This is a genomic window from Microbacterium sp. UBA7513, assembly GCF_002478345.1.
Taxonomy (GTDB): domain Bacteria; phylum Actinomycetota; class Actinomycetes; order Actinomycetales; family Microbacteriaceae; genus Microbacterium.
On sequence record NZ_DLNJ01000002.1, the window covers coordinates 107,539 to 162,086 of the forward strand.

The 54,548-nt window shown below is 70.9% G+C and carries 57 protein-coding genes, 1 tRNA gene and 2 pseudogenes (2 of these 60 only partly in view); 33 read left to right on the forward strand and 27 right to left on the reverse strand.

Annotation, left to right across the window (positions count from 1 at the left end):
* The 4 genes in view from B2W79_RS00635 to B2W79_RS00650 are tightly spaced (at most 45 nt apart) and all read right to left on the reverse strand, a layout consistent with a single transcriptional unit that may run on beyond the window.
* On the reverse strand, window positions 1-37 hold the beginning of the coding sequence (locus B2W79_RS00635; protein ID WP_292785969.1) for a hypothetical protein. 149 nt of this gene lie to the left of the window's left edge; 37 of the gene's 186 nt are visible here — the first part of the coding sequence; its start codon is at window positions 35-37; the stop codon falls past the left edge of the window.
* A gap of 45 nt (window positions 38-82) precedes the next feature.
* Window positions 83-799, reverse strand: a complete 717-nt coding sequence (locus B2W79_RS00640; protein WP_292785971.1) for a glutamine amidotransferase-related protein — start codon at window positions 797-799, stop codon at window positions 83-85.
* 40 nt (window positions 800-839) lie between these two features.
* Window positions 840-1,589: a LysR substrate-binding domain-containing protein gene (locus B2W79_RS00645; RefSeq protein ID WP_071329010.1), complete on the reverse strand. Its 750-nt coding sequence runs from the start codon at window positions 1,587-1,589 to the stop codon at window positions 840-842.
* Between the two features lie 10 nt (window positions 1,590-1,599).
* The gene (locus B2W79_RS00650) at window positions 1,600-1,875 is read right to left on the reverse strand and encodes a hypothetical protein (protein WP_071329009.1); all 276 of its coding nucleotides are present in this window, start codon (window positions 1,873-1,875) and stop codon (window positions 1,600-1,602) included.
* A 56-nt stretch (window positions 1,876-1,931) separates the two neighbouring features.
* On the opposite strand from B2W79_RS00650, the pseudogene B2W79_RS00655 reads away from it, so the two are divergent.
* Window positions 1,932-2,210, forward strand: a pseudogene (locus B2W79_RS00655) (response regulator transcription factor); the annotation flags it as partial.
* Between the two features lie 6 nt (window positions 2,211-2,216).
* On the opposite strand, the gene B2W79_RS00660 reads toward B2W79_RS00655, so the two are convergent.
* From B2W79_RS00660 to B2W79_RS00690, 7 genes are all read right to left on the reverse strand, one after another.
* Window positions 2,217-2,624 carry a DapH/DapD/GlmU-related protein gene (locus B2W79_RS00660; protein ID WP_071329005.1) on the reverse strand — a complete coding sequence of 136 codons (408 nt, stop codon included), beginning with the start codon at window positions 2,622-2,624 and terminating at the stop codon, window positions 2,217-2,219.
* A gap of 81 nt (window positions 2,625-2,705) precedes the next feature.
* Entirely contained in the window at window positions 2,706-3,479 is a 774-nt protein-coding gene (locus B2W79_RS00665) for a DNA-formamidopyrimidine glycosylase family protein (protein ID WP_292785976.1), read from the reverse strand.
* Window positions 3,479-4,273: an EI24 domain-containing protein gene (locus B2W79_RS00670; protein ID WP_292785978.1), complete on the reverse strand. Its 795-nt coding sequence runs from the start codon at window positions 4,271-4,273 to the stop codon at window positions 3,479-3,481. Before B2W79_RS00670 ends, B2W79_RS00665 begins: the two co-directional genes overlap by 1 nt.
* Before the next feature lie 20 nt (window positions 4,274-4,293).
* Entirely contained in the window at window positions 4,294-4,560 is a 267-nt protein-coding gene (locus B2W79_RS00675) for a Txe/YoeB family addiction module toxin (protein ID WP_292785980.1), read from the reverse strand.
* Entirely contained in the window at window positions 4,557-4,805 is a 249-nt protein-coding gene (locus tag B2W79_RS00680) for a type II toxin-antitoxin system Phd/YefM family antitoxin (protein WP_292785982.1), read from the reverse strand. The genes B2W79_RS00675 and B2W79_RS00680 overlap by 4 nt, the downstream gene beginning before the upstream one ends.
* 56 nt (window positions 4,806-4,861) lie before the next feature.
* Window positions 4,862-9,445 (reverse strand): ATP-dependent helicase, encoded by a 4,584-nt coding sequence (locus B2W79_RS00685; protein ID WP_292785984.1) that lies wholly within the window; start codon window positions 9,443-9,445, stop codon window positions 4,862-4,864.
* Window positions 9,446-9,595: 150 nt separating this feature from the next.
* The gene (locus B2W79_RS00690) at window positions 9,596-11,224 is read right to left on the reverse strand and encodes an ABC-F family ATP-binding cassette domain-containing protein (RefSeq protein ID WP_292785986.1); all 1,629 of its coding nucleotides are present in this window, start codon (window positions 11,222-11,224) and stop codon (window positions 9,596-9,598) included.
* 281 nt (window positions 11,225-11,505) lie between these two features.
* Between B2W79_RS00690 and B2W79_RS00695 the strand changes: the two genes are divergently transcribed.
* A complete protein-coding gene (locus B2W79_RS00695; RefSeq protein ID WP_292785988.1) occupies window positions 11,506-11,775 on the forward strand; it encodes a hypothetical protein in 270 nt (89 codons plus the stop codon).
* Here the strand turns inward: B2W79_RS00695 and B2W79_RS00700 are convergent.
* Window positions 11,748-12,428: an alpha/beta hydrolase gene (locus B2W79_RS00700; protein ID WP_071328997.1), complete on the reverse strand. Its 681-nt coding sequence runs from the start codon at window positions 12,426-12,428 to the stop codon at window positions 11,748-11,750. The genes B2W79_RS00695 and B2W79_RS00700 overlap by 28 nt on opposite strands.
* Window positions 12,429-12,493: 65 nt before the next feature.
* On the opposite strand from B2W79_RS00700, the gene B2W79_RS00705 reads away from it, so the two are divergent.
* Together B2W79_RS00705 and B2W79_RS00710 are read left to right on the forward strand one after the other, a co-directional pair.
* On the forward strand, window positions 12,494-13,099 hold the full coding sequence (locus B2W79_RS00705; protein ID WP_071328996.1) for a DUF4916 domain-containing protein: 606 nt from the start codon (window positions 12,494-12,496) through the stop codon (window positions 13,097-13,099).
* Between the two features lie 209 nt (window positions 13,100-13,308).
* On the forward strand, window positions 13,309-15,090 hold the full coding sequence (locus tag B2W79_RS00710) for a hypothetical protein (RefSeq protein WP_292785991.1): 1,782 nt from the start codon (window positions 13,309-13,311) through the stop codon (window positions 15,088-15,090).
* Between the two features lie 108 nt (window positions 15,091-15,198).
* Here B2W79_RS00710 and B2W79_RS00715 read toward each other — a convergent pair whose 3' ends face one another.
* Window positions 15,199-16,266, reverse strand: a complete 1,068-nt coding sequence (locus B2W79_RS00715; RefSeq protein WP_292785993.1) for a threonine aldolase family protein — start codon at window positions 16,264-16,266, stop codon at window positions 15,199-15,201.
* 60 nt (window positions 16,267-16,326) lie between these two features.
* Between B2W79_RS00715 and B2W79_RS00720 the strand changes: the two genes are divergently transcribed.
* Window positions 16,327-17,760: an MFS transporter gene (locus B2W79_RS00720; RefSeq protein ID WP_292785995.1), complete on the forward strand. Its 1,434-nt coding sequence runs from the start codon at window positions 16,327-16,329 to the stop codon at window positions 17,758-17,760.
* A gap of 18 nt (window positions 17,761-17,778) precedes the next feature.
* On the opposite strand, the gene B2W79_RS00725 is transcribed toward B2W79_RS00720, so the two are convergent.
* On the reverse strand, window positions 17,779-18,438 hold the full coding sequence (locus B2W79_RS00725) for an SDR family NAD(P)-dependent oxidoreductase (RefSeq protein WP_292785997.1): 660 nt from the start codon (window positions 18,436-18,438) through the stop codon (window positions 17,779-17,781).
* 102 nt (window positions 18,439-18,540) lie between these two features.
* Window positions 18,541-19,992, reverse strand: a complete 1,452-nt coding sequence (locus B2W79_RS00730) for a DUF6421 family protein (protein WP_292785999.1) — start codon at window positions 19,990-19,992, stop codon at window positions 18,541-18,543.
* 72 nt (window positions 19,993-20,064) lie between these two features.
* Here B2W79_RS00730 and B2W79_RS00735 point away from each other — a divergent pair, with 72 nt between their 5' ends.
* Window positions 20,065-20,523, forward strand: coding sequence for an Lrp/AsnC family transcriptional regulator (locus B2W79_RS00735; protein WP_060922394.1), 459 nt, complete (start codon window positions 20,065-20,067; stop codon window positions 20,521-20,523).
* A gap of 7 nt (window positions 20,524-20,530) precedes the next feature.
* On the opposite strand, the gene B2W79_RS00740 is transcribed toward B2W79_RS00735, so the two are convergent.
* Window positions 20,531-21,556: an ArsR/SmtB family transcription factor gene (locus B2W79_RS00740; protein ID WP_292786001.1), complete on the reverse strand. Its 1,026-nt coding sequence runs from the start codon at window positions 21,554-21,556 to the stop codon at window positions 20,531-20,533.
* Between the two features lie 45 nt (window positions 21,557-21,601).
* Between B2W79_RS00740 and B2W79_RS00745 the strand changes: the two genes are divergently transcribed.
* The 3 genes from B2W79_RS00745 to B2W79_RS00755 are packed head-to-tail and all read left to right on the forward strand — an operon-like array spanning window position 21,602 to window position 23,271.
* Complete coding sequence (locus B2W79_RS00745; protein ID WP_071328989.1) at window positions 21,602-21,961, forward strand: cupin domain-containing protein; 360 nt, start codon at window positions 21,602-21,604, stop codon at window positions 21,959-21,961.
* 14 nt (window positions 21,962-21,975) lie between these two features.
* Window positions 21,976-22,266 carry a DUF4287 domain-containing protein gene (locus B2W79_RS00750; RefSeq protein ID WP_292786005.1) on the forward strand — a complete coding sequence of 97 codons (291 nt, stop codon included), beginning with the start codon at window positions 21,976-21,978 and terminating at the stop codon, window positions 22,264-22,266.
* Between the two features lie 36 nt (window positions 22,267-22,302).
* Window positions 22,303-23,271 (forward strand): 1,4-dihydroxy-2-naphthoate polyprenyltransferase, encoded by a 969-nt coding sequence (locus tag B2W79_RS00755; protein WP_071328987.1) that lies wholly within the window; start codon window positions 22,303-22,305, stop codon window positions 23,269-23,271.
* Between the two features lie 235 nt (window positions 23,272-23,506).
* Here the strand turns inward: B2W79_RS00755 and B2W79_RS00760 are convergent, their stop codons facing one another.
* On the reverse strand, window positions 23,507-23,797 hold the full coding sequence (locus B2W79_RS00760; protein ID WP_071328986.1) for a DUF4229 domain-containing protein: 291 nt from the start codon (window positions 23,795-23,797) through the stop codon (window positions 23,507-23,509).
* 9 nt (window positions 23,798-23,806) lie between these two features.
* Window positions 23,807-24,733 carry a hypothetical protein gene (locus tag B2W79_RS00765; RefSeq protein ID WP_292786009.1) on the reverse strand — a complete coding sequence of 309 codons (927 nt, stop codon included), beginning with the start codon at window positions 24,731-24,733 and terminating at the stop codon, window positions 23,807-23,809.
* A gap of 337 nt (window positions 24,734-25,070) precedes the next feature.
* Between B2W79_RS00765 and B2W79_RS00770 the strand changes: the two genes are divergently transcribed.
* The 5 genes from B2W79_RS00770 (at window position 25,071) to B2W79_RS00790 (ending at window position 30,986) form a co-directional block, all read left to right on the forward strand.
* The gene (locus B2W79_RS00770; protein WP_292786010.1) at window positions 25,071-26,084 is read left to right on the forward strand and encodes a glycosyltransferase family 2 protein; all 1,014 of its coding nucleotides are present in this window, start codon (window positions 25,071-25,073) and stop codon (window positions 26,082-26,084) included.
* On the forward strand, window positions 26,081-27,445 hold the full coding sequence (locus tag B2W79_RS00775; protein WP_292786011.1) for a polysialyltransferase family glycosyltransferase: 1,365 nt from the start codon (window positions 26,081-26,083) through the stop codon (window positions 27,443-27,445). The genes B2W79_RS00770 and B2W79_RS00775 overlap by 4 nt, the downstream gene beginning before the upstream one ends.
* 11 nt (window positions 27,446-27,456) lie before the next feature.
* A complete protein-coding gene (locus tag B2W79_RS00780) occupies window positions 27,457-28,617 on the forward strand; it encodes an acylneuraminate cytidylyltransferase (RefSeq protein WP_292786013.1) in 1,161 nt (386 codons plus the stop codon).
* A 93-nt stretch (window positions 28,618-28,710) separates the two neighbouring features.
* Window positions 28,711-29,583 carry an N-acetylneuraminate synthase family protein gene (locus B2W79_RS00785; protein ID WP_025102446.1) on the forward strand — a complete coding sequence of 291 codons (873 nt, stop codon included), beginning with the start codon at window positions 28,711-28,713 and terminating at the stop codon, window positions 29,581-29,583.
* A complete protein-coding gene (locus B2W79_RS00790; RefSeq protein ID WP_292786017.1) occupies window positions 29,580-30,986 on the forward strand; it encodes a DUF6716 putative glycosyltransferase in 1,407 nt (468 codons plus the stop codon). The genes B2W79_RS00785 and B2W79_RS00790 overlap by 4 nt, the downstream gene beginning before the upstream one ends.
* Window positions 30,987-31,004: 18 nt before the next feature.
* Here B2W79_RS00790 and B2W79_RS00795 read toward each other — a convergent pair whose 3' ends face one another.
* Window positions 31,005-31,832, reverse strand: coding sequence for an SDR family oxidoreductase (locus B2W79_RS00795; protein WP_071329133.1), 828 nt, complete (start codon window positions 31,830-31,832; stop codon window positions 31,005-31,007).
* Between the two features lie 220 nt (window positions 31,833-32,052).
* Here B2W79_RS00795 and B2W79_RS00800 point away from each other — a divergent pair.
* Window positions 32,053-32,128 (forward strand) — tRNA-Met (locus B2W79_RS00800).
* 28 nt (window positions 32,129-32,156) lie between these two features.
* On the opposite strand, the gene B2W79_RS00805 is transcribed toward B2W79_RS00800, so the two are convergent.
* Both B2W79_RS00805 and B2W79_RS00810 read right to left on the reverse strand, forming a co-directional pair.
* Complete coding sequence (locus B2W79_RS00805) at window positions 32,157-33,359, reverse strand: tyrosine-type recombinase/integrase (protein ID WP_292786019.1); 1,203 nt, start codon at window positions 33,357-33,359, stop codon at window positions 32,157-32,159.
* Complete coding sequence (locus tag B2W79_RS00810; protein ID WP_292786020.1) at window positions 33,352-33,912, reverse strand: helix-turn-helix domain-containing protein; 561 nt, start codon at window positions 33,910-33,912, stop codon at window positions 33,352-33,354. The genes B2W79_RS00805 and B2W79_RS00810 overlap by 8 nt, the downstream gene beginning before the upstream one ends.
* An 84-nt stretch (window positions 33,913-33,996) precedes the next feature.
* Here B2W79_RS00810 and B2W79_RS00815 point away from each other — a divergent pair, with 84 nt between their 5' ends.
* The 10 genes from B2W79_RS00815 (at window position 33,997) to B2W79_RS00855 (ending at window position 41,375) form a co-directional block, all read left to right on the forward strand.
* On the forward strand, window positions 33,997-34,197 hold the full coding sequence (locus tag B2W79_RS00815) for a helix-turn-helix transcriptional regulator (RefSeq protein WP_292786021.1): 201 nt from the start codon (window positions 33,997-33,999) through the stop codon (window positions 34,195-34,197).
* Between the two features lie 2 nt (window positions 34,198-34,199).
* Window positions 34,200-34,685: a hypothetical protein gene (locus B2W79_RS00820; protein WP_292786023.1), complete on the forward strand. Its 486-nt coding sequence runs from the start codon at window positions 34,200-34,202 to the stop codon at window positions 34,683-34,685.
* A gap of 185 nt (window positions 34,686-34,870) precedes the next feature.
* On the forward strand, window positions 34,871-35,167 hold the full coding sequence (locus tag B2W79_RS17620; RefSeq protein ID WP_313391127.1) for a helix-turn-helix domain-containing protein: 297 nt from the start codon (window positions 34,871-34,873) through the stop codon (window positions 35,165-35,167).
* A 468-nt stretch (window positions 35,168-35,635) separates the two neighbouring features.
* Window positions 35,636-35,947: a hypothetical protein gene (locus tag B2W79_RS00825; RefSeq protein WP_292786025.1), complete on the forward strand. Its 312-nt coding sequence runs from the start codon at window positions 35,636-35,638 to the stop codon at window positions 35,945-35,947.
* A gap of 157 nt (window positions 35,948-36,104) precedes the next feature.
* Window positions 36,105-36,464: a hypothetical protein gene (locus tag B2W79_RS00830; protein WP_292786027.1), complete on the forward strand. Its 360-nt coding sequence runs from the start codon at window positions 36,105-36,107 to the stop codon at window positions 36,462-36,464.
* 1 nt (window position 36,465) lies between these two features.
* On the forward strand, window positions 36,466-36,651 hold the full coding sequence (locus B2W79_RS00835; RefSeq protein WP_292786029.1) for a hypothetical protein: 186 nt from the start codon (window positions 36,466-36,468) through the stop codon (window positions 36,649-36,651).
* Complete coding sequence (locus B2W79_RS00840; RefSeq protein WP_292786031.1) at window positions 36,651-37,445, forward strand: hypothetical protein; 795 nt, start codon at window positions 36,651-36,653, stop codon at window positions 37,443-37,445. The genes B2W79_RS00835 and B2W79_RS00840 overlap by 1 nt, the downstream gene beginning before the upstream one ends.
* Before the next feature lie 414 nt (window positions 37,446-37,859).
* On the forward strand, window positions 37,860-40,676 hold the full coding sequence (locus tag B2W79_RS00845) for a phage tail tape measure protein (RefSeq protein WP_292786033.1): 2,817 nt from the start codon (window positions 37,860-37,862) through the stop codon (window positions 40,674-40,676).
* A gap of 11 nt (window positions 40,677-40,687) precedes the next feature.
* Window positions 40,688-41,071: a hypothetical protein gene (locus tag B2W79_RS00850; protein WP_292786035.1), complete on the forward strand. Its 384-nt coding sequence runs from the start codon at window positions 40,688-40,690 to the stop codon at window positions 41,069-41,071.
* 91 nt (window positions 41,072-41,162) lie between these two features.
* Entirely contained in the window at window positions 41,163-41,375 is a 213-nt protein-coding gene (locus B2W79_RS00855) for a hypothetical protein (protein ID WP_292786037.1), read from the forward strand.
* Between the two features lie 224 nt (window positions 41,376-41,599).
* Here B2W79_RS00855 and B2W79_RS00860 read toward each other — a convergent pair whose 3' ends face one another.
* Complete coding sequence (locus tag B2W79_RS00860) at window positions 41,600-42,232, reverse strand: hypothetical protein (protein WP_292786039.1); 633 nt, start codon at window positions 42,230-42,232, stop codon at window positions 41,600-41,602.
* A gap of 226 nt (window positions 42,233-42,458) precedes the next feature.
* Here B2W79_RS00860 and arfB point away from each other — a divergent pair, with 226 nt between their 5' ends.
* The gene (gene arfB / locus B2W79_RS00865) at window positions 42,459-42,899 is read left to right on the forward strand and encodes an alternative ribosome rescue aminoacyl-tRNA hydrolase ArfB (protein WP_071328977.1); all 441 of its coding nucleotides are present in this window, start codon (window positions 42,459-42,461) and stop codon (window positions 42,897-42,899) included.
* Here arfB and B2W79_RS00870 read toward each other — a convergent pair.
* Complete coding sequence (locus B2W79_RS00870) at window positions 42,865-43,530, reverse strand: TetR/AcrR family transcriptional regulator (RefSeq protein ID WP_292786040.1); 666 nt, start codon at window positions 43,528-43,530, stop codon at window positions 42,865-42,867. The two genes, arfB and B2W79_RS00870, sit on opposite strands and share 35 nt — an antisense overlap.
* A 70-nt stretch (window positions 43,531-43,600) precedes the next feature.
* On the opposite strand from B2W79_RS00870, the gene B2W79_RS00875 reads away from it, so the two are divergent.
* Window positions 43,601-44,878, forward strand: a complete 1,278-nt coding sequence (locus B2W79_RS00875) for an MFS transporter (protein WP_292786042.1) — start codon at window positions 43,601-43,603, stop codon at window positions 44,876-44,878.
* Between the two features lie 216 nt (window positions 44,879-45,094).
* On the opposite strand, the pseudogene B2W79_RS17595 reads toward B2W79_RS00875, so the two are convergent.
* The 3 genes and pseudogenes from B2W79_RS17595 to B2W79_RS00890 all read right to left on the reverse strand — a co-directional run.
* A pseudogene (locus B2W79_RS17595) lies at window positions 45,095-46,987 on the reverse strand (bifunctional lysylphosphatidylglycerol flippase/synthetase MprF); the annotation flags it as partial.
* Between the two features lie 49 nt (window positions 46,988-47,036).
* The gene (locus tag B2W79_RS00885; protein ID WP_292786044.1) at window positions 47,037-47,690 is read right to left on the reverse strand and encodes a DsbA family protein; all 654 of its coding nucleotides are present in this window, start codon (window positions 47,688-47,690) and stop codon (window positions 47,037-47,039) included.
* A gap of 64 nt (window positions 47,691-47,754) precedes the next feature.
* Complete coding sequence (locus B2W79_RS00890) at window positions 47,755-48,174, reverse strand: hypothetical protein (RefSeq protein ID WP_071328972.1); 420 nt, start codon at window positions 48,172-48,174, stop codon at window positions 47,755-47,757.
* 76 nt (window positions 48,175-48,250) lie between these two features.
* Between B2W79_RS00890 and B2W79_RS00895 the strand changes: the two genes are divergently transcribed.
* The 3 genes from B2W79_RS00895 to B2W79_RS00905 are packed head-to-tail and all read left to right on the forward strand — an operon-like array spanning window position 48,251 to window position 51,124.
* Window positions 48,251-48,601 (forward strand): PLD nuclease N-terminal domain-containing protein, encoded by a 351-nt coding sequence (locus B2W79_RS00895; protein ID WP_025102432.1) that lies wholly within the window; start codon window positions 48,251-48,253, stop codon window positions 48,599-48,601.
* 14 nt (window positions 48,602-48,615) lie between these two features.
* Complete coding sequence (gene menD, locus B2W79_RS00900; RefSeq protein ID WP_292786172.1) at window positions 48,616-50,265, forward strand: 2-succinyl-5-enolpyruvyl-6-hydroxy-3-cyclohexene-1-carboxylic-acid synthase; 1,650 nt, start codon at window positions 48,616-48,618, stop codon at window positions 50,263-50,265.
* A 16-nt stretch (window positions 50,266-50,281) separates the two neighbouring features.
* Entirely contained in the window at window positions 50,282-51,124 is an 843-nt protein-coding gene (locus tag B2W79_RS00905) for a polyphosphate kinase 2 family protein (RefSeq protein WP_071328970.1), read from the forward strand.
* Window positions 51,125-51,136: 12 nt separating this feature from the next.
* Here the strand turns inward: B2W79_RS00905 and B2W79_RS00910 are convergent, their stop codons facing one another.
* The gene (locus tag B2W79_RS00910; protein ID WP_071328969.1) at window positions 51,137-52,390 is read right to left on the reverse strand and encodes an isochorismate synthase; all 1,254 of its coding nucleotides are present in this window, start codon (window positions 52,388-52,390) and stop codon (window positions 51,137-51,139) included.
* Window positions 52,391-52,425: 35 nt separating this feature from the next.
* Between B2W79_RS00910 and B2W79_RS00915 the strand changes: the two genes are divergently transcribed.
* The 3 genes in view from B2W79_RS00915 to B2W79_RS00925 are tightly spaced (at most 56 nt apart) and all read left to right on the forward strand, a layout consistent with a single transcriptional unit that may run on beyond the window.
* On the forward strand, window positions 52,426-52,989 hold the full coding sequence (locus tag B2W79_RS00915; protein ID WP_292786048.1) for a DUF402 domain-containing protein: 564 nt from the start codon (window positions 52,426-52,428) through the stop codon (window positions 52,987-52,989).
* A gap of 56 nt (window positions 52,990-53,045) precedes the next feature.
* Window positions 53,046-53,705 (forward strand): class I SAM-dependent methyltransferase, encoded by a 660-nt coding sequence (locus tag B2W79_RS00920; RefSeq protein WP_396654707.1) that lies wholly within the window; start codon window positions 53,046-53,048, stop codon window positions 53,703-53,705.
* 43 nt (window positions 53,706-53,748) lie between these two features.
* Window positions 53,749-54,548: the 5' portion of a polyprenyl synthetase family protein gene (locus B2W79_RS00925; protein ID WP_062632900.1), read on the forward strand. Its footprint extends 262 nt past the window's final position; only the first 800 of its 1,062 coding nucleotides appear in the window; the start codon lies at window positions 53,749-53,751; its stop codon lies off the right edge, out of view.

Here is a 54,548-nt window from a genome sequence, read left to right on the forward strand (position 1 = left end):
CATCCTCGTCGTCGAACACGATCCATACAGACTTCATCTCTGCATTCTGCCGTCGACGCCACCTCCACGCGCCGGGTGTCGCTCAGCCGAACAGCTCGGCGAAGCGGCGGAGCAGGGCGGCACCCTCGGTGACCGAGGCCGCGAGGACCTCCTGCTGCACCGCGTCGAACTGCGCCGGATCGAAGTACCCCGTCGTGCGATAGAACGTCATCCGATCGGCGAAGTCGCGCGGCGTCGGCTCGGGATGGAACTGCGCGGCGTACAGGTGGGTGCCCACCCGGTAGGCCTGCACGGGGCAGGTCGCGTTGGTGGCGAGCAGCACGGCCCCGGGCGGGTTCGCCGCGGCACTCTCCTTGTGCGCAGTGAACACGGTGAGTGCCGGACCGGATGGGCCGAACACGGGATCGACGGCGCCCTCCGTTGTCGTGTCGATGACCGTCGCGCTCGCCGGCTCCGGCATGGTCGTCACGACCTCGCCGCCGAGGAGCCGGGTGAGCACCCCGATGCTGAAGCAGGTGAAGAACGCGGCGATCCGCTGTTCCCGTGCGGCGCGGGCGAGCGTCTCCAGATCGGCCTCCACCCGCCGCTGCACCGGGGTCTTCTCGACATCGGTGACGTTGAAGGGAGAACCGCCGACGACGACGCCACGGTAGCGGTCGAGGTGGGCTTCGGTCAGCGGCTCGTGCAGCAGGTCGAGACGATCGACCACGTCGACTCCGAGCGCCCGCCGGAACGAGGCGTGCTCGGCGTCCGCCGCCCCGGTCTCGGGTCGCACGCAGACGTAGAGAAGCGAGGCCATCAGGCGATTCTAACGAGGGGGAGCGTCCCGGCCCGACGGCTCAGCGGGAGGAGTTCGCGGTGCGTCCTCGGACGATCCCGATGAACGTCTCGACGTCGGGCGTGGTCCGGTCGCGCGGCCAGGCGAGGGCCACGGTCGAGACCGGGCCGTCGGCGAGGACCCGGTAGTCGGCGTCCTTCCGGTGGTGCAGACGGGCGAGCGACATGGGCACGATGACCACGCCCACCCCGGTCGCCGCGGTGGCGATCGCATCCGCCGTGGACAGCTGTCCGACGCGGGCGGGGGCGGTGCCGGGCAGAGCCAGCGGTCCGAGCACATCGTCGGACAGCGGGAGCACCACTTCGCCGTCGAGGTCGGCCGCCGTCAGCTCATCGGCGGCGAGCAGGTGGGAGTCAGTCGACGTGATCACTACCGGGACCTCGTCGTACAGCGGGATGACGTGCAGGGCGTCGTCGGTGAGCGGCAGCCGCACGAGGGCGGCGTCGAGATCGTCGAGCGCCTCTCGCTGCCCGGCGACCTCGATCGGCACGAGTTCGAGGGCCACCTGGGGCAGGCGCCGCTTCCACGTGTCGATCCACTTGCCCGGGGTCGCTCCGGGCACGGCGCCGAGGCGGAACGTCCGCGGCTCCTCGGGTGCGGCAGTCGGAGCGTCGAACACGACCTTCTCGGCGCGGGGTGTGCGACGCGGAGCCGGCTTCCCCTGGCGTGAGCCGCCGCCCGCGGCACGGCCCCGGTGGGCGGGTGAGCCCTTGCCGGAGCCCTTCGCGGGCCGTCGTCCCTGGTGCGCCATGGGATCCAGGCTACTCGGCGTCTTCCGAGTCCTCGGTGGGGGAGCTCCGCTGGGTCCGCCGGACCAGTCCGGCGACACCGCCCACGAGGAACAGGGCCCCCGCGGCGAGGAGCACGATCGTGAGCAGGGTGGCGGGAGTCATCGTCCCCACGCCGTCGGCCAGCGCGGCGCGGCGATCCGCGTCGGCGAGGAACCACAGCGCCCCTGCGGCGACCGCGGCGAAGGTCGTGCCCCAGATGACGGCTGCCCAGCGCACCCGGGGTGCGGTGATGCTCTCGGTGCTCATTCCTGGCCCTCCTCGGGCTCCTGCAGGGTCACGACGATGAGGCCGCTCGCCTGGTCGCGGTGTTCTCGCCGCGGCTCGCGGGATTCGTGCTCGACGCGTTCGGCGCCGTCGCCGGCGAGACCGCCACCGCGACGGACGAACTCGACCGCCTCTCCTCGCGCGAGCAGGAGGTGATGCGGCTGATCGCCCGCGGCTACGCGTACAAAGAGGTCGCCGCAGCCCTCTTCATCTCGATCAAGACCGTCGAGACGCACGTGTCGTCAGTGCTGCGCAAGCTACAGCTCTCCTCCCGCCACGAGCTCACCGCCTGGGCGTCGGAGCGGCGCCTGCTCTGAGGGCGGTCAGGCCGCCAGCCAGAGGCCCTTCTGATCGGTGGCGACGGTGAGTCCCGCCGCGACCGTCTCGTCGTCGCCGATGCGGGCGCCCCGCACGATGCGGGCCCCGGCGCCGATGTCGGTGCGGACGCCGACGTGCGCGTGATCGCCGATCGCTGCGCCCTGCCCGACGTGCGCGTGGGCGTCGATGTACGCGCCCTCGCCGATCACGGCATCCTCGTCCACCCACGCACCGCGGGCGATGACGGCCCCCGCCCCGACGCGTGCTCCCGGTTCGATGTAGGCTCCCGCCTCGATGTGCGCCTTCGGATGCACCTTGGCGCCATGCGCGACGAGACCGCGACCGTTGGCGTGCTTGCGGTACCGCAGCGTCGCTCCGTGGTCGTTCTCGATGTCGACGTAGTTCTTGCCCACGATTCCTCCCGTGCTCCGGAGTTCTCCGGATATATCAACAACCACGGGAGGGGGAGATTCATTCCCGCGGATGGATACGGCTCAACGCTGGCATCGAGGGCACCAGAACGTGATCCGCTCGCGGGTCGGATCGGCCCCCAGCTCCCCGCGGCGGATGAGCGTTCCGCAGCGTCGGCAGGGGCGTCCAGCGCGTCCGTAGACCCACGTCGCCTGGCCCGGACGATCGATGCCGGTGAAGGTGCGGTTGCGGCGGTCGCGGTTCGCGCGGATGGTCCGCACGCCCAGGTCGAGCAGGGCGGCGACGTCGACCTCCGGAGTCGGCGTGGTCGGCAGGATTCCGCGGAGGAACAGGAGCTCTGCCGCGTACTCGTTGCCGAAGCCCGCGACGTTGCGCTGATCGAGGAGGGCGACGTGGATGGCCCGGGTGTCGGCGCCGAGTCGTCGCGCGGCCTCGATCGGGTCCCAGTCGGCGGCGAGGGGATCGGGACCGAGGTAGCCGACGAGGTCGTCTTCATCGCGGGTGGCGACGACTTCGATGTCGGCGATGTCCACGCCCACGGCCTCGCGTTCGGCCGTGCCGACGATCGCCCGCACCTTGAAGGCCGGATGCCTCCACTTCTCACCCGGCCGGTACACGAACCAGGCGCCGTCCATGCGCAGATGCGAATGCAGCGTGCTCTCGCCGATCCGCAGCAGAAGGTGCTTCCCGCGGGGGACCACGCCCTGCACACGCTGCCCGGTGAGATCGAGGGTCGCGTAGCGCGGAACACGGAGGTCGAAGCGGGTCACCTCCCCGCCCGCGAGGGCCTCGTCCAGACGGCGGGCCGTGCGGAAGACGGTATCGCCCTCGGGCATCAGGCGACCCCGGGTGTGCGGTCGCGCGGTCCCGGGGTCGGTGCGGGGGCAGCGACGGCGAGCGGGGTGCGGACCTGCATGTCGCGTGCCAGCATCGTGCTTCCCGCGACCGCGGCCGGCATCACGGCGACCGCGCCGCCCGGGATGAGGAAGCAGAGCTGGGTGGCGACGCCGAAGCCCAGCACACGGGCGCGACTGCCCGAGAACAGCGCGGCGCGGGCGGCGGGGCTGAGATCCCGGGCGTCGAAGGCGCGCCCGGTCAGCTCCCGCGCGAGCAGGCGGCCCGTGAGGACCACGCCGGACACCGCGCCGAGGACGCCGCCCACCCCGGGAACGAGGCCGATGAGCAGCACGAGCACGGCGATGAGGATGCCGAGCACGACGAGCCGGAGCCCCTCGCCCACGGTGGTCCAGAAGCTGCCGCCGTCGGCGGGGGGCGGGTCGCCGAGATCCTTCTCCACGGCGTGCCAGATCCGCTGGTAGAACGGGTCGCCGATCGTGAGGGTGAGGGCGCTGAACACCGAACTGGCCAGCGCGAGCGCGGCGGCGACCACCACGAGGCTGACCGCGGTCCGCAGGAACCCGCGCCAGGGCTCCACCCATCCGTCGGCGAAGGGGGTGAGCCAGGCGGACAGCGAGGGCAGCGACAGGATCAGCGGCACGAGGACGGCGGCGAGGAGCACGAGCGCGATGATCGCGGGGACGAGCCCGAGCGCCATCAGCCCTGGGCGGGTGCGCCATACGCCGAACCCGCGGAACAGGGTGCGGACGCCGGCGGCGAACTCTCGGATCATGGCTCCAGGGTAGGGGTGGGTCAGTAGTGGTAGCGGGCTTGCAGGATGGTCACGTGGCGATCGGTCGCCGTGTAGACGAGGCGATGAGCTTCATCGATGCGCCGTGACCACGCGCCGGCGAGAGCGTGCTTGAGGGGCTCGGGCTTTCCGATCCCCTGGAAGGGATCGTCGCGGAGGGTGTCGGCGATCAGGAGGTTGATCCGTTTGAGAGTGCGCCGGTCCTCGGTCTGCCAGTGGACGTAGTCCTCCCACCCCTGGGGGGTCCAGACGAGAAGTCGAACAGTCATGCCTCGTCGAGGTCGTGCTCCGAGACGTCGCCGTCGTGGACCGCGGCCAGGGCGCTGAGGAGTCGCCGGGCGTTCGCGGGCGAGCGCAGCAGATAACTCGTCTCCACCAGGGAGTCGTACTCCGCCTTGGACATGAGGATGGCGCTGCCGCGGCGGGACGTGATCTCGACCTCGTTGTGATCCTGGTTCACCCGCTCGATCAGGCCGAAGAGATCGCGTCGCGCTTCGCTCGTCGTGATGGCCATGTTGTTCCCCTTCTGGTACGGAATATGGTACCACTCGTGGTCGTGGTGAGTCCGGGTCAGACGGCTTTGCGGAGCGTGAAGCCGCGCGGCGTCTGCACGAAGCCCGCCTCCTGCAGAGCCCGCCCGAGGATCGTGCCGTAGACCCCCTCGCCGTTCACCTTCTCGACGGTGAGGGTGTCGAGGCGGCGGTCCCTGGCTGTCGTCGCGAGGTCGGCGGCGGCGGCCTGCAGGACCTCCTCGTCGTCCGTGAAGCACAGCACGGTTCGTCCGCCGCGCTCGAGTGACAAGACGAGGGCACCGTCGACGAGCACCACGAGGCCCCCGGCCTTGCGGCCGGGTCGATGCGACACGCCCTCGAGCTTCGGCCACCCGAGCGCCGCGCCGTACGGGTTCGCCGGGTCGGTGGCCGCCAGGGTGACGGCTTTCCGCGGTGGTGGGTCGGCGAGGCCGGCGTACGTGCGGAGACGGTCGACCGTGGCGGAGGCGGCGAACTGCGCGGCGCCGAGCTTCTCGATCACGTAGCCGCGGCGGCAGTGCCCCGCCTCCTCGAACCCGGCCAGCACGCGGTACGCCTGCGCGAAACCGCCCGGGACGCCCTCCGACTGCACGGCCCCGCGGGTGACCACGCCGTAGCGGTCGAGGAGCAGTCCGGCGGTGACGGTCGCGCGCCGCGCCGGATCGGTCTCGACCTCGGGGAGCAGCGACCAGCGACCGCCGATGGAGGTCGGGCGCGGAGCGGTCCGCGTGAGCGACATGCCGCGATAGGTGCGCGCACGCGGAGCCCGGCGCTTGACCTTATGGGCCTGGGAGCCCCCGGTCAGCAGCGAGCGGATCGGCGCGAACGTGTCGTTGGTGACGTGCCCGGACCAGGTCAGCGACCACAGGGCCTCCAGCACCGACTGCTCGTTCTCGGCGCCGGTCATCTCCTTGAGCTGCGCGGCGAAGTACGCGCCGCCCGCCGCGAGGGCCGCGAGGAGACGTGCCTCCAGCGACTCCGCGGCGATCTCCGCGTCCGGATCGGGCAGGGTGAACGGGGCGAGATCGGCCGGGTGCAGCGAAACCCACCCGTCGCGCCCGGGGAGCGTGCCGTGTCCGGACCAGATCACCTCGCCCGCGGCCGTGAGCTCGTCGAGCATCGCCGGGCTGTAGTCGCGCACCCGCGACGGCAGGACGAGCGACTCCCAGGCGCTGGCGGGGATGGGGACGCCGGCGAACTGCTCGATCACGGTGAGCACGCCGTCGATGCCCTCCAGGGGTCGACCGAGGTGCTGCCAGTCCGGAAGGAACCGCGCGTAGGCCTCCGGGGAGACCGGCTCGACGGACCCGCGGATCGCCGCGAGTGACCGCATGCGCAGCCGCCGCAGCACCTCGGTGTCGCACCACTCGATGTCGTCCCCGCTGCCGGCCGCGGTGGGGAGGAAGTACCCGCTCGTGAGGCGGCCGTTCGTCTCCAGGCGCTGCAGGGTGTGCCGGGCGACCGCGGTACCGAGACCGAAGCGCTCGGCGACGGCTGCGGTGGTGAACGGCCCGTGGGTGCGGGCATGACGGGCCACGAGGTCGCCCAGAGGATCCGCCAAGGGCTCGAGGAAGGCCACGGGGATGCCGGTCGGCAGGGCCGCTCCGAGAGCGTCACGCAAGCGCCCGGCGTCTTCGATCGCGGCGACCCTGGACACCCCGGCGATCGTGACGGGGATGGCCCTCCGCGCGGTGACGAGGTCGTCGAGCAGCGTCGCCGCGGTCGCTCCGTTGGTGGACTCCGGATCGAGGCGTGCCGCCACCTCGTCGGCGTCGAGGGGGCCGAGCAGCCGGAGCAGGTCGGCGACGCCCTCAAGGCCGCGCGCCCGACGCTCCGGGTCGAGGCGCTGGGCCTCGCGCTCGAACTGCGCGATGACGTCGGGGTCGAGGAGCTCGCGCAGCTCGACCGTGCCCAGGAGCTCGCCGAGCAGCGCGGGATCGACGGACAGGGCGGCCGCTCGGCGCTCGGCCAGCGGCGAGTCGCCCTCGTACATGAAAGCGCCGACGTAGCCGAAGAGCAGGTCGCGCGCGAACGGCGACGGCTGCCCCGGCTGGGTCTCGACGAGGCGGATGCGGCGGTCGGCGATGCTCGTCGCGAGCTTCCGCAGCGAGGGCAGGTCGTAGACGTCCTGCAGCACCTCGCGCAGGGTCTCCAGGATCACGGGGAACGTCGGGTGCCGGCGTGCGACCTCGAGGAGCTGGGCCGAGCGCTGGCGCTGCTGCCACAGCGGCGTGCGGCGGTTGGGATTCGTGCGAGGCATGAGCAGCGCCCGCGCGGCGCACTCGCGGAACCGCGAGGCGAACAGTGCCGAGCCGCCGACCTCCTGCGTGACGAGCTGCTCCAGCTCGTCCGGGTCGAACACGAAGAGCTCCGCCCCGGGCGGCTCCGACTCGGCGTCGGGGATGCGCACGATGATGCCGTCGTCGCTCGCCACCGCGGAGCCCTCGACGCCGAGACGCTCCCGCACCCGCGCATTGATGGCGAGCGCCCACGGCGCATGCACCTTCATGCCGTACGGGGAATGCAGGATGACGCGCCAGTCGCCGACTTCGTCGTGTCCTCGCTCCACGGTGAGCGTACGGTCCGTCGGCAGGGTGCCCGTGGCCTCCCGCTGCTCGGAGAGATGCGCGAGGAGGTTGGCGCGCGCCTGCTCGTCGAGACCGGCCGCGATGAGCCGCTGCTCCGCCTTCTCCGGCTTCGCGGCGGACACCTCGCGGGAGAACGCCCCGAGCGCCTCGCCCAGCTCGAACGGGCGGCCGATGCCGTCGCCGTGCCAGAACGGCACCTTGCCGGGCTGGCCGTAGGCGGGGATGACGTTGACCCGGTCGTGGGTGATCTCGGCGATGCGCCAGCTCGTGGTGCCCAGGGTGAACACGTCGCCGACCCGGGACTCGTAGACCATCTCCTCGTCGAGCTCGCCCACCCGGGCACCCGTGGACTCGCCGGCCACGAAGACGCCGAAGAGTCCCCGGTCGGGGATGGTGCCGCCGCTGGTGACCGCGATCCGCTGTGCCCCCGGGCGGCCCGTGAGCGTGCCGGCGTCGCGATCCCAGACGAGGCGCGGGCGCAGCTCGGCGAACTCGTCGGAGGGGAAGCGGCCGGCCAGCAGGTCGAGCGTGGCCTCGTACGCGGAGCGGGGGAGCGACTGGAACGGGGCGGAACGGCGGACGGTCTCGAACCACTCCTCGACGCTGATCGCTCCGAGGGCGCTGGCCGCGACGGTCTGCTGGGCGAGGATGTCGAGCGGGTTCCGCGGCACCTGGATGGCCTCGATCTTCCCCGCGAGCATCCGCTCCGTCACGATCGCCGTGTGCAGCACGTCGCCCCGGTGCTTCGGGAACAGGGCCGCGCGGCTGATCTCGCCGACCTGGTGCCCGGCCCGTCCCACGCGCTGGAGCCCGGAGGCCGCGGACGGCGGTGCCTCGACCTGGATCACGAGGTCGACGGCACCCATGTCGATGCCGAGCTCCAGGCTGCTCGTGGCGACCACACAGCGGAGCACCCCCGACTTCAGCTCCTCCTCGACCTGCGCGCGCTGCTCCTTCGACACCGAGCCGTGGTGAGCCTTGGCGAGCACGGGATCGGCGCCGGCGGTCGACCCCGCCTGTGCCATCATCGCGGCGGGCACGGTCGGCTCCGGAAGAGCGACCCCGATCCGCTCCGCATAGATCTCGTTCAGCCGTCCGGTCAGCCGTTCGGCGAGGCGGCGGGAGTTCGCGAAGACGATGGTCGAGTTGTTCTGGAGGATGCGGTCGACGATCGCCTCCTCGACATGCGGCCACACCGAGCCGGTGACCTCGGTGTACTCCGCATCGATCGCCGGGGCTTCCGGCGGCGCCCCGGGCGGCGGTGGCGGGTTGGTCATGTCGTCCATCGGCACGACGACGCCGAGCTCGAAGGTCTTCGATGCCGGGGGAGCGACGATCTCGACCGGGTCGGCGCCGCCGAGGAAGCGCGCGACCTCGTCGATCGGGCGGACGGTGGCCGAGAGGCCGATGCGCTGCGCTGCGGTCTCCGCGCCGTGGGACCGGCGGAGGGCATCGAGGCGCTCCAGGCTCACCGCGAGGTGCGCGCCGCGCTTGGTGGCGGCGACTGCGTGCACCTCGTCGATGATGACCGTGTGCACGTCGCGCAGGGTGTCGCCGGCCCGGCTCGTGAGCATGAGGTACAGCGACTCGGGCGTCGTGATGAGGATGTCGGGCGGATCGGACACGAGCTTGCGGCGATCGCTCGACGTGGTGTCACCGGAACGGACGCCCACCGTGATGCCGGGGGCGGTGAGACCGAGTCGCCGCGCGGACTGCCCGATGCCGATGAGGGGGGAGCGCAGGTTGCGCTCCACGTCCACGCCGAGAGCCTTGAGCGGCGAGATATAGAGGATCCGCGTGCGCGACCCGTCCTTCTTCGGCTCCTCCGGGAGGTCGGCGCGCTCGCGGAACACGCTGTCGATCGCCCAGAGGAACGCCGACAGCGTCTTGCCGGACCCGGTCGGGGCGACGACGAGGGCGTGCTTGCCGGCGGAGATCGCCTCCCACGCGCCCGCCTGTGCCGGCGTGGGGGCGGTGAAGGCACCCCGGAACCAGTCCTGTGTGGCCGGGGCGAAGCGGTCGAGCACGTCGCTCATGCCTCCATCATTCCCGACCCCACCGACATCCGGCCCGGACCTTGACAGCCCCCTGTTTCGCCCGCACGACCTCGTTCCGCCCGCACGACCGGAACCGTGGTTCGGTCGTGCGGGCGGACCCAGGTCGTGCAGACGGAACGAGGGATGGGGTCACCCGACCTCCCGCAACCCGTCGTCGGCATCGATCTCGAGGGTGAGGTCGAGGTCGAGTCGGGCGAGGAAGGCGTCGTCGTGGCTCACGACGAGCACCGCCCCGCGGTACGCCCGCAGCGCCTCGACGAGCTGGTCGACCGTGTCGAGGTCGAGGTTGTTCGTCGGCTCGTCGAGGACGACGAGGTGCGGAGCCGGATCCGTGAGGAGCAGTCGGGCCAGGGCGACCCGGAACCTCTCCCCGCCGGAGAGCGCCGACACCGGGCGGTCGGTCGTCCCGCCTCGGATGAGGAACCGGGCGAGCCGGTTGCGGAGCTCCTTCTCCGGGACCTGGGGTGCCGCGGCGGCCACGTTCTCGAACACGGACAGGCCCTCGTCGAGACCGTCCACCCGCTGTGGCAGGTAGCCGATCCGGTCGGTGAGCGCCTCCACCCGCAGTTCCGGACGTTCCGGCGCGCGTCCTCCGGAGTCGGGCGTGACGCCGGAGACCAGCCGTTCCAGCAGCGTCGTCTTTCCGGCGCCGTTGCGGCCGATCAGGGCCACACGCTCCGGACCCTGGATCACCCAGGACCGATCCGGCCCGCCGAGCTCGGCGATCCGCCGGCTCCGCGACACGTCGGGGTCCGGCAGCTCGATCTTCATCGAGGCGTCGGAGCGGACCCGTCGCCCCGCTGCGTCGTGTGCCGCGCGGGCCGCGTCCTCCTTCGCGCCGACCTCGGTGCGCAGCCTCCCCGCGGATACCTCGGCGGCCATCTTGCGACCGTGTGCGACGATCTTCGGGACGCGCTTCTCGACCTCGGCCTTCTTGGCGGTCCGGGCCCGGTGGGCGAGCTTGACCTCGGCCTCGATCCGCTGGCGCTTCTCCTTGCGGAGCACCTGGGCGGCGGCGACCTCGGCCTGCTTCGCCGCGTCCTGCTCCGCGTCCAGCCACGCGCGCCACTCGGAGTAGGGGCCGCCGAACACGGAGAGGTTCCGTCCGTACAGCTCGGCGGTGTCGTCCATGAGCTCGAGCAGAGCGAGGTCGTGGCTCACGACGATGAGCGTGCCCTTCCAGGACTGCACCATCGCGGCGAGGGCCGCTCTGGCGTCGCGGTCGAGGTTGTTCGTCGGCTCGTCGAGGAGGGTGACCGGGGCTCGCCTAAGCCGGATGCCGGCGATCGCGACGAGCACGGCCTCCCCTCCGGACAGCTCGCCGACCGTGCGGTCGAGGAATGCGGGGGCGAGCCCGGCCTCCGCGAGGGAGGCCTCCGCTCGCGCCTCGATGTCCCAGTCGTCGCCGACCGCGTCGAAGTGCGCGGGGTCGACGTCACCGGCGGTGATGGCCCGCACGGCATCGAGGGCTGCCGACACCCCGAGGAGGTCGGACACCCGGCGGTCCACGTCGAGTGTGAGCTGCTGGGGGAGGAAGGCGACCTCGCCCGAGGTGCTGAGGATTCCGGAGGTGGGGGAGAGCTCCCCGGCGATCAGCCGGAGCAGCGTGGACTTGCCGGCGCCGTTGCGGCCGACCAGTCCCGTGCGTCCGGCACCGAAGGCTCCGGACACGCCGTCGAGGGCGACCGTGCCGTCGGGCCAGGTGAGGGAGAGGCGGTCGAGGACGACGGCGGCGTGCGAGGAAGAGGGCTGTGACATGGGGTGTCTCCTGTCGAGTGCGAGGGTGCACTGACACCGAGCCCTTCGGACCGTGGAGTCACGGAAGCGGAGGAGGGCGTCTGCCGGGGAGTCGGCGATCGTCGGGTCAGCGCGCGAGAAGAGGGGCGCGGAGGCGACGATTCAGATCAAAGGACTTCCAGACACGGCGGACAGGACGCCACGACGATACCCGGGCGTGTCACGCCGCGCAACTCCCGGGCGTGTCGCCGCTCCGTCGCGCGGGGGATGCGGGGCCGCGGGACGGCTCGTACCGTGGAGGCATGGCAGACGATCGGAACCCCAGTCCCGACGAGATGCGCGCACGGACGGGCCTCGGCATCGGTCTCGCGCTCGGCGTGGCCATCGGCGTCTCGATGGGGATGGCGCTGGGCAACTGGATCCTGGGCATCGGGATCGGTCTCGCGATCGGCGTCGCCCTGTCCGTGGCGTTCCGCGGTTCCGGGGGCGGCAGGGGAGACTCGGCGGAAGGCGATGCCGATGACCCGGACTCCGCAGACGGCGCTCAGGACGGCCGGGACCCCTCCGCCTGATCCGCGTCGATCCCCTCGACCCAGGTCGTGAGGAACCGGTGCACGTCGCCGAGCTCCTCCTCGGAGATGCTGTGGGTCAGTCCGCTGTAGACGCGACCGGAGAGGGACGTGTGCGCGGGGAGCCATTGCGCCGTGTGGGCGATCAGCGGCGCGGGGATGACGTCGTCGTGCGAACCGCGGCCCCAGAACACCGGGGGGCTGACCTCCGCGAGGTGCGCATCTCCGGGGAGGGCGTCCGGGGCGGCGTACCCGCTCAGCGCGACGACCGCGCCGAACCGTTCGGGGGCCAGCCGCAGCGCCTGGAGCGACACCGCGGCGCCCTGGGAGAACCCGAGCAGCGCCACTGACGGCGCGTCCGCCGCGGCGTCGTCGAGCCAGCGCAGGAACGCCTCCGCCGCGAGGGTGACGGCGGTGGAGCTGCGTCCGTCGAGCCCCTCGATCGGGTACCAGGAGCGACCGGGCGTCGGCCACGGTGGGGCGAGCGGTGCGGCGACGGAGGCCACGGCGATGCCGGCGGGGAGATACGGGACGAGGCCGAAGAGGTCGTGCTCGTCGGCGCCGTACCCGTGCAGCAGCACGAGCAGCGGGAGCCCGGCGCGGTCGGTGGGCGACCAGCGCGTCGCGGCAGCGTCGATCGTCAGGTTCTCGGTCACATCGTCATCCTGCCAGGGCTCGCGCCGGTGCTGCCATCGGCGAGGACGGCTGGTAGAAAGGAGGCATGGCGGTGCGCACACCCGATCCGGAGCCGGAGCCCGAAGACGAGGGCCTCGGTTCGTTCCGCGATGCGAACCCGCCGGCGCCGGATGCGAACCCGGGCTGGCTGAGCGACATCGAGCTGGAAGAGGCGCGGCGCCACCTCCCGATGCTCTACGTCGAGGCGATCCCCGTGCGCACCGACGGCTCCGGTCAGGTCACCGAGATCGGCGTGCTGCTGCGGTCCACCCCGCTCGGCGAGATCACACGCACGATCGTGTCGGGCCGCGTGCGCTTCGGCGAGACGATCCGCGACGCGCTGTTCCGCCACGTCGAGAACGACCTCGGCCCCATGGCCTTCCCGCTCCTTCCGCCGCAGCCGCTGCCGTTCACGGTGGCCGAGTACTTCCCGATCCCGGGGGTGAGCGCGTATCACGACGACCGTCAGCACGCCGTCTCCCTCGCCTTCGTGGTGCCCGTGACCGGGACGTGCGAGCCGCGCCAGGACGCCCTCGAGGTGACATGGTTCTCGCCCGAGGCCGCCGCCTCCGACGCCGTCGCCGCCGAGATGGAGGGCGGCCGCGGCACCCTCATCCGCCACGCGCTCGCCAGCCTCGGCCTTCTCCGCTGACGCTCGTCCTTCTCCCCGAGACCCCGGGTTCGCGTCGAGACCCCGGCTACGGCGCGCGCATAGGGCAGGGTCTGGGCGAGAACCCGGGGTCTCGGCGCAAGGTCCGGCTTGTCTTCCGAGCCAGGGACCCTGTATTCATGACGAAGGTGATCTGCTCAGAACGCCCTGATCCGCGCGGTCGTCGACCGCGTCCGTCCCGAAGGATGCCCATGGCGTTCGCCGCTTCACTCCGCACCCTCCGCGCGCTGGCCGTCACGGTCGCCGCTGCAGTCCTCGCCTCCGGGCTCGTCTTCGTCGCGGCACCCGCCACGGCGACGGTTGCGCCCGACCCCGCCTTCCCCGGGGTCGCCGAAGCGCTTCCCGCGGCGGTGGAAGCGGCCGCGAAGGTCGCTGCCGCCGATCCCGGTGAGGCGGATCCGGCGGGCACCGCCACCGTCACCGGACGGGTCACGTTCCCGGACGGCACCGATCTGCGCACGGGACGGACGTTCGTCGCGGCCTATGCGCCGGGGGCGGACGCCGGTTCCCCGCTCGCGGCCGCCGCCGTGATCGATGGGTCTTACACCCTGCGCGTCCCGCAGGGTGACGTCGTCCTCGGTGTGGTGTCGGAGGGACGCGCCGTCTTCGATCAGGGTGGTCCGCAGAGCGGCGAGCTCGTGTCCGTGGGGCCCGACGGGGTCGTGCGGGACGTGCTGCTGGAGCGCTCCGCCCTCGTCTCCGGGCGCGTCACCGCGCCGGCGGGCGTGGACATCACCGGACAGCGGGTCGTCGTCGCCGTCTACCCGGTGGCCGGAGCGGGGGCCGCAGTCGCCGCTGCCAACGTCGTGACGGACGCCGGTACCTTCGCCGTCGGCGGGCTGCCGGCGGGCGAGTATCGCGTCGCTTTCGTGTCCTCGGTCGCGGGCGCGGTCTCGGAGTGGTGGCAGGACGCACCTCGATTCGAGAAGGCGCGGCCGCTCGTGCTGGCTGCAGGGGAGGCGCGGCCGGGGATCGATGCCGCACTCGAGGCGCTGCACCGCATGGAGACCTCGGTGCCCACGATCAGCGGTACGCCTGTCGTCGGGCAGACCCTTCGAGCGCTCCCGGGGGCTTGGACCGCGGGGGCCGCGCTCAGCTACCAGTGGTACGCGAACGGAAAGGCGATCAGCAAGGCGACAGCCTCCTCCCTCGCGCTGACGACGGCGCACGCGGGGACGCGCATCACCGTTCAGGTGACCGGGAAGAAGGCCGCCTTCTCCTCAGTGACGGTCGCCTCCGCCGCGACGGCTGCCGTGCTCCGCCCGCTCGTCGCGCCGACGCCGTCGATCACCGGTACGCCGACCGTCGGGCAGACCCTCAAGGTCCGGACAGGAACCTGGACGACGGGAACACGGCTGACGTATCAGTGGTACATCAACGGCGCCGCTGTCGCCCGAGCCACCGCAGCCTCGTTCACGCTCCCGTCGGCGGCGGCCGTGAAGACGGTGACGGTCGTCGTCTCCGGGACCAAAGCCGGGTACGCCGCCGCATCACGGCGCTCGAAGCCGACGGCCGCGGTGAAGGGGATCCTGTCCGCACCGACGCCTCGGATCACCGGATCGGCGATCGTGGGCTCTCGCCTCACCGCCGTGCCGTATACCTGGACCAGCGGCACCCGGCTGAGCTACCAGTGGTATCTCAATGGCCGGGCCATCTCACGGGCGACCGGCTCGACGCTCGTCGTCACCCCGGCCATGGTGAAGGCGAGGATCACAGTCCGCGTCACCGGAACGAAGAGCGGCTACATCTCCGCCGCGCGCACATCGGCTCGGACGGCCGCCGTCGTCTATCCGGGGCGCACCAAGCCGATCTCGACCTGGAACTGCCCTGCCTGGGCTCCCATCAAGGGCAACGCGCAGTCGATGATCTACCACGTGCGGAGCGGGGCGTACTACGCGAAGACCAAGCCCGAGGTGTGCTTCTCCACGGAGAGCGCCGCCGTCAAGGCCGGCTACCGCAAGTCGAAGCGGTAGACGACCCTCCGCCCAGACCCCGGGTCTCGCCCACACCCCGGCGTAGACCCGCGAGCACCCCGGGGTCTCGGCGCGAACCCGGGGTCTCGGGGCGTCAGGCGTGGGCGATCAGGGGCGGGTGAGGCGGGCGAGGGCGTCGACGAAGGCGTCGACGTCGGACTCCTCGGTGTCGAAACCGCACATCCAGCGCACCTCGCGGCGGGCGGCGTCCCAGTCGTAGAAGCGGAACACGTCGCGGAGCTGATCGGCGATGCCCTCGGGCAGGGTCGCGAACACGCCGTTCGCCTGCGTCGGCTGCGTGAACTCCACCCCGACGATCGATCCGTCGGCGAGACCGTCCTCGATCCGCCCGCGGAGCCGGGCCGCCATGGCGTTGGCATGCCGGGCGTTGCGCAGCCAGAGGTCGCCGTCGAGCAGCGCGATGAGCTGCGCCGAGACGAAGCGCATCTTCGACGAGAGCTGCATGTTGAACTTGCGCGCGTAGTTGAGGCCCACGGCGGCGTCCGGGTTCAGCACGACGATGGCCTCGCCGAGCATGGCGCCGTTCTTCGTGCCGCCGAAGGTCAGCACGTCCACCCCGGCGTCGGTCGTGAACGCCCGCAGCGGCAGATCCAGGGCGGCGGCCGCGTTCGACAGGCGCGCGCCATCGACGTGCAGCTTCATGCCGCGCGCGTGGACGTGATCTGCGATCGTGCGGATCTCTTCCGCGGTGTACAGCGTGCCGAGCTCGGTGGACTGCGTGATCGAGACCACGAGCGGCTGTGCGCGGTGCTCGTCGCCCCAGCCCCAGGCCTCGCGGTCGATGAGCTCGGGGGTGAGCTTGCCGTCGTCGGTGGGGACGGTGAGGAGCTTGAAGCCGCCGATCTTCTCCGGCGCTCCGCCCTCGTCGACGTTGATGTGCGCGGTCGAGGCCGCGATCACGGCCCCCCAGCGCGGCAGCATCGACTGCAGGCCGGTGACGTTCGCGCCGGTGCCGTTGAACACGGGGAACGCGGCGGCGGTGTCGCCGAAGTGCGCCTGGAACACCTCCTGCAGGCGGGCGGTGTAGGCGTCCTCGCCGTAGGCCACCTGATGGCCCCCGTTCGCGGCCGCGAGGGCCGCCAGGACCTCGGGGTGGATGCCGGAGTAGTTGTCACTGGCGAAGCCCCGGATGGCGGGGTCGTGCGGGATGCTCACCGGACAAGCCTAATCGCCTTCCCCTACCGGATGTCCGAGGCCCGCTCTACCCTCGAACCCATGGAACGCAGTGCGGCGAAGACCGCTTTCGCGAACGTCCTCGTCAACACGTTGATCGCCAACGTCACGACGAGCTTCCTGTGGTTCGCCCTCACCTTCTGGGTCTACATCGAGACCCGGTCGGTGCTGGCCACGGGCATCATCGGCGGTGCCTACATGCTGTTCGTCGCGTTCTTCGCGATGGTGTTCGGCACCATCGTCGACCGTCATCGCAAGCACCGCGTCATGCTCCTGTCGAGCGTCATCTCGGCGGCGGCGTTCCTCGTCGCGGGCGTTCTCTACCTGTGGCAGCCCGAGGCCTCCCTGCTCGACCTCGGCGGGCCGTGGTTCTGGCTGTTCTCCGGCGTCATCCTGTTCGGCGGGGTGATCGAGCAGCTCCGCAACATCGCGCTGTCCACCACGGTGACGCTGCTGGTGCCGGAGGAGAAGCGCGCCAACGCCAACGGTCTCGTCGGCACGGTGCAGGGGCTCGCCTTCCTCGTCACGAGCGTCTTCTCCGGCCTCTCCATCGGCTTCCTCGGCATGGGGTGGACCCTGGGGATCGCGATCGTGGCGATGGCCCTCACCTTCGCGCACCTGCTGTTCATCCGGATCCCGGAGTCCGAGCCCGAGGTCGATCCGGAGGCGAAGAGCGCCGTCGACGTCCGCGGCAGCGTCCAGGCCATCCGCCAGGCGCCCGGACTGTTCGCGCTCATCGTCTTCTCGACCTTCAACAACCTCATCGGCGGCGTCTACATGGCGCTCATGGATCCGTACGGGCTCACGCTGTTCGACGCGCAGATGTGGGGGTTCGCCCTGGCCTTCGCGTCGACCGGATTCCTGATCGGCGGGGGACTGGTGGCCAAGTTCGGCCTCGGCAGGAAGCCCGTGCGCACGATGCTGCTCATCGTGATCGCGATGGGACTCCTCGGGGCGATCTTCATGCTGCGCGAATGGTGGCCGCTGTACGTCCTCGGCATGTGGGTGTACATGGCGCTCGTGCCGCCCGTCGAGGCCGCGGAGCAGACCGTGATCCAGAAGGTCGTCCCGTTCGCGCGCCAGGGACGGGTGTTCGGCACCGCGGCCGCGATGGAGGCGGCGGCGGCCCCGATCACCGCGTTCCTCATCGCCCCGATCGCCGAGTTCCTCGTGATCCCGTACATGGACAGCGCGCAGGGGCAGCGGCAGTGGGGGTGGCTCCTCGGCGAAGGTGAGGCGCGCGGCATCGCGCTGATCTGCCTCTTCGCGGGGCTGATCATGGTGGTGGCCGCGACCCTTGCCTTCTTCACCCGGTCGTACCGCACCCTCACCGAGCTGTACGCGACCGCCCCCGATCCGGCTCCGGAGGAGGCTCCCGAACCCGCAGCCGACGCCGTGGACGAAGCGGGCGACGGCCCGCACACGTTCCGTGACGCCCCGCCGATCGTCCCCGGCATACCGCCCGAGCCCCGGTGATCGTCCGACGAGCGGGACTCAGCTCAGGTCGAGCACCCGGTCGTTGAGGTCCGCGGCGTCGGTGTCCCAGAGCCCCACGAGACGCGCCGCGAGGACATCGGGGTCGAGGGCCTTGGCGCGGAACACGACGGCAGCGGCCCGCAGCGGTTCGTCGGCCTCGCGCGCCGCCTTGGCGTACCCCTGGGCGACGGCACGGGTCCAGGCCTCGCTCGCTGCCTTGACCGCTGCATAGTTCGCTCCGCCGGCGAGGGGGCGTGCGACGGCGGTCGACGACACGATCGCGAATCGTCCGGCGGCGGAGGCACGCAGGGGGGCGTCGAAGGCGCGGCTCGTCGCCCGCACCGCCTCCAGCGCCGGCAGCAACGTCGCGAAGTCGTCGTCGGTCTGCCCGGCAAGCCCGCCGCCGCCCCGCCAGCCGCCCACGAGGGGCACGACCGCATCGACCGTCTCGAGGCGATCGGCGAGCGCCGTCATCTCGGCGAGGGAGGTCGCATCGGCGAGCTCGGTCTCGGCGCCTGCATCGGCCAGCGGACGCAGCCGCTCGTCCGTGCGGCCGGTGGCGATCACGCGGGCCCCGGCATCGCGCAGTGCCCTCGTCGCCGCGAGGCCCGCCGCGCTCGTGGCCCCCGCCAGCACGACCACACGGCCCTGCGGTCCCTCGATCTTCGGCGTCGTCATGCGGTGTCCTCTCGGTCGGAGATGCCTCTGCGGCCGGACCCGGGATCCGGGTCTCCGGCCGCAGAGGTGGTGCGCCCCAGCGTCACAACGATGCGATGCGGATCAGTCGTCCGTACCGCGGATGCCGACCGTCGACTCGATGACCGGCTTCATCTTCTTGTCGAGCGTCTCGAAGAACATCGACAGCGGGAACTCGTCGTCGAGGACCGCGTCGGTGTAGCCCTTCGGAGCCCCGGCGAGGATCTCGTCCGACAGGCCGCGCGCCCACTGCGAGGCAGGATGCGGGGTCAGCGTGCCGCGGACCAGCTCGTACGCGGCGAGCCAGTGCGCGACCTTGGGGCGGTCGATCGAGTGCCAGTACAGGTCGTCGATCGCGTCGCCGAGGGCCACGACCGCATCCGGCACGTTCTCCCAGTCGAAGGCCAGCGCCGTGTCGGTCCAGTGCAGCACGCCCCGCTGGTGCAGCCACGCGAACAGGAGCTGACCGCCGACCGCGTCGTAGTTGCGCACGCGCGTGCCGGTGATGGCGAAGCGGAAGATGCGGTCGAAGATCACGGCGTACTGCACGAGGTGCGCGTACTCGTGCATCTCCCGCTCGGTCTCCGTGAGCTCCTCGCCCGCGGCGACCCGGGCATCCAGGGCCCGCTCGATCTTCACCGACTCGCGGAACGCCGTCATGTCGCAGCGCATCTCCTCCAGCGAGTAGAGGAAGAACGGCATCCGCTGCTTGATCATGAACGGGTCGAAGGGCAGGTCTCCGCGCATGTGGGTGCGGTCGTGGATGATGTCCCACATCACGAAGGTCTTCTCGGCGACCTCCTGATCCTCCAGCATCGCCGCCGCACGCTCGGGGAGGTCGAGGTTGGTGATCTCTGAGGCCGCGCGGACCACGCGGCGGAAACGGGCGGCCTCACGGTCCTGGAAGATCGCGCCCCAGGTGAAGGTCGGGATCTCGCGCATGGCGACGGTCTCCGGGAAGAGCACCGCGGAGTTCGTGTCGTAGCCGGGCGTGAAGTCCACGAGGCGCAGCGAGACGAAGAGCTTGTTGCCGTAGTCGCCGGCCTCGAGCGCGGCGATGAACTCCGGCCAGATGGTCTCGACGATGAGCGCCTCGACCAGGCGGTCGCTGGAGCCGTTCTGCGTGTACATCGGGAAGACCACGAGGTGGCGGATCCCGTCGATGCGGTGCTGCTGCGGCTGGAACGCCACGAGCGAGTCGAGGAAGTCCGGCACGCCGAAGTCCTCGGCCGCCCAGCGCTCGAAGTCGGCGACGGAGGCGGCGAGGTAGTCCGCGTCGTGGGGGAAGGCGGGGGCCAGTGCCCGGATCGCGGCGGTGATCTGCCCGACGAGCGCGGTCGCCTGGTCCCGGGTCGCTGAGCTCGTCGAAGCGCCAGGGATCGAGCCGTCCTTGATCTGCAGCTCACGGAGGGCGATCGCGGCCTGCTTGAGCTGTGCCCAGGCGGCGGAGTTCTCCGCGATCGACGCATCCTCGACGACCTCGGGTTCGCCGACGACGGCCTGAACAGCGGAACTGTTGGCGGAAACGAGGGACATCGGAACCTCCGATCGCAGTGAAAAACGGAAAGATTCCGGTGATAACGGAATCCTGACGATAATCTTACAGCCATGGATGATTCTGTCGACCGTGCGATCCTGGCGACCATCTCTCGTGACGGGCGGGCGACGCTGTCGCAGCTCTCCGACGCCGTCGGGCTGTCGGTGTCGGCGGTGCAGTCCCGGCTGCGGCGGCTCGAGACCCGCGGCGTCATCACCGGCTACCGCGCGATCCTCGACCCCGAGCAGGCGGGCACTCCGTTGTCCGCCTTCATCGAGATCACGCCGCTCGATCCCGCCCAGCCCGACAACGCCCCCGAGCTCCTGGAGCACCTCGACGCGATCGAGGCCTGCCACTCCATCGCCGGCGACGCGAGCTACATGCTCTTCGTCCGCGTGCCGACGCCGCGCGACCTGGAGCAACTCGTCCGCGACGTCCGGCTCGCGGCGAACGTGAGTACGCGCACGACCGTGGTCCTGCAGACCTACTACGAGCACCGGCCGATCATCCCGGTCTCGACCGCCGAGTAGGGCGGCGTCAGAGCAGCGCGCCGACGAGCGCCTCGCCCAAGGGCGTGCGCACGTGCTGCCTGCGGGAGCCGTCCCGCTCGCTCGCCACGAGCCCGGCGTCCCGCAGCACGGTGAGATGGTGTGACGCCGTCGACAGCGCGAGCCCCGCATCGGCGGCCACCTCCGAGGTCGTGCGCGGCGATCCCGCGGTGAGAAGGATGCCGGCGCGCGCCGGGCCGAGCAGGGCGCCCAGGACGGCCACGGTCTCGGTGGTGTCCCGTGCCCACCCCGCGGTCACGCCACGGGCGGGATAGAACAGCGTCGGCTGTGCCGGCGGCTCGGTGAGCACCAGGCAGCCCCAGGACGAGAGGACGGAGGGCACCAGCACGAGACCGCTGCCGCGGCAGTCCACGTCCTCGCTTTGCCGACGGAGCGAGACCCGCACCGCACCCGCGCCCCACGAGACCTGGGGATGGAGGGCGCCGGCCATCCCGGCGATGCCGGTCGTCGCGATCACCCGGGCACGAACGGCGATGTCGGCCCGGAGGAGGCGCTCCAGCTGAGGCCAGGCCGGAGCCAACGCGGCCTCCCAGACCTCCTCCCAGGCATCGGCGATCATCGCACGGGCGCGCTGGGGCCGGTCGGACAGGTCGCGCAGGGCCTGACGCTGTGCGCCCGTCGAACGCTGGATCCTCTTGCCGAGGTCGACGCGCAGCGGGTCGAGCGCCGCCTCCCGCAGGGCGGCGAGTTCGTCCTCGGGGGTCAGATCGTCGCGTGGAGTGCTGGTGAGGAAGTCCGGGAGGTAGCCGTCGTCGCCGATCACCGTCGCGAGGAGCGCGAAGGCGTCGCGCGGCAGCCCCTCCCGCGCGGTGCGGAGCCACCCCCACTGCAGGGGGTGCGCCGCCGGGCGGAGGAGCACGCGTACCGCATGCGCCAGTTCGTGCCCGGGGGAGATGCCGAACCGCACGGCCTGGATGTCGCCGGGACTCAGGTGGAACTCGACCCGGTGATCCGGGTGGTCGACGCCCTCGACCGGCGCGGAGTTTCGATCCACATCGAAACTCTAGGAGGTGCGACGCGTGCTGTCGACACTGGGTTCATGACCGAGATCCCCGTTCCCGCCCTTGTCTCGAGTGGCGCGATCCGCATCGGCGCCGGGCGCAGCCGCCGATTCGTCGGCGCCGACCACGGAGCCGCCGTCTCCTACTTCTTCGTCGAGAACCAGCCAGGGGAGGGGCCGGGGCTGCACTGGCACCCCTACTCTGAGACCTGGATCGTGCTCGAGGGCACGGTGCGGATCCGGATCGGCGACGACGCCCTCATCGCGCGAGCCGGAGATACCGCCACCGCGCCCGCTTTCACGCCACACTGCTTCACCAACGCGGGGACCGGGCTCCTCCGGATCCTCTGCATCCACGCGTCCGACACGATCATCCAGACGTTCCTCGACGAGGACTGAGAGCGGAGACCACCATGTCCTTCCAGGCATACCTCGACAAGGTCGAGACCCAGACCGGCCTCACGCCGCGGCAGTTCATCGACCTCGCCCACGAGCAGGGGTTCGACGAGAGCACGAAGTCCACCGTCGTCCTGAACTGGCTCAAGCAGGAGTACGGCCTCGGCCACGGCCACGCGCAGGCGATGGTCCACGTCATCCTCAAGGGGCCGAAGATCAGCGACAAGCACGTCGGCACGACCGGGTCGCATGCCGACAAGACCGACGAGCTCTGGCTCGACGGCAAGGACAGCAACCCGCACCGCTGAGTTTGCCGCCTCGCCGCGACGACTAGGATTCCGTGGATGGCAGCATCCTCCCAGCGTAAGAAGAAGTCCGGTCGTCGCACCCCGCCGCGCACCAGCGGCAACCCGGCCAAGCGGCCGGTCGTCGAGGCGGGTCCCGTGACGATCGGCGACTGGATCGGTGCGGCACGTCTGCGCACGCTGCCCCTCGCGATCGCCCCCGTCGTCATCGGTACGGGAGCCGCGCGGAGCACGGGTCCCGAGTTCCACTGGGTGATCGCGCTCGCGTGCCTCGCCGTGGCCGTCCTGCTGCAGATCGGCGTGAACTTCACCAACGACTACAGCGATGGCATCCGCGGCACCGATGCCCATCGGGTCGGCCCGGCGCGGCTCACGGCCTCCGGCCGCGTGAAGCCGCGCACGGTGCTCGTCATCGGCCTCGTCTTCTTCGCGCTCGCCGCGGTGGTCGGCGTCGCGATCGTCGTGCGCACCGAACAGTGGTGGATGCTCGCGGTCGGCGCGGCCTGCATCGTCGCCGCGTGGTTCTACACCGGGGGCAAGAGGCCCTACGGGTACTACGGCCTCGGCGAGGTCTTCGTCTTCGTGTTCTTCGGGCTCGTCGCCACTCTCGGCACCACCTGGGTGCAGGTCTTCCTGCTCCCGCAGCAGGCCTGGCTGGGGGCGATCGCCGCCGGACTGTTCGCCTGCGCCGTGCTCCTGGCCAACAACCTCCGCGACATCGATCAGGACCGCGAGGTCGGCAAGCGCACGCTGACGGTCCTCATCGGACGCCGGGCCACGCAGGTCCTCTTCACGCTCTTCGTGCTCGTGCCGTTCGGCATCGCCGTGTTCCTCGCGTTGCTGTTCCCGATCGCCTGGCTCGCGCTGCTTGCGCTCCTGGCCGGTCTCCCCGCGATCGTGATCGTCTGGACCTACCGGCAGCCGCGGGAACTGGTGATCGCCCTCGCGCTCACCTCTCTGACCTCACTGCTCTACGCCGGCGCCCTGTTCTGGGCCTTCGCTGGTTGAGCCGCCCCCGGTCACCCGCGCCTCGCCGGGCACAGCTTCGGAGCGCGCGACGGACACGCCGTCGTCTCGGACCTATCCTTGGGCGCGCCGTGCGGTCGCTCCGAAGTCGTGCCCGGCGACCCGGGCGCAGGGACCGAGATGCCGGTCGAACTTATGGGTCAGCCGAGAGTTTTGAGACTCGGTCCAACAATCGGATCTGCCTCGGGTCTCCGAAGCTGTGTACGGCGGTCCCGCGTCAGGGGCGGTCGTCGGGGGCGCGGTCGACGAGTTCGTCCTCCGCGTCGGCGTCGGCCTGCTGCCCGGAGATCTTGCCCTGCCGGCGCTCGTGCAGGCGCGCGGAGGCGTCGGAGAGCGGGGTGCGGAGGAACAGCATCGAGATGCTCGCGCCGATGAGGGCCGCGAAGATCGCCGCCAGCCACCAGAACTCGCGGAAGATCGGGAAGAAGAACCACAGGATGGCCAGCGGGACGAGGAACGCCAGTAGGCGCAGCACGGTGTAGACGAGGAGGGGGGCGGGCTTCTTCACCCCCTCAGTCTACGTTCGCTGCTCCGTGCTCCCGCTGTGACGCCGGAGCCCGAGGGGCGCGAACGGGATCCCCCGCACGACGCGTCGCCACGGATGCTCGCCCAGGGTCCACAGCAGCTCATCATCCGGGTCGAGGGCCAGATCCTCGCAGCCGACGGGCAGCGCCACGGGGTGTCTGGTGAGGGCCTGGCGAGGTCCCGACCACAGCACCCCGGGGCGCAGGTGGTCCGACTGCGACACGAGATAGCGGTCGCCCCACCGCACGGCTCCCTGCATATGCCGGATGCCGGGGGTGAAGCGCTCGAGCTCGACGAATCCGGCGGTGGAGTCTTCGGGGATCGCGAACTCGCCGACCATCCCGGTCTCCTGACCCCGGTACTCGCCGATGAGCACGCGGGGGAGCGGTGTCCCGTCCGCGTCGAACACCCGACCGACGAAGGAGCACCGGAGGGCGACGGGATGACGGCGGGTCCGCACCGCGACCACGGTCGTCCGTCGGTCCCGACGGCGTGCCCCGCCGCGCACCCGCTGGGCGTCGGCGCCGTGCACACGTCGAAGTGCGCCGAGGTCGAACTCCCAGATGCCCTGCCCCGTCGCGGCGACGAACAGCCGGTCTCCGAACCAGGCGAGACCGCCCGCGTGGATCGGGGCCGGCTGAAGGGCATCGTTCTCGTCGGTGACGGCCAGCACGATGTCGATACGGCGGGCGCGTTCGCGATCCACGAGGGTCACCCGGGAGGCGAGGTGGCGCCCTGAGGCATCCTGGCGGAACCAGCTCACCGCGAGCGCTCGCCGTCCACGGCGCTTCCCGACGTCGATGCCCTGGGGGTACCACCGCTGCGTCCAGGAACGCGCGGTCAGCCAGCGCACCTCGACGCCGCCGCTCCGACGACGCCGCAGCACCGGTCGCGAGATCGTGTTCCAGGGCCACCGCATGCCTCCATCGTCCCCGATCCGACGGTGGTGTGCGAATATTCACGGATTGACCTAGGTCGATTCGCGCGATCGAACAGACAGTTGTATCGTGTTACGTGTTGAGTGCTGATCTTCATGGAGTCGCTCTCGACGACGCCTCGCGGTCCGCTGGTGGGGGCCAGTACTGCCGCGGGGCGGCCGACGCCTCACGGCGGCGGTTCACCGGGTGTTCGCATCCGGCAGTGCAACGCACTGGGGGTGTGGCTCGTTCGGGTGCGGGCCACACCTCAGCGTTCGCCTCGCGCCGTCACCGGACGTTCACCCCGCGGTCGCTCTCCGGCCACCGTCGCCTGTCACGATGACGAGCCGTATCGTCCATCCCGGGAGCCCCGTGCGCACGCCCCTCGTCACCGTCATCCTGCCTGCCAAGGACGCCGGTCCATACATCGGCACCACGCTGGAGACGCTCACCCGGCAGTTCGATGATCCGGCCGCCCTCAAGCTCGTGGCGATAGACGACGGCTCGCGAGACGACACCGGCGCGCTCCTGGGGCACTACGCGGGCCGGTTCCCGCACGCCGAAGTGCTGCGGAACCCCGAGCCGCGCGGGCTCGCCTCGGCACGCAACCAGGGGCTCGCGCATGTGGAGGGCGAGGCGTTCTGCTTCGTCGACGGCGACGACTGGATGCAGCCGCAGCGCCTCGCGGTGCTCGCCGCGCGTCTGCGAGAGCTCCGCTGCGACTTCCTCCGGACGGATCATGTGACCGTCTCCGGGATGCGGCGCGCGCTCGTGCGTGCTCCGTATCCGTGGCGGGAACGGGTCGTGCCGCCCCGGGAGGCGATCCTCCCGGTCGATGAGCCGAGCATGGTGGACTACCCGTTCGCCTGGGCGGGACTGCTGCACCGCCGCATGCTCGACCGCGGGCTGGCCGCATTCCCCTCCGGCCTCTTCACGGCCGAGGACCGCCCATGGGTCTGGCGCCTGCATCTGGAGGCCGCCTCGTTCGCCGTGGTGGACGCCCCGGCGCTGCTCTACCGACGTGGCGTCGAGAGCTCCCTCACCCAGGTGCACGACCGCCGCCAGCTCGACTTCGCCCCGGCGCTGACCCAGGTGCTCGACCTCGTCCGGGCGGACCGCGAGACCGACCGCTTCCTTCCGAAGGCCGTCTGGACCGCGCTCGCCCTCAGCGCGCATCACCTGGTGCGCTCACGGCGCATGCCGCCGCCCGTGCGGAGGGAGATGCGCCGGCGGATCCGGCTGCTGGTGCAAGACCTCCCCGCCGCGGAGGTCGCCGGGGTGCTCGCCCGGCTCGACGGTCCACGGCGGCGGGTGCTGGCGCGCAGCCTGCGCCGCGGAGGTCACGCCGGATGAGTCGCCTCTTCGCCCTGCACAGCGCCTACGGACTCGCGACGGCGGCCGCCGCGATCGACGCCGGCCTGCTCGACGAGGGCGCCGACGGCGACGGTCGGATGGCGGAGCGGGTGCTCGTGCCGTTCACCTCGTCGCGCGTCCCGGAGACGGTCGTGGGCATCGCCGAGGATCCTGCGCTGGGCTCTCTCCGCGGCCGCTTCGATCGGGTGGAGGCGCTGGCCGACGTGCTCGGTCCCCTGCATCCGAGTGCCTGGGAGCCGACGGACGCCGACCTCCCCGTCGTGGGCCGACTTCTCGCGCGCGCCTGGCGGTTCGACCCCCGCGAGGTCGAGCTGTTCGTGCAGAGCCCTCAGGTCGCGCCGGCCCGCACACTCCTCTCGATGTTCCCGGAGGCCAGGGTGACCATCGTCGGCGACGGCCTCATGACCTACGCGCCGATGCGGGTCCGGCTGCCGCATGCGGTTTCCGCACGCATCGAGCGCGTCGTGTACGCCGACGTGGTGCCCGGCGTCCGTCCGCTGGCGGGGTCTCCGCACGCGGTGCCTGTCCCGGTGCCTCCCGAGTCCTTCGCCGCCGCTCTGCGCGAGACGGGTGAATCCTCAGAGGGCCCCGCTGCCGCAGGGCCGGCGACCGTTCTCGTGCTCGGACAGTACCTCGCAGCTCTCGGCCTCCTGACCACGGCCGAGGAGATCGCGCTCCAACAGCGCCTGGTCGACCGGGCGGTGGAAGAGCACGCGGAGCGCATCGTCTTCAAGCCCCATCCCGCGGCACCGCCGCAGCTCGCCCACGCCGTGCGCGCGCATGCCGAGAGTCGCGGACTGGGGTTCGTGGAGGAGCGCGGCCGCCTGCCTGCCGAACTCCTGGCGGAGCGCCTCGACGCACGCGCCGTCGTGGCGACCTTCTCGACGGCTCTGCCCACGGTCCGTACCCTGTTCGGGCGGACGATCGGTGCCGCAGGCACGACGGAACTGCTCCGCACCCTCGCCCCGGTGGAGAACAGCAACCGCATCCCCCTGACGATCGTCGATGCCCTCACCAGGACCCCCTCGCCCTACGCCGACGCGGATCGGCTGCAGCTCCTCGTCGACGCGGTGGGCTACGTGATGCAGCCGGAGATCGCGGGACACCTCCGCGTCCGGGCCGAGGAGCTGCTCGACGGCCTCGACGACGAGGAACGTCGCCGCTACTTCGCCCCCGACCGGTTGGCTGCGCTCGCCCTTCCCGGGGGCTCGGCACCGCGCGGCGCGCGCGGCCTGCTGCGTCCGCGCGGAGGCGTGGGTCGGGTCGAGGAATGGCGGCTCACGGCTGTCGGCGCCCGCCGCCGCGCGGGCCGAGCCTGGCGGGAGATCCGGGGACGATGAGGAGACACGACATGGACGAACCCGTGCAGCCGGCGGTGGCGATCATCCCCGCGCGGGGCGGGTCGAAGCAGATCCCGAGGAAGAACCTCGAGCGTGTCGGAGGGGTTCCACTGGTGGCCAGGGCCGTGCACGCCGCGCGGGCGGCGGCGTGCTTCGATCTCGTGGTCGTCTCGACCGACGACGACGAGATCGCCGCGGTGGCCGAGGAGGCGGGCGCACGGGTGGTCCGGCGCCCGGCCGAGCTCTCCGGAGACACCGCGGCCTCGGAGGCGGCGATCCTCCATGCACTCGATGACCTGGAGAGCAACGGCGAGCGTTTCGAGATCGTCGCCTTCCTGCAGGCCACCTCGCCCTTCCTCCCGAGCGCGGCGCTGGCGGGTGCCGTCGGCGACGTGCGGCGGGGACGGTCGGACAGCGTCTTCTCCGCCGTAGAGACCTACGGCTTCCTCTGGCGACGGCGGGCCGACGGTACCGCCGAGGCCATCAACCACGAGGCCGGCCACCGCCCTCGCCGCCAGGACCGCGAGCCGCACTACCTGGAGACCGGAGCCTTCTACGTGTTCCGCGTCGACGGGTTCCGCGCCCATCGACACCGCTTCTTCGGGCGGACTGGGATCGCTCCCGTGCCCGAGGAGACGGCGATCGAGATCGACGACGCCGCTCAGCTCCAGGCCGCGCGGGCCCTCGCCGTCCTGCACGAACGGCCAGGGCGCATCCCCGCCCGCGCCGTGGTCACCGACTTCGACGGGGTGCACACCGACGACACGGCGATCATCGACGCCGCGGGTGGGGAGCGGGTGCGGGTCAGCCGGGAGGACGGGATGGGCGTCGCGCTGCTCCGGCGGGCCGGAGTGCCCATGCTCATCCTCTCCACCGAGGTGAACGCGGTGGTGCGCGCTCGCGCCGACAAGCTCCGCGTCCCCGTCCTGCACGGGATCGATGACAAGGAGTCCGCGCTCCGGCAGTGGGCCGGAGAGCAGGATGTGTCGCTCGCCGACGTCGCCTACCTCGGCAACGACGTCAACGACCTTCCCGCGATGCGGATCGTGGGCTGGCCGGTCGCCGTCGCGGACGCGCACCCGCTCGTCCGGGCGGAGGCGCGCGTCGTGCTGGGGAGGCGAGGCGGCGACGGGGCCGTGCGCGAGCTCGTCGAGCGGGTGTTGTCGAGCTGACCGCCCCCGGTAACCGTCCGGTCGGCCGGTGTTCACCCGCGGCCCGTACTCAGGAAGGACGGGGTGGAAGACCGCTCGACGACCGGAGGAATCATGACTGTCAGCATCGGATCGCATGTGATCGGCGGCGGCCGTCCCGCCTACGTCATCGCGGAGATCGGCCTCAACCACAACGGCGACGTCGACATCGCCAAGCGCCTCATCGACGTCGCGGCCCGAGCCGGCGCGGACGCGGTGAAGTTCCAGAAGCGCACGCCAGAGATCTCCACGCCGGAGCACATGCGCGACGTGCCGCGGGAGACGCCGTGGGGAACGATGACGTACCTCGACTATCGCCGTCGGGTGGAGTTCGGCCGCGACGAGTACGTCGAGATCGGCGACCACGCCACGATGCAGGGCCTGGACTGGTTCGCCTCGCCGTGGGACGTGCCGAGCGTCGCGTTCCTCGAAGACCTCCACGTCGTGGCGCACAAGGTCGCCTCGGCGAGCCTGACCGACACGGAACTGCTCGTCGCGCTGCGGGAGACCGGGAAGCCCGTCATCCTCTCCACGGGCATGTCCACCATGGAGCAGATCGATCGTGCGTTGGACACGCTCGGCACCGACCGCGTCGTCCTCATGCACGCGACCTCGACCTACCCCCTCGAGCCCGAGGAGGCGAACCTGCGGGTGATCGCGACCCTGCGGGACCGCTATCCCGGGATCCCCGTCGGCTACTCGGGACATGAGCGCGGCCTGCAGATCTCGCTCGCCGCGGTCGCGATGGGGGCGGTCGCCGTGGAGCGTCACATCACGCTGGACCGGACGATGTGGGGCTCCGACCACGCCGCATCCCTGGAGCCCGGAGGGCTGGAGCACCTGGTCCGCGACATCCGGGTCATCGAGAGCGCGGTGGGCGACGGCGTCAAGCGCGTGTTCGACAGCGAGCGCGCGCCGATGGCGAAGCTCCGCCGCGTGCCCGCATGACCGCCGGCGCCGGGATGCGTGTGGTCGCCATCGCGGACGCCGACTCGTTCGTGAAGTGGGCGGCATCCCTGCTGGGGGCCGTGCCCGGCCTGCGGCCGCAGCTCCTGCTGGTGCGCACGCCGCTGACGGTGAGCGGAGCGCAGCAGGATGCGGCATTGGCGGGCACCGGCCTCGATGCCGATGCCGTCACCCGGCTCGACCTCGACCGCGTGGCCGGATGGCTCGAGGTCGAGCGCCCTGACGTTGTGCTGCTCGCCGGGCGGGGACCGTTCGTCCGGCTCCTCGGCCGAGTCGTCGATGCGCTGCCGCATCGCCCCGTGACCGTCTCCGGGCTTCCCGGCATGGCGATCCCCGCCCAGCGCGGGGCGCTCGACTACCGGCGACACACCGACCTGCTGGTCGTGCACTCCCACCGCGAGCGCCGAGCGTTCGCCGACCTCGGCGAGCGCATCGGGGTGCAGATGCCGATCGCGCTGGCGACCCTCCCCTTCGCGCGGGGTCGCGAGCGGTGGGGCGGCAGCCGTCTCCGGGAGTCCGGGGCAGCCGGATCCCTCTCCGCGGGGACGGGCGGAGTCGCTCTCGCGGAGCGTCGTGTCGCCCCGACGCCGGCGGCGCTCCGGCGGCCCGGGGCGACGGACGTCGTCTTCGCCGCGCAGGCCCTCGTGCCCGCCCGCCCCGAGCAGCGAGCGGCGATCGCCGCCCTGCTCGTGCGCGCCGCGGAGGCCGACCCGTCGCGCCGGGTGGTCGTGAAGCTGCGGTCCCGGCCGGGGGAGGCCGAGACCCACCTCGACCGTGATCCGTACACCCGGCTCTTCGCCGGGGGCCGCCCGGCGAACCTCGTGTTCTCGCACGTGCCGATGGCGACCGCTCTCGAGTCCGCCGCCGGCCTGGTCACGGTGAGCTCGACGGCTGCGGTCGAGGCGCTGGCCCACGGGGTCCCGGTGATCGCGCTCGACCGCTTCGGGGTGCACAAGAGCCTGCTCAACACGGTCTTCATCGGAAGCGGTCTGCTGGGCGGCGCGGGCGAGGTCGTCGCCGGCCGATTCCGCCACCCGCACCCGTCCTGGCTCCGCGACAACTACTTCCACGCGGAGGCGGAGTCGGACTGGTGGGACCGGGCACAGGAGCTCGTGGCCCTGCGGAGGGCCGGGGCCCTGCCGCATCGCCGGGTTCCCGCGGCCCGGGGTGGGACCTGGCATGAGGCCTGGCATCGCGCGAGCGTGCTCGGCCGCACGGACCGCTCCCTCACCGGCCGCCTCGCGCTCGCCGCCGGCGTGCCCGCGACGCGTGCGCTCTCGGTGCTGCGTTCGGGCCGGCGTCGGAGCGGTCAGGACACCTGGGCCGACCCGGCCACGGACTACACGCTCGAACCAAACCCGTTCCAGGACTCGATCCGCCGCTGAGTCGCGGCCGGTCCGCGCTCAGACCGTGCGCCAGTCATGGCTCTCGATCGCCGCACCCGCCTGTGGCCCCATCTGCAGCATCCCGCCGTCGATCACGACCGAGGCCCCCGAGATGTAGGCGGCCTCCGGCGAGGCGAGGAAGGCGATCAGGGCGGCAACCTCGCGCGCGTCGCCGGGGCGCCCGAGCGGGATGCCGGGGCGGTCCTCGGCGTGCGGGTCGGTGTCGGTCTGCCCGGTCATCGGGGTCGCGATCTCGCCCGGGGCGACGCTGACGGCGCTGATCCCGTACCGGCCGAGCTCGAGCGCGAGGTTCTTCATGAGCCCGCCGAGGCCGTGCTTGGCGGTGTCATACGCGCTCGCACCCACCATCGGCTGGTGCTCGTGCACGCTGGTCACGGAGATGAGCCGCCCCCCGCGCCCCGCGGCGACCATCGAACGGGCCGCCCGCTGCAGGCAGACGAAGGCGCCGGTGAGGTCGGTGTCGAGCACCCGGTTCCACTCGTCGAGCGTCACGTCGAGGAACGGAGTCTGGAGCCCGGCGCCGGCGTTGTTGACGAACACGTCGACGCCCCCGAGCTCTGCGATCAGCCCGTCGACCACGTCGCCGCACGCGGGGATGTCGGAGACGTCGAGCTGTGTCACCACCGCGCGGGCGCCGTGGCTGCGCACCTCGTCCGCGGTGTCCTGGGCACCGGCCTCGTCGCTGTGCCAGGTGATGCCGACGTCGATGCCCGCTGCGGCGAGGGCGACGGCGGTGGCCCGGCCGATCCCGGAGTCGGCCCCGGTCACGATCGCGCGGCGGGCCTCGGCCTCCAGCCGTGCCTGCGGGTCTCCGGCCTCCGCCATCGGCGTCGGGGTCTTGTCGTTGTGCTGAGATTCGGACATGTCGGCCTCCTGCTCGGGCGTCATCGGTGCGAGCGACGGTACGGGGGCGGCGCGGCGCGGTCGAACCGGTTGACGACGAGCGACCGCGACGCTAGCCCTCCGCGTCATCCGGCGACTCATAGCGTTATCCCAGGGAACGGTCCTGGTGGGGATGATCACGGCCGGGTAACGTCGACCCCATCGCGGCGATCCGGGCGGTCCCGGGCCCCGGCTCATATCCGGAGGCGTTGCGGGTTCGACTCCCGCCGTCGCGTCCACTTCGGAAGCCCCGTCTGCCCCTGGATATCAGAGCTGGCGGGGCTTCTTCGTGCTCGCGGTGGCGTCTCGTGACAACGAAACAGCAACACTCGACGACGCGCGAGCCTGATCCAGGGCGTCCGAAACGGCCTCGAGATCGTCGTCGAACAGGTCGGCGTAGACGTCGAGGGTCATCGCCGCGGACTTATGGCCGAGCATCCGCTGCACGGCCTTCACGTTCGCGCCGGCCGAGATCGCGAGCGACGCCGCGGTGTGCCGGAGGTCGTGGATGGTCATGCGGGGGAGTCCTGCTGTTTCGAGTGCGGTCATGAACCATGACCGGGATCCTTCGCTGGTGCGTGGTCGTGGCACGTGCACGAGCCCGTCTCCGAACAGCAGCGCGTCGCGGCTCTTGCCCTCGCACTCGACCGCGATAGGTAGCGAGAGGAACCGCGGGAAGGGCACGCTGCGTCGTTCGTGCGTCTTCGGTGTACCGACGTGGATCGTCGCGCCGACGCGTACGGCGTTCTCCTGGACGCTCAGTCGCCGTTTCAGTGCGTCTACGTCCCGGACCCTCAGGCCGGTGAGTTCGCCCCATCTGAGGCCCGTGTACGCCGCGGTGAGGATGAGCGTGGAGTGCTCCCCGGATGCCGCGGCGAGAGCGTCGACCTGCTCGTGCGACAGGTAGACATGGGGCTTCGACACCTTCCGAGGGAGGTTGTCGAGCCCGCGCGCGACGTTCTGAGTCACGCGGCGGTCACGGAGTGCGACGTCAAGGATCGCCGCGAGGACGCCGTGGGCGCGCAGGACGACGGTCGCGGACTTCGGCTTCGACGCCATGCCGGCCGTCCGCGCCGTCTCGCGGCGTGCGCTCGGCGCTGTTCCGTCCGATAGTTGCCGCACCCACTCCCGGACGGCGGAGTGCTGCACAGCCGCGACAGGGGTCTCGCCCCATCTCGGCTCGACGTAGACCCTCCAAGCGTCCGAGACTGCCCGGAACGTCGAGGGCTTCAGGCTGGCCTCCTTGTCCCGCAGCCATGCCTCCCCGAGAGTGCTGATCGTGACCTTCGCCGTCGACGGGTTCACGTACTCGCCACGGCCCTTCGAGACCTCGACCTCGGCGAGACGCAGCTCGGCCGCTCGTTTAGTCGTGAACCCGCGCTCGGTGGTCTGAGAGTGGTCAGGGCGCCGGTACGAGATCCGGTAGAGCTTGCGCCCCGCCTTCGTCTCGTAGGCGTGAACGCTACCCAAGGTCGGGCACCTCAATGCCTAGAGCGCGCATCACAACGACGTGATCCTCGAGTGCCTGCCTGTCGGATTCCCAGGATTCCTCGAGGCGCTTCCTCATGGCGATATCAGCCGCGTCGTGCGCCTCGAAGCCGATGAGCTCCTCGCTGGATATCTCGATCGTGGCCAGAAGGCGGCGATAAGTGCGGAGCGCGGCAAGCTGTGCGAACGCCTGATCGGCGGAGGGCGGCTGTCGACTCTGGACCCACGCTTGTTCGGCGGAGAGCGCGTCCATAACGCCGACCTCCCGATCGCCGACAGAGACGGTCCCTGAGGGATCGTCTAGAGGTACCAGCAGCGCGACGAGCGGCACTCGCAAGGCGCGGGCGATGGCCCAGAGCTGCATCACCCCGACATCTTTCCTGCGCCCGTACTCGATATTGGCGATCACGTCACGGGTGATCGCGGGGTCGTGAGACATGTCCGCGAGCGCCTCTGCAGACCAGCCGTTCATGCGGCGGTAGTGGCTGACGCGCTCTCCAAGGTTCCTCACCGTGAACACAATACGGTCACGCATTGCGGAATTCCACCACAGGGCGTAGTTTGTGTTGAAACACCACAGAACGGCGCGATAGCCGCCGCGACACCAGAAAGGTCCCTCATGGACGAGCAGTACCTCACCCCGACGCAGGCAGCCGAGCTGATGCCCGGCATGACCGTGGAGCATCTCGCGCAGCTTCGGTTCACCGGCAAGGGACCGAAGTTCCTGAAGCCGACGCCGCGCAAGGTCTTCTACCGGCGTCGCGACATCATCGACTGGCTCGAGGCGTCGGAGCGCACGAGCACGGCGAAGGCGGTCTGATCATGGCCGCCGCAAACGAGGAAACCCCCGGCCTGGCCGCCGAGGGTTTCGAGAACATCCCCAACACCGCAGAGGAGCAGGAAATGAACGATTCCACCGTAGACCAGACCGCCGACAACTGCGAGGGCGCCTTCGGAGTCCCTACGATCGCCGAGATCCGCGAGCGGAATATCGCCGCCCGGTCCGCATGGCTTGCAGAGCACCCCGAGGTTGCGGCGTTGAAGCCCGACTGGGCCGAGACGCTGGATGTCGACGACCTGGATGGCGTCGATGGTGTCGACCTCTGGGCAGAACGAGACTTCGGGCCTGTGCGGCTCATCGCCCACGCCTCCTACTTGGATGGTCGAGTGACGTGGGATGGCGAAGTGACCACTCCGAACGTCGTCGTCGAGCGCGACTACGTCGAAGAACTGACCGTCACGCAGATGCGGGAGCTCGCGTCGGCGCTCATGGCGGCGATCCCTCTCGTCGAGGCGGCGACAGCATGACCGCCCCCGTGGTCGTCGTCGAGGCCGCGGGGATCACCGTCCGCCAGTCAGAGCCGATGACGCGCTCTGAGGCTCGACGCATCGGGCTTCGGCTACTGGAAGCCGCGACGGCCCCGGAGCGCGTCATTCGGCGGCGTGTGACCGTAGACGAGGCATTCCGGGACCGCGAAGGAGGTGTGTAGCGTGTGGCCCGCACATCCATCCGACAGATCCTACGAAGCGGAGCGATCACTCGGTACGAACTCACTCCCGGTCAAGCACTGGTGCTCCTCGCGCTCGCCGATCGCTCTGATGCCACGGGCGAGTGCTGGCCGTCGCAGGAGCGTCTTGCTGCGGATCTCAGGATGTCCCGACTGGGCGTGCGAAAGTCGATCGGCGTGCTCGTCGAGAAGCGCATCGTCGAGATCGTCGACAAGGGCGGCCCGCGCCGGTCTGCTCGATATCGGATCACTCTCCCGTCCTACTTACGGGCAACTGTGTAACCCGTATCTCCGGACAGTTACGGGCAACTATCGCGCCCGTAGAGCGGTCAGCGTTATGGGTAACTGTGTTGCCACGAAGGTAGTAACTACTCGCGTCACACGCTCTACCGTGGCGTTGCGCGCCCTTCCGGGCGCACTCCGTTCGCTCCGCTCACTGTGCTCGATTCTCATCGCCCCCGGAGGGATTCATGGAGGCGGCCATCGCTTGCGATGGTCGTTCCCCCCAGCGGGGGGCGGAGGGGGGAGAGACCCCGAGGCGGTCGCGAGCTATCGGCTCACGACCCAGCGTGCTCGCGATAGCAGGCTGATGATGGATCGGTGCCAGCACGGTCGCTTCCGCCGGCCGGCCGACGGTCCTGCAGGTGCTCTCGTCGTGGCCGCCGCCCAGCCCAGCCATACGACGCGCGCGAGCAACCGGCATCCGTTGCCGGTAGGTCGATTCGCCGACACGGTGTCGGGAGGTGCGTCGTGAGCGGCTCGTTTCCACCCCCGGTCCGCATCGACGGATCCCACCCGGCGGGCTGTGAGTGCCCCGCGTGCAAGCTGGAACGCGTTCGCGGGCAGGCCGCGAACTACCGTCGGCGTCTCGCGGTCGAGAAGGCGAATTCGCGAGCGTGGCTTGACCGGTTCCTCCTCGGGTGGCTCGTCAACGTCAAGGAGTTCGACGAGCACATCGGTCTCGACAAAGTGACTCGGGAGGATGGCTTGTTGGACTTCGAACTCCTCGAGAGCGAGCTCCGGCAGCTTCTCGCTGAGCGCCCGTATCTCGCGGCACCATGACTGATATTCACCAGTCCGTCGCGGCCGGGTGGTACTCTCGCCGCGACGGACATGGTGATCGCCGGAGGTGTCCCACACTCACGTCAGAACTCCCCCGGGTGGGGAACACGCAGCGGGCCCGCGGCCCCGCGTGACGCATACCACCTAGGAGAGATCCATGTTCAGCCCATTCGGCAACACCGGGGACGCAAGCTCAGCCCCCGACTTCCTGGCCCGCGCCGCCGCCGCCGGCTTCACGGCCCGCGACCAGCAGCCCCAGCCGCGGAAGCACCTCAGCGTCGCTGTGCGCGCACGCAGTGCTCAGCCGGCCAGCACGTCGCAGCAGAGCGCCGAGGACGCGCTCTATGCCGCCGCGTGGGGAAGCGACCCCGAGCCCACGTACAGCGCGCCGGTCGCCGCAGCCCCCCGGCCGGCGCCGCGCGCGGCCACGATGAACGACCGGCAGCTCGCTGCACTGGCGGGCTGGGATGCGCCCGCCGACGATGGCGAAGACCGCTTCCCCGGGAAGGGGTGCTGACATGGCGCACTACATGCTCGGTCGCCCGGAGTACCGAACCACCGTTCAGATGCTCGTCGCGGATACCCAGAGCGGAGACGTCTACCTGAAGCGGGTCGGCGCGCCCGTCCCGGCGAACGCGCACGAAGACTGGATTCAGCGCATGATCGCGCTCGGCATGATCGAGAAGATCGAGGAGGCCGCCTGATGCTCGACCTCGATAGCCCCATCACGCTGGTCGGTCTCGCCGAGTTCGAGGCTCACGCGAGCCTGGTCGGACTCGAACTGCCTGAGGCGGTCTCGAAGGCACGCCACCTCCTCGATGTCTCTGAGCGAGAGAAGACCACCGCCTCGCGCCCAGTGTTCGGGATGACGGATAAGCAGCTCCGCGACTACATCACCGAGAGATCGATCGCGACCCACCAGGGGTACAGCGGCAGCACTCGGGGGCTCGAGAGCGGGGTCGCCGAGGTGCAACAGCAGATCCTCGTCGAGCTGCGTACCGAGATCGCACCGCACCTCGATGAGATGGTCACGCAACTGCAGCCCGAGTTCGACCGCATCGTCGAGCCCATCGTCCGCGGTGCGCAGACCTACGGGTTCGCGATGTCGATGACCTCCGACGACGTGATCGACATGGCAGACGAGACTGCATCTGCTACCTGGCGTGAGTCCAAAGCTGCTTGGTCGGCGGTCCGGCCGATCGCGAAGTTCCGGCAGGTCCTGTCGAAGACGTTCGCGGTCAGCCCCACCCTCGACGATCTCGAGCGGCAGGCGCTCATCGGCGCTCGCGTCGGATCCGCCGTCGACATGTCGGTAGCGTTCGCAGCCGGGAACAACTGGCACACCGACGGGACCTACTACGTCGACAACCGCATCGGCGGAGCAATCGACTGGTTCGCGGTCGCGGCCGGCGGACTTCACCTCAACACGCCGACCGAGGTCGACGAGAAGCTACGTTCCCGCGAGGCGGCTCTCGCGAGGGACCTCGGCGACCTCTAACGACCATGACTCTCGTGCCCGCTGCCCGCCCGCCGGTTCTTCCTTCTCCGGCTTGGGGCCTGCGAGCACGAGGTTCGGGGCTGTGTGTCAACACGGTCGACCGAGCACCCCTGGGGGCCAGCGCTGGGCGGGGCTGGCCCCCACACTCATACTCGCTGCGCATGGACAGGACACACCCGATGATCGCAACGCATGAACACCCCACCCCCCGAAAAATCCAGGAACACGGTCGGGGGCGGACGACAGCCCGGGGGAGCCGTCCTCTCTCCCCGGGCTCGGAACGCGCTTTTTTTACCACCCCTGGCGGTTCCGCAGACCCTGTTGTGGCCCGGAATGACGCGGATGCCGCCGTTCGGGTCTCTCCCCTTCTCGTGACCCAGATTCGGCTGCTCAACTCGCTGGAGGTGACCTGCGATGCGCGCGGCTGAGATCGAGGCACTGTTCACAGCCAACGTGGACCAGATCGTCAAGGCCGACAAGCTCATCAAGGACACCGGGCAGCGTGTCGAGAAGAACCCCATCAAGCTCGACGCGAACGGCAAGCCCGCACTCGAGAGCATGGACCGGGTCGAGGCGGCGGCGAAGAAGCTCGTGTCAAAGGACACGCTGCTGACGGTCGACGCGAACATCGAGCGCGGCGAGAAGTCCCTCGACCGGGTCCAGAAGCGGCTCGACTACCTCCGATCCGTCGAGACGACGATGGACGTGAAGGCTGACATCGCCCGTGCTGAGGCGTCGCTGTCCAAGGTGAAGCGGAATCTCGACGGCCTGAAGGCCGCGCGCGCGACGATGGAGGTCGACGCCGACACGTCCGAGGCGGAGGCGGAGCTGAAGAAGCTCCCCGCCAAGGCGCAGTCCGCCGGCGACGACGCGGGCAAGGGGTTCGTCGGATCTCTCGATTCCGCGACGCGGGGTGCTGGCGAGAAGGTCGGGCAGGCTGTCGGTGACGGCGTCGAGGAGACGCTCATCAAGGCTCTGTCCGCGATCCCGGTGGCAGGAGGTATCGTCCTCGCTGGTGTCGCCATCGGCAAGGCTCTCATCAGTGGCCTGAACGATGGCCTGCAGATCGAGGTCGGGTACGACCGTCTGCAGGCCCTCACCGGCGTCGACGAGGCGACCGCCCTCCGGCTGGGGCGCGCCGCCGGCGAAGCCTACGCGAACAACTTCGGCGAGTCCGTCGAGTCGAACATGGACGCGACCCGGCTCGCCCTGCAGTTCCGGATCATCGACCCGGCGGCGACGACTCGGGACGCGCAGCTCGTCGTGCAGAGCCTCGCGGGCATCGCCGATGTACTCGGTCAGGACGTGCAGCCTGTCGCCGCGGCTGTGTCGAGCATGCTCAGTAGCGGTGTCGCCAGTTCGGCGCAGGAGGCGTTCGATGTCCTCGCTGCCGGCGCGCGCAATGGAGTCGACCGGGCCGAGGACCTCCTCGACACGTTCACCGAGTACCCGGCCCTGTTCCAGCGGCTCGGCCTTTCCGGGCCGGAAGCGCTCGGTCTCATCAACCAGGGACTACAGGCGGGGGCGCGGAACAGCGACCTCGCGGCGGACGCCCTGAAGGAGTTCCAGATCCGGGCGACGGACGCCTCGGAACTCTCGGCGCAGGGGTTCCGGGCTCTCGGACTCGATGCGGAGGACATGACGGCGAAGATCGCGCTCGGCGGCGAGGGCGCACGGGAGGGTCTGGAGCAGGTGCTGACCGCGCTTCGCGACATGGAGCCCGGCGTCGAGCGGAACAACGCCGCGATCGCCCTGTTCGGCAACCAGGCGGAGGATCTCGGCGACGCTCTGTTCGCGATGGACCTCTCGTCGGCGGTCGCCGAGCTCGGCACCGTCACGGGTGCTGCTCAGCAGATGTTCGACACCCTCGCCGGGAACGACGCATCGAAGATCGAGCAGGCGCAGCGGAACATCGAGGTCGCCGTCGACGGCATCAAGGGCGCGCTCGCGGGCGCGTTTTCGGAGCCGCTCGGCGATTTCGCCGATTGGGTGTCTCAGAACCGGGGACCGCTGCTGCAGTTCTTCTCCGACCTCGTGAACAGCGCCATCGACTTCGGGGTCACCGCCACGGAGGCGTTCGGGTCGTTCGTGTCCGGTCCGCTGGCCGAGGTCGTGGACGGCGTCGCTGGCATCGTGGACTTCTTCAACGGCGCCGAGGGCCGACCGAAGGAGCTCGACGATCTCGCCGACGGCATGCGCGGATTCGAGTCCAGCACGGACGACGCGGTCGTCAAGCTCGAGCAGATGCGGGACCAGTTCAACGGTTTCGCGGATGGTCAAATCGCGCTCGGGTACGTCAACGACGCAGCCCTGCGCACCGCGGAAGCCGTCGAGAAGGTGGGCGAGTCGGCAACCAAGGGCCGAGACATGCTGAACGACTTCACAGTCGCGCAGGACGGCACGGTCCGGGCGACGGGCGAGCTGAGGACTCAGCTCGACGCCTCGGCCGAGGCTCTGCGCGCGGAGTACGACGCGGCCATCGCGGCCGGCGAGTCGCAGGACAACCTCCGAGGCCGGTACAACTCGACCCGTGACGCGCTGATGAACCAGCTCACGACGATGGGGCTCACGCAGGAGCAGGCTCAGGCGCTCATCGACACGGTGTTGCAGACGCCGGAGGAAGCGTCGACCAAGTTCACCTCGAACGCAGACTCGGAGCGCGGGAAGGTCGAGCGTCTCGGCGGGAAGATCATCACCCTTCCCGACGGGAGCTCGGTGATCTACGCGAACACGAAGCCGGCACAGGATGCGCTGGACTACTTCATCCAGCAGGGCAACAACCGGGTCATCCGCGTCAAGGTCGCGGCCGATGGTGGCTCTATCCGGATGGGGTCGATCACGGTCGCCCCGCAACACGACGGCGCCATCGTCGAGATGATGGCGGCGGGCGGGCTCCGGGGGCGCACGCTGACGCCGATGGCACGCCGCGCGCAGATGGTGCCGGCGAGCACCTGGCGGGTCGTGGGTGATCGCTCCGATGTGCCGGAGGCGTACATCCCGCTCGACGGTTCGCCCCGCTCGATCGGCCTGCTTCTCGAGGCGTTCCGGCGCATGCCGAACATGGAGGGCATGGCCGCCGGCGGCGTGGTCAGCCCCGCTGGTGTGGCTCCGGTCGCGCCGACAGTGACCGCCAACTTCAACGGCCCGCTGTACTCTTACGATCCGACGGCGGTCGGTCGGGAGGCGCGCGACAAGCTCGCGCAGCTCCTCGCCGCGATGCCGCGCTCGTAAGGAGGCCGACGGTGACGAGAGTCGAGAGGATCCCGACCCAGGCGTGGCGTGAGTTTGATCGCCTGCGCAAGGTCGAAGACCAGCCCAGCCTGCAGGCGTGGATCCGCCGCAACGCCTCCCGAGCAGGGTACGTCGAGCGGTGCGTCCTCGAGCTCCTCGCGGGAGCCGCCGCGGCAGGCGTCCTCGACGGGAGCAACTTCTACCGATTGTTGCCCACGCAATCGTCCCCCGACGCCGAGCTCCTCGCCGGCCGCCTGGTGTCCACATCCGCCAACCGGGATCATGCGACGACTGAGGCGCTGGTGGACACCTGGTCGGGCCTACCGGCCGAGGAACGGGAACGAGTGCTGCTCAGCCTCGTCGCCGCCTGGGCCCACGGCGGCTCCACGACCTGAGTGCACGCCGCGCTCTCATGCCCCCGCGTCCTGACTCTCCGGACGCGGGGGCATCTGCCGTACTGGGCAGATACCGAATAGCGTCGAACGCATGGAACTGAACGACCCGAATCTGCCGGACTCGGCGAACCGGTGGCTCCTCGCCTCATCCGATCAGGTACAAGCGCTCGGCATCCAATGGCACGACGACCCCGAGTCGGCGAACATGTCCGACATCGTGGACACGCTCCTCGCGATCACCGAAGCCCAGGCGAGGATCATCGCCACCCTCGACCTCCGCATCCAAGCGCTCGAGAAGCGGTGACCGCACCGCACCCCCTCAGAAAATCCAGGCTCCAGAGGCGAGAGGGGACCACCACGGGAGAGGTGATCCTCTCCCCCCGCGCCTCTCGCGCGGATTCCAGGGGGGTCGCGCGCGCGAGGGAGGCTATCCGCCGCGCGATTCCGCCGCCCTGGCGGGGCTACGCAGTGATGCGAGACGCCCCCGAAGCGGGGTGAGACGTGGGTGAGATGCGGGTGAAGGGCTGGTCAGACCTCTACCGGCCAAAACCCGCCTGTCGGCTTCGACGCGATCGCGAACGCCCGGCACTCGGCGAGCAGCGGACAGCCGGCGCAGATCCCGGCGAGGCGTTCGCGGTCCTCGGCGCTGATGCCGTCGGCTGTGTACTCCGGCATCCCCGCGCAGCGCGGGACGGTTGTGCGGAGCCGGTCGGTGAGGACCCAGTACTCGTCCGAGCCTTTCAGGCGCGGCATGTCCGCAAGCGGGTCGACCTTCGGCTCAGGAGCGGCCGTCTCCGGTTCTGTGCGCTCATCTCCCGGCCTCTCAGGCGCTCCGGGTACCCGGGTGCCCTGATGGGTCCCTGGCCGCTTCCCCCCCGCGAGAGCCGACTTGATGTGCTCAGGCATCTCGAGGACCACGCCCTCTTCGGCCATCCGCTTTCGCATCCGGTAGAAGTGCGCCGGCGAGTTGTGCATCTTCTCCCGCCACCACTTGAGCAGCACCTCAAGCTCTACGACCCGGTGTCGTTGGCCTCCCTCGTCGACGGCCCACTCGACCGGCATCCCCTGCTGTGCCCACATCCGCACCGTCCGGTGATTGGAATTCACCCGCTTTGCGGCCTCCGCGTACGTTAGCCACGTCTTCTCGCCATCCGTCCCCATGCCTGCATCGTCGCACCGCACCGAAACGATCCCGCGGTGACAACACCGTGACAACAGGAGTCGTGATTGAAGCCGATTCAAGCTGATCCTGATGAACAAGAACCCGCGTGATTCTGCGGCACCTAAACGGGGCACGCGTCATCTCAGGGGTGCGCGTAGGGTTCGACTCCCGCCGTCGCGTCCACTCGGTCCCTCTGCGCGGCCGCTCATCCCCGATGATGGAGGCATGCCTTCCGCCCCTCGCCCCGGACTCCGGGTCTCCGCGGGTCTGACGATCCCGGAGGCCGAGCTGTCCTGGCGGTTCTCCCGATCGTCGGGGCCCGGCGGTCAGGGCGTGAACACCACCGACTCCCGGGTCGAGCTGGTGTGGGATGCGGCTAACTCCGCGGCCCTGTCCCCGACGCAGCGCGGCCGGATCCTGGAGCGGCTCCGCGGACGACTGGTCGACGGCGTGCTGACGGTCGCCGCCTCCGAGCACCGTGCGCAGCTGCGCAATCGGGAGGCGGCCAGGGAACGGCTCGCCGCGCTCGTCGCGGAGGCGATACGTCCGCCGGCGCCGGCCCGACGGGCGACGAAGCCGAGTCGGGGATCGAAGGAGCGGCGGCTGACGGCGAAGCACCGCCGCACCGACGTCAAGAGCCTGCGGCGGCGCCCCCGCGAGGACTGACGTCCGGACCCGTCTGTGCGCTCCGCGAGCCGGTGAGCTGCTCCTCGATCGGGGCCCAGCCGTGTTCGAGGAGCGCGGAGCCGGCGTCGAGCACCTCCTGCTGGTCGTCGCTCTCGGTGACGAGGATCTGCATCTGCAGGACGAATCGTGCGTACACCCGGACCTCGGGGGTGGGGCTGGGGATGCCGAGCTCGTCGGCGATGGCCGCGGCGAGCGCATCCTCATGGCGCAGCCACATCTTCGACGCGTAGTCGCGGAGCGCCGGCGTCTCGTTGAGGAAGCGCAGGAAGACGCGGGCCACGTCGTCGCCGTGCTCGTCGAGGTTGGCGCCGACCTCGGCCGCGTAGAAGTCGTGGATGGCCCGATTGATCGTCACGCCGGTCGGCCGGTCGCGCACCGCCGAGACGAGGCGATCGCGCTGCTCGTCGTCCTCGTCGAAGACGAGAGCCTCCTTCTGCGGGAAGTGGGCGAACACGGTGGTGGGGGAGACGTCGGCGGCGTCGGCGACCTCGCGGATGCTCACGTTGTCGAATCCGCGCTCCAGGAACATCCGGGTGGCCACGTCGGAGATGTTCTTGCGGGTCGCGGCCTTCTTGCGCTCGCGGCGACCCGGGGGCGGGGGCGTCGTCATGCGGCCACCTTATCGTGCACTCGACCAGAAAGTGTATTGACACCAAAACTGGTATCGCTACACTTTTGATATGACTTCACCTCATCTTCCCGTTCGCGGCGCCGGCCGCGCCTGGGTCATGCTCGTCGTCCTGACGATGCTCACGGTCATCGGCATGACCGTCGTCCTCCCCGTCCTGCCGTTCGTCGTGCTGCAGTACGTCGCGCACGAACACGACCTCGCTCTCTGGGTCGGCGTGCTGGAAGCGGTCAACGGGCTGTGCGCCTTCCTCGCCGCACCGCTCCTCGGCCGCCTCTCCGATCGGTTCGGACGACGACCCGTCATCATCGTCGCGGCGTTCGGCGCGGCCTTCTCGATGGCGCTGTTCGGCGTGGGCGGGGCGATCTGGGTGCTCGTGCTCGCCCGTGTCATCCAGGGGCTGACGGCCGGGGACCTTCCCGCCCTGTTCGCCTACCTGGCCGACATCACGCCGCCCGAGAAGCGCGCGCAGCGCTTCGGCCTCCTCGGCGCACTGACCGGCATCGGCACCATGATCGGTCCCGCCATCGGCGGTCTGCTCGCCGCGATCGATCTGCGTCTGCCCGTGTTCCTCACCGCGGCGGTCGGTCTCACGATCGCGGTCCTCAGCATCTTCCTGCTGCCGGAGAGCCTGCGCCCGGAGAACCGCATCGCCCGGATCGCTCTCCACGACGTCCAGCCGTTAGGCGTGTTCCGTACCGCGTTCGGTCGGCCCGAGCTCCGCGGACTGATGATCGCGTTCGCACTGCTCGCGCTGCCGTTCGGATTCTTCGTGAACAACTTCAGCGTGCTCGCCCTCGACGCCATCCAGTGGGGACCGGCGCAGATCGGCCTGCTCACGGCGGGGGTCGGCATCATCGACATCCTCATCCAGGGCGTGCTGCTCGGCATCCTGCTACCGCGGATGGGCGAGCGCGGCGTGATCGTCAGCGCCATCACCGCGCAGGCGATCGGTCTCGCCGGTCTCGCGGTCGTGGCCTCGCTGCTCGCCCAGCCGTGGCTCTTCATCGTCGGCGCGCTCCTGCTCGCCGCCGGTCAGGGCGCCGCTCAGGCGGCGATGGACGGCGCGATGTCCAACGCCGTCGGCGACGACGAGCAGGGCTGGCTCGGAGGCGCCACGCAGTCCCTCAACGCCGCGATGGGCACGATCGCGCCGTTGATCGCGGCCGCTCTGTACACCGCGGTCAGCCATGCCGCGCCGTACTGGCTGGGCGTCGGGATCATGGTCGTCGCCGCGCTGGTCGTCGCGCGGGCCCACATCGCGAACACCGCGAAACGCCCCGTGCCGGAGGTGCAGGACGCCGTCGGAGTGGCCGAGGCGCGGGTCTGAGCCGAGGGGCCCGAACGGCGGCGAGGGTCCGCGGAGGTCAGCGCTCGCCGCGGACGAGCTCCACTCCGCCCCCGCGAACTGCCGCAGCGTGGCATCGGGGAGGAAGGCCCGGGTGAGGGCGCCGCCGATGCGGGTGAGGTCGCTCTCGTCGCGGAAGAGGAGGTACATGGTCTCGTAGCGGGGGTGGAACTTCTCCTTGAACCGGTGCAGCGAGCGGAAGCCGTAGACGGGCTCGAGTGCGTCGGCCAGGCGCTCGCTCAACGCGGCGATCACCCCCGCGTCCGGCGGGTAGTCGTGCGCGAGGGGAGCACCGGAGAGCGACATGATCTCGGCGCCTTCCTCCGAGAACTGCTGGGCGGAGGCGCCGATCAGATACTCCATCACCGGTCCGAAGCCGCCCTCGCGGCGCCGCATGAGGTCGAGGGTCCAGCCGCGCACCACCCCGCCCTCCCCGTACACGGGCAACCAGGACAGGAAGCCGTCGACGTCGCCGTTCGGAGCGATCGCGAGGGCGAGTCGCACCTCCGGGTCCTCCGCCTCCTCCAGAGTCCCCAGCGTGAACCGCATCTCCGGGAGATCCTTGTCGCCGACCCACGCCTCCGAGATCCCGCGGAGCTGCTGCCGCAGGCCCCAGGTCTCCGCGGCCAGATGGGTGAGTCGGAAGGTCATCTGCTCCCGCCCCGCCCGGTTGAGGGAGGTGCGCACCGGCTGCCAGCGCTTGCCGGTGAAGGTGAGACCGGGGAGGTCGACGATCGTGTCATCGGCCACCACGAGGCTGCGCCACGTCTCCGGGACCGCCGCTCTCGTCGCCTCGTCCGCACTGAAGAAGCACGGCACGAGGCCGGCGTCCTCGGCCGCGCGGATGAAGTCGCGCACCGCCGTCGCGCGGGACTCCGCCGGGCCGATCGGGTCGGCGAGCGCCAGCGCGACGCCGTTGCGGCGCTGGTACGCGACGATCCCGCCGTCCACGCGGGCATAGCCGTTCCCCTCCCACGTCGTCATCCAGGAGAGGGTGCCGCCGCCGTGCGCCCGCAGTTCGCGGCGGAGCTCGTCCGTCGTCGGGGCGGGCTGCCGGCCGAGTCCGGTCGAGCGGCGAGCGCGGAAGGCCCGGCGCACCGTGATGAGGTAGACGAGCACCAGTGCCCAGAGCACGCCCGTGGCGAGCGTCAGCTCGGTCTCCGCATCGATCACCGTCTCCAGCTGCGCCTCACTCGTGAGGATGATGAGGACGAGCACGAGCGTGGCGGCCAGCACGTTGAGCGGGCCGAGGACGATGGCCACCACCCAGGCCCACCGGCGACCGCGCCGCAGGCCGTTCGCGATGAACAGGATCACCGCGACGTCGATCGCCGTGTCGATGAACCCGCCGGATGCCGGTTCCGTCGGGCCGAACGGACCGTCGGTCGGTACGAGGACCGTGATGATCTCGATGGCCACGAGCGTGAGCACAGCCATCACGGCGATCAGCCGCTGCTCCCGGACGGTCGTGCGCCGTACGCGCAGGCTCCGGTCGACGAAGAGGATGAGCAGCACCGCGAACAGGTGCTCGAGGTCGGCCAGCTTTCCCCAGAACATCATCGCGACGAACACGAATCCGAGGAGGACCAGCCACGCGCGCACCCGCCAGGGCGGCCGGAACAGGCCGACGGCGGCGGCGATGCAGGCCATGGTCCCGCCGGACGCCCCGACGTCGAGGGCCTGTGCCTGGGTCTGCGCCCACGCCCACGGCAGCTGCGACACCAGCAGCAGGAACAGGGCGGTGGCGAAGACGGCGAAGAGCTGTCCGACCGCGAAGTAGGCGACGGCGACCCGGGTGCCGCGACGGTGCTCCAGGAAGCCCATCCCCCAGAACCCGGCGATGGTGAAGATGTACACCCAGGGTTCGTTGACGAAGAACGTCCCCGTGACCGGCGTCCACCACTTGCCCTCGGCCAGGCTCGGCAGCCCGTAGGCGACGGCGGGGAAGAGGGCCGAGTCTTCGAACGGCCGCCACAGCCCCTGCCAGATCACGCCGGTGAGCAGCACGAGACCGATCATCGTCAGCGTCGCCGGCGTGGTCCGCAGGGCCCCGAACAGGAGGCGGGCCGACGAGGGGCGCTCCGAGGTCATGCGCTCAGCGTAGAGGTGGGGCCGCCGCACGGCGACCCCACCGACCGCATCATTCGGCGATGGCCTTCGCGATCGCCTCCTCCAGGTCGTTCCACTCGACGATCTCGACCTTCTCGCCGTCGACGAAGAAGGTCGGGGTGCTGCTCACGCCCAGCCGCTCGCCGTCGCGCTTGTCCTGCTGCACGCGGGCGAGGGTCGCCGGATCGGCGACCGCGGCGTCGTACGCGGCCAGGTCGAGCCCGAGCTCCTCGGCGAACGCGCGGAACACCTCCGGCGTCTCCGTCGACTGCTCGCCCCACTGCGCCTGCGTCTCGAACAGCCGGTGGAACATGTCCTCGTAGCGGCCCTGCTGCGCGGCGGCCTCGGCGGCGAGAGCGGCCTGCGTCGAGTTCACATGCCCGGGCAGGGGGAAGTACCGGGTCACGTAGCGGATGTCGCCCTCGTAGGTGGCGCGCAGCTCCTCCACGATCGGATAGAAGGCGCCGCAGGCCTCGCACTCGAAGTCGAGGAACTCGACGACGGTGACGGCGTCGGGGCCGCCCTCGTCGAGCACGTGGGAGTCGGTGCGGACGGTGGGCAGTTTCTCGCCGGCCTCGGGATCGGGCTGCGCGGGCTGCTGGCTGAGGGCGTAGACGATGCCGGCAACCAGCAGCACGGCGGCGACGGCGACGGCGATCAGGGTCGCCTTGACGGGGGTCTTCATGGGGTCTCCAAACACGGGGGATACGACAAGGGGTGCCGCGGAGGCGGCCGGAGCCGGCGTCGGATCAGGTGCGGGAGATGGAGAGTTGGATGAGCGAGACCGCGGGCAGGAACGGACGGGGACCGGCACGGAACCGTGCGGTCGTCCGCGGAAGGAGACCGCGGAACCGCAGGCCGCTGCGGGTGCGCAGCTGCCGGAAGAGGAGGACGAGGGCGACGCAGCAGAGGGCAGCCGCGGCGCACGCCGCCGCCGCGGCCGGATCCGCCGGTGCGGTCTCCGCGATCGGTCCCTCCGCCGAGGTGTCGACCGGCTGCGAGACGCCCGGGGCGAGGCACAGGGTCGCGTGCGCATCCGCCGACCCGTGGGAGGCCGACCAGGCGCCGACGACGAGGAGGAGCGCGAGGCCGACGGCGATCATGATCCGGCTGCGCAGGATCCGCTCGGCGCGCGCTCGCGGCGTCGGGACGGGGGCGAGGGGCGGCATGTCCTGCGCAGTCTAACAACGGGGCCCTTGCCGTCCCCCGAGGCCCGTCCGGCCTCGACATGCCTAGACTGGAGGGGTGGCGAGACTACTGATCGTCGGCGGCTTCCTCGCCGCCGTGTTCTGGGTGTACAGCATCGTCGACTGCGCCGTGCAGCCGGCGACGCGGCACCGGGGCGTGCCCAAGGCCGCCTGGGTCGCCATCGTCGTCCTCATCCCCGTCATCGGCGGCATCCTCTGGTTCGTCATCGGCCGCCGACGGGCGAACGACCAGGGCGTGCCGCGCACCGTCGCTCCCGACGACGACCCCGCGTTCCTCCGCAGCATCAGCAAGGCGGAGCAGGACGCCCGCATCCGTCGCCTCGAGGAGGAGCTCGCGCGGCTCGACGAGGAGACCGACGAGCCGCCCGCCGCGGACCCGCGCCCGTGACGTCGTCTCCGGCGATGGAGGCCGCGGCCTCCCTGTTCGCCGATCTGGTGGCCCACGGCGTCCGTGACGTCGTGCTGTCCCCGGGGTCACGCTCGCAGGCGCTCGCGCTCGCCGCGGCGACCTTCGCCGACGACGGCGCGCTCCGCGTGCACGTGCGGATCGACGAGCGGGTCGCCGGGTTCACCGCCCTGGGCATCGCCAGGGAGACGAGGGTCCCCGTCGCGGTCGTGTGCACCAGTGGCACGGCCGTCGCGAACCTCCTCCCGGCGACGATGGAGGCGTTCCACTCCGGGGTGCCGCTGCTGCTGCTCACCGCGGATCGGCCTCCCGAGCTGCGGGGGGTCGGTGCGAACCAGGCGACCCTCCAGGAGGGTCTGTTCCACCCCTGGGTCCGGGCGCAGATCGACGCGCCCGTTCCCGGAGACGGCGAGTGGGACGGCCTCGCCGCGCGCGTGGTCGCCCTCGCGCTCGGGGCGGCGGAATCCGAGTCCGGGCTTCCTGGCGTCGCCGGCCCCGTGCACCTGAACTTGCCGTCCCGCGAGCCGCTGTCGGGGGCGATGCCGGCGCGCACGCTGTCGCCGGGCGAGGCCCCGCGGCTTCCGGAGCCGGAGGCGTTCGCGCTGGAGCGCGGCCCGCGCACCGTGGTCCTCGCGGGCGCCGATGCGGGCGCCGCGGCGGAGGAGATCGCCCATGCCGGCGGGTGGCCGCTCATCGCGGAGATCGTCAGCGGCGCGCGGTTCGGACGCCAGGTGGTCCACGGGTATCGTCGGCTGCTGTCCCGCGACGACCTCGGCGGACGTATCGAGCGGGTGGTCGTGCTCGGGCACCCCACGCTCAGCCGCGAGGCCGCGCGCCTGCTGTCCCGCGCGGACGTGGAGGTGATCGCGGTCCGCAAGGGCGGCGAGGAGCTGAACCTCAACCACCGCACCCGCGCCGTCTCGGCCGTCACGGTCACGCCGGGGGAGACCGACCGGGGGTGGCTCGGCGCCTGGATGCGGGCCGCCGCCGACGAGGCCGTGGATCTCAGCGAGAACGCCCCCGACACCGAAGGGCTCTCCTCTACCGACTTCGCTGCCCGCCGCGACGCCGTGCGCGCGGAACTCGACGCCGTGCGGCGCCCGCTCGACCGCGAGCGCCTCGTGGATGCGGTGTGGCGGGCCACCTGGCCGCACGACCGTCTCGTCTTCGGATCGTCGCGCCTGGTGCGCGTCGCCGACGAGGTGCTCGGCGGCAAGAAGGTCCCGGTGCACGCCAACCGCGGACTGGCCGGGATCGACGGCACGATCGCCACCGCCACGGGCATCGCCGTCGCGAGCCAGGCCGCCGGCGCCCCCGGCGTGACCCGCGTGCTGCTCGGCGACCTCGCGTTCCTCCACGACGTGGGGGCGATGCTGTTCCCGGACGACGAGACGGAGCCGCGCCTCCAGGTCATCGTCGGCAACGACGGAGGCGGGACGATCTTCGACGGCCTCGAGGTGGCGGGCACCGCGCCTGCCGCACACCTCGATCGCGTGTTCTACACCCCGCACGGGGTGCGTCTGGAGCACCTCGCGCTCGCCTACGGCTGGGAGTATCAGCGGGTCACCACGCGCACCGCTCTCGATCAGGCGCTGACGACGCCGCGCGGCGGCCGCCAGATCATCGAGGTGCCGCTGCCGCGGTGACTGGCATCATGTGCGTATGAACGCGCACACCTGGACGCAGAACCTGCGGGTGCGACCCGGCTTCCGCCTCGCCGACGTCGATCCCGACAGCAAGCCCGGCTACGACCACGGCAAGTCCCGCGGCACGGCCGACCTGGAGGCCGGTCTCGAACAGCTGAACACCCTGCAGGAGCGGCTGTTCGCCCAGAGCCGGGTGGGCGCCGCCCAGGATGCGGTGCTGCTCGTCCTGCAGGCGATGGACTCGGCGGGCAAGGGCGGCATCGTCCGCCATGTCGTCGGGGGCGTCGATCCCCAGGGCGTCGCACTCGCCGCATTCAAGGCGCCGACGGAGGAGGAGCGCCGGCACGACTTCCTGTGGCGCGTCGAGAAGCGGGTTCCGGAGCCCGGGTTCATCGGAGTCTTCGACCGCTCGCACTACGAGGACGTGCTCATCGGACGGGTGCGGCACCTCGCCGATCCCGCGGAGATCGAGCGGCGCTATGACGCGATCAACGCGTTCGAGGAGCGCGTCGCGGCCTCCGGCGTCCGCATCGTCAAGGTCATGCTGCACATCTCCCCGGAGGAGCAGAAGGCGCGGCTGATGGAACGCCTGGAACGCCCCGACAAGCACTGGAAGTACAACCCCGGCGACGTCGACGAGCGGATGCTGTGGCCCGAGTACATGGAGGCGTATCAGACCGTCTTCGACCGTACGTCCACGGAGGCCGCCCCCTGGTACGTCGTGCCCGCGAATGCGAAGTGGTATGCCCGGCTGGCCGTGCAGGAGCTGCTGCTCGCCGCCCTCGAGGACATCGATCCGCAGTGGCCGGTGGCCGACTTCGACGTCGAGGCCGAGAAGAAGCGCCTCGCCGCGAGCTGACCGCGCGGGGACTCAGGCCAGCGCGTCGACGAGCGGGCGGAACTTCACCCGCGTCTCGAGGAGTTCACTCTCGGGATCTGATCCGGCGACGATTCCGGCCCCGGCGTAGGCGGTGACCGCGATCGCGTCGTCCGTCGTCGTGAACTGCGCGCACCGCAGCGCGATGGCCCACTCGCCGTTGCCGTCCGCGTCGACCCAGCCGACCGGTCCGGCGTAGCGCCCGCGGTCGAACGGTTCGAGTTCCCGGATGGCGGTGATGGCCGTCGGTGTCGGGGTGCCGGCGACGGCGGCGGTCGGGTGGAGTGCGCGCACCAGATCGAGGGCCGACCGACCGTTCTCCAGCTCGCCCTCCACATCGGTCGCGAGGTGGAAGAGGTTCGGCAGCTTGAGGAGGAAGGGCTGCTCGCTCGCCGCCAGGGCCCTGGTGTACGGGCGGAGGGAGGCGAGCACGCTCTGCACGGCGTACTGGTGCTCGTCGAGGTCCTTGGTGCTGGAGGCGAGGTGCGCGGAGGCCGTGGTGTCGGCGTCGGCGTCGGCCCCGCGTCCGATCGTCCCGGCGAGCACGCGCGCGGTCACCGTGCGGTCCTGCACCGTGACGAGGGTCTCCGGGCTCGCGCCGATCAGCCCGTCCACGGCGAAGACCCAGGTGTCCGGGTACCCGGTGGCCAGCGCACGGACGAGGCGTCGCAGGTCGGAGCTGGCGGGGATGGTGCCCTGGAGGTCGCGGGCGAGGACGACCTTGCTGAGCTCGCCGTCCGCGATGCGGCCCAGCGCTCCGCGCACCGCGTCCTGGTAGCCCTGCGGGCTCTGCGCTCCGGGGCCGATGGTGCCCGCCCAGTGCGGTCCGTACTCCGCCGGCTCGACGTCACCCGGCGCGCGCTCGTCGTCGGACCGGCGGATACGGGTCTCCCAGAAGCGGTCGCCGTGGCGGCCGCGGATCCGCGAGGGGATCGTGAGCACGCTGTCGGCGTGCGAGTCCTCGTCGAAGGTGAAGGCCCCGAACGCGACGAGTCCGGTTCCCGGGAGTCGCAGCGGGTCGGAGACCTCGGCCGCCGCCGCGAGGCTCTCCCAGAGCGCCGCGAGGGTCTCGGCGCGGGTGCGCCCCTCCTCGGCCGACGGGCGGAGCTCGGCGAACGGCTCGCCCACCGCCACGATCCCGTCGCCGCGGCGGAACCACGCGAGGGGGCGGGCGGGGTCCGCATAGGAGAGGAGGTCTTCGACCGGGTCGATCTCTCGGGTCTCCACGATCAGGGGGGTGTGGTGCACAACTCCAGCATATTCCGCGGCCGTAGGGTGGGCGGATGAGCGATGCGCGACCCGCAGCCGGTGCCGAGATGATCTTCCAGTGGCGCAAGTGGGACGGGTCGCCGCACTGGCGCCACGAGTGCGTGTACCTTGGCGCCGATCGCTGGGGCGACTGGGTGGGGCAGCCCGCCGGATGGCACAGCGCCCGCCCGGGAGCCGAGTTCCACGCCGCCACGCCGAACGTCACCCTCGTCCCGCCGAGCGCCGACTTCGCGCTCACCGTCAATCGCCGGCATCCCCGCGGGATGCGCATCTACATCGACCTCGGGTGGGACGTGCGGTGGTCGGAGGACCCGCTGCTCGCGACCGGGATCGACATGGACCTCGACGTCGTCCGCGTGGAGGGCGAGCGCGGCACCTGGGTGGACGACCGTGACGAATGGGTGGAGCACAGCGCCCGCTACGGCTACCCGGCCGCCGTCATGCGCCATCTGGAGGAGCTGGCGCTCGACCTCGAGACGCGGGTCAGGGAACGCACGGCGCCGTTCGACGACGCCACGGCCGATCCCTGGCTGGACCGGCTCGAAGCGCTGGAGCTCGCGCCTAGACTGGACGCGTGACCGCGAACGACAAGAACCGCGCCGATCTCGGCAAGGACCCCGCCCGCGTCAGCGGCATGTTCGACCAGGTCGCCGCCGGATACGACCGCACGAACACCGCGATGACCTTCGGCAACGACGCGTTGTGGCGGGCCGCGACCACCCGCGCCGTCGCCCCGAAGCCGGGGGAGCGCATCCTCGATCTCGGCGCGGGAACGGCATCCTCCTCCGCCTCCCTCGCCCGCAGCGGGGCGCAGGTCGTCGCGGCGGACTTCTCGCCCGGCATGCTCGCCGAGGGCCGGCGCCGCCACGGCGCGATGCGCAACCTCTCCTTCGTGCAGGCGGACGCCACCGCCCTGCCGTTCGCGGACGACGAGTTCGACGCGGTGACGATGTCGTACGCGCTGCGCAACGTGAACGACCCGAAGAAGGCGCTGCGCGAGCTCTACCGGGTGACCAAGCCGGGCGGCCGCCTCGTCATCAACGAGTTCTCCACCCCGCCGGGGAAGCTCTTCCGCGGGGCCTACCGGTTCTACAACGCGCAGGTGCTCCCGCGCGTGGCCCGCGTCGCCGGCACCAACGGCGACGCCTACGACTATCTGAACGAGTCGATCCGCGACTGGCCGGACCAGAAGCGGCTGTCCGAATGGATCAGGGAGGCCGGCTGGCAGGACGTCGCCTACCGCAACCTCACCTTCGGCATCGTGGCCCTGCACCGGGCGCGCAAGCCCGCGTGAGCACGGCGCGAACGGCGGCACCCGACGCAGGTAGGCTGGGAGCGTGACTTCGAGCCCCAGCGCCCCGGGTTCGCGACTCGCGAGCCGTCTCGGCTTCAGCGATCGCGTCTTCGTCGGTCCCGCCGCGCGTCGCATCGCCCGCACGATCGAGGACGGACTGGAGCTGGTCGAGACCGGGCTCGCGGACGACGTGCGCGTCGCCGATCCCCTCGCCGACGCCGCCAGCCGCTATCTGTACGAGGCCGGCGGCAAGCGCATCCGCCCCGTCCTCACGCTGCTCGCGGCCCAGCTCGGCGACGGCAACACCCGAGAGGTGATCGACGTCGCGAAGGCGCTGGAGATCACGCACCTCGGCTCGCTCTACCACGACGACGTCATGGACGGAGCCGACCGCCGCCGCGGTGTCCCCGCAGCGCAGACGGTGTGGGGCAACAACATCGCCATCCTCACCGGCGACATCCTCTTCTCGCGCGCCAGCCAGCTGATGTCGCGGCTCGGCGAGCGCGCCATCCGGCTCCAGGCCGACACGTTCGAGCGCCTCGTCCTCGGGCAGATGCACGAGACCCTCGGTCCGCAGCCGGATGACGACCCGATCGCGTTCTACATCCAGGTGCTCGCGGACAAGACCGGTTCGCTGATCGCGGCGGCCACCCAGGGCGGCGTGATCTTCTCGAACGCCCCCGCGGAGTACGAGGAGCCGCTGCGCGTCTACGGCGAGAAGATCGGCGTCGCCTTCCAGCTCCTCGACGACGTGATCGACCTGTCGGCCAAGCCCGAGGAGACCGGCAAGGTCCCCGGCACCGACCTGCGCGCGGGCGTCCCGACCATGCCCTACCTCCTGCT

Bases quoted from the DNA above. Each gene is read 5' to 3' on its own strand.
- B2W79_RS00920 (WP_396654707.1), top strand. From the start codon at position 53,046: ATGTTCGACCAGGTCGCCGCCGGATACGACCGCACGAACACCGCGATG.
- B2W79_RS00905 (WP_071328970.1), top strand. From the start codon at position 50,282: ATGAACGCGCACACCTGGACGCAGAACCTGCGGGTGCGACCCGGCTTC.
- B2W79_RS00890 (WP_071328972.1), bottom strand. From the start codon at position 48,174: ATGCCGCCCCTCGCCCCCGTCCCGACGCCGCGAGCGCGCGCCGAGCGG.
- B2W79_RS00855 (WP_292786037.1), top strand. From the start codon at position 41,163: ATGGAACTGAACGACCCGAATCTGCCGGACTCGGCGAACCGGTGGCTC.
- B2W79_RS00665 (WP_292785976.1), bottom strand. From the start codon at position 3,479: ATGCCCGAGGGCGATACCGTCTTCCGCACGGCCCGCCGTCTGGACGAG.
- B2W79_RS00830 (WP_292786027.1), top strand. From the start codon at position 36,105: ATGTTCAGCCCATTCGGCAACACCGGGGACGCAAGCTCAGCCCCCGAC.
- B2W79_RS00790 (WP_292786017.1), top strand. From the start codon at position 29,580: ATGACCGCCGGCGCCGGGATGCGTGTGGTCGCCATCGCGGACGCCGAC.
- B2W79_RS00840 (WP_292786031.1), top strand. From the start codon at position 36,651: ATGCTCGACCTCGATAGCCCCATCACGCTGGTCGGTCTCGCCGAGTTC.
- B2W79_RS00640 (WP_292785971.1), bottom strand. From the start codon at position 799: ATGGCCTCGCTTCTCTACGTCTGCGTGCGACCCGAGACCGGGGCGGCG.
- B2W79_RS00690 (WP_292785986.1), bottom strand. From the start codon at position 11,224: ATGTCACAGCCCTCTTCCTCGCACGCCGCCGTCGTCCTCGACCGCCTC.
- B2W79_RS00730 (WP_292785999.1), bottom strand. From the start codon at position 19,992: ATGTCCCTCGTTTCCGCCAACAGTTCCGCTGTTCAGGCCGTCGTCGGC.
- B2W79_RS00815 (WP_292786021.1), top strand. From the start codon at position 33,997: ATGGACGAGCAGTACCTCACCCCGACGCAGGCAGCCGAGCTGATGCCC.
- B2W79_RS00775 (WP_292786011.1), top strand. From the start codon at position 26,081: ATGAGTCGCCTCTTCGCCCTGCACAGCGCCTACGGACTCGCGACGGCG.
- B2W79_RS00835 (WP_292786029.1), top strand. From the start codon at position 36,466: ATGGCGCACTACATGCTCGGTCGCCCGGAGTACCGAACCACCGTTCAG.
- B2W79_RS00710 (WP_292785991.1), top strand. From the start codon at position 13,309: ATGGCGTTCGCCGCTTCACTCCGCACCCTCCGCGCGCTGGCCGTCACG.
- B2W79_RS00845 (WP_292786033.1), top strand. From the start codon at position 37,860: ATGCGCGCGGCTGAGATCGAGGCACTGTTCACAGCCAACGTGGACCAG.
- B2W79_RS00870 (WP_292786040.1), bottom strand. From the start codon at position 43,530: ATGACGACGCCCCCGCCCCCGGGTCGCCGCGAGCGCAAGAAGGCCGCG.
- B2W79_RS00885 (WP_292786044.1), bottom strand. From the start codon at position 47,690: ATGAAGACCCCCGTCAAGGCGACCCTGATCGCCGTCGCCGTCGCCGCC.
- B2W79_RS00770 (WP_292786010.1), top strand. From the start codon at position 25,071: ATGACGAGCCGTATCGTCCATCCCGGGAGCCCCGTGCGCACGCCCCTC.
- B2W79_RS00680 (WP_292785982.1), bottom strand. From the start codon at position 4,805: ATGGCCATCACGACGAGCGAAGCGCGACGCGATCTCTTCGGCCTGATC.
- menD (WP_292786172.1), top strand. From the start codon at position 48,616: ATGGAGGCCGCGGCCTCCCTGTTCGCCGATCTGGTGGCCCACGGCGTC.
- B2W79_RS00670 (WP_292785978.1), bottom strand. From the start codon at position 4,273: ATGATCCGAGAGTTCGCCGCCGGCGTCCGCACCCTGTTCCGCGGGTTC.
- B2W79_RS00685 (WP_292785984.1), bottom strand. From the start codon at position 9,445: ATGAGCGACGTGCTCGACCGCTTCGCCCCGGCCACACAGGACTGGTTC.
- B2W79_RS00745 (WP_071328989.1), top strand. From the start codon at position 21,602: ATGACCGAGATCCCCGTTCCCGCCCTTGTCTCGAGTGGCGCGATCCGC.
- B2W79_RS00675 (WP_292785980.1), bottom strand. From the start codon at position 4,560: ATGACTGTTCGACTTCTCGTCTGGACCCCCCAGGGGTGGGAGGACTAC.
- B2W79_RS00785 (WP_025102446.1), top strand. From the start codon at position 28,711: ATGACTGTCAGCATCGGATCGCATGTGATCGGCGGCGGCCGTCCCGCC.
- B2W79_RS00875 (WP_292786042.1), top strand. From the start codon at position 43,601: ATGACTTCACCTCATCTTCCCGTTCGCGGCGCCGGCCGCGCCTGGGTC.
- B2W79_RS00860 (WP_292786039.1), bottom strand. From the start codon at position 42,232: ATGGGGACGGATGGCGAGAAGACGTGGCTAACGTACGCGGAGGCCGCA.
- B2W79_RS00720 (WP_292785995.1), top strand. From the start codon at position 16,327: ATGGAACGCAGTGCGGCGAAGACCGCTTTCGCGAACGTCCTCGTCAAC.
- B2W79_RS00725 (WP_292785997.1), bottom strand. From the start codon at position 18,438: ATGACGACGCCGAAGATCGAGGGACCGCAGGGCCGTGTGGTCGTGCTG.
- B2W79_RS00695 (WP_292785988.1), top strand. From the start codon at position 11,506: ATGGCAGACGATCGGAACCCCAGTCCCGACGAGATGCGCGCACGGACG.
- B2W79_RS00915 (WP_292786048.1), top strand. From the start codon at position 52,426: ATGAGCGATGCGCGACCCGCAGCCGGTGCCGAGATGATCTTCCAGTGG.
- B2W79_RS00755 (WP_071328987.1), top strand. From the start codon at position 22,303: ATGGCAGCATCCTCCCAGCGTAAGAAGAAGTCCGGTCGTCGCACCCCG.
- B2W79_RS00645 (WP_071329010.1), bottom strand. From the start codon at position 1,589: ATGGCGCACCAGGGACGACGGCCCGCGAAGGGCTCCGGCAAGGGCTCA.
- B2W79_RS00810 (WP_292786020.1), bottom strand. From the start codon at position 33,912: ATGCGTGACCGTATTGTGTTCACGGTGAGGAACCTTGGAGAGCGCGTC.
- arfB (WP_071328977.1), top strand. From the start codon at position 42,459: ATGCCTTCCGCCCCTCGCCCCGGACTCCGGGTCTCCGCGGGTCTGACG.
- B2W79_RS00735 (WP_060922394.1), top strand. From the start codon at position 20,065: ATGGATGATTCTGTCGACCGTGCGATCCTGGCGACCATCTCTCGTGAC.
- B2W79_RS00780 (WP_292786013.1), top strand. From the start codon at position 27,457: ATGGACGAACCCGTGCAGCCGGCGGTGGCGATCATCCCCGCGCGGGGC.
- B2W79_RS00650 (WP_071329009.1), bottom strand. From the start codon at position 1,875: ATGAGCACCGAGAGCATCACCGCACCCCGGGTGCGCTGGGCAGCCGTC.
- B2W79_RS00820 (WP_292786023.1), top strand. From the start codon at position 34,200: ATGGCCGCCGCAAACGAGGAAACCCCCGGCCTGGCCGCCGAGGGTTTC.
- B2W79_RS00795 (WP_071329133.1), bottom strand. From the start codon at position 31,832: ATGGCGGAGGCCGGAGACCCGCAGGCACGGCTGGAGGCCGAGGCCCGC.
- B2W79_RS00765 (WP_292786009.1), bottom strand. From the start codon at position 24,733: ATGCGGTGGCCCTGGAACACGATCTCGCGACCGGTGCTGCGGCGTCGT.
- B2W79_RS00750 (WP_292786005.1), top strand. From the start codon at position 21,976: ATGTCCTTCCAGGCATACCTCGACAAGGTCGAGACCCAGACCGGCCTC.
- B2W79_RS00705 (WP_071328996.1), top strand. From the start codon at position 12,494: ATGGCGGTGCGCACACCCGATCCGGAGCCGGAGCCCGAAGACGAGGGC.